We start from the raw sequence: 55,600 nt of genomic DNA on the forward strand, positions 1-55,600 counted from the left end.
CCCGGTCGTCTGCGAACGCCGCAAGACGCACCAGCGTTGCTATGACCCACGACTTCAGGAGTGACCATGACCGGCTCTTCCACCCAGGGAATCAAGACCGTGCTGCACCCCGTGTCCGACCTGGCGGCGGCCAAGGCGGTGTACACCGCACTGCTCGGCATGCCGCCGCAGCACGACGCGTCCTACTACGTCGGCTTCGACGCCGAGGGCCAGCACATCGGGCTGGTGCCGCGCGGCGGACCGCAGGACACGGCCTCACCGGTGGCCTACTGGCACGTGACGGACATCGAGGCGAAGCTGGCCGAGGTGACCGCCGCGGGCGCCACCGTGAAGGAGCCCGCGCACGACGTCGGCGGCGGCCGCCTGGTGGCCACCGTCACCGACCCCGACGGCAACGTCCTCGGGCTGCTCCAGAACTGATGAGCGCCGGCCCCCGCTCCCGCGCCCGGCGCCGCCGCGACACCGAGCAGGCGAGGCCGAGGTCCTGGAGATCGACGCGCTGCCGCGGCGGCGGGGCGACCGGTTCGCCGCGCGCACCGGCTTCGACCCGCGTGGGCCGGCCACGCCGTACCGCCGGTTCCGTATCTCCCCGCGCCGCGTTCAGGCCTGGCGCGAGGTGAACGAGCTGCCCGGCCGCGAGCTGATGCGCGACGGCCGCCGGCCGGCCTGACGCCTCAGCCGGGCGCGCGCCGCATGATAGATGGAGACACCATGAGCATGACCACGAGGACGGACCCGCAGCCGCCCGCGCTGCACGCCGCCGACAGCCACGACCTGATCCGCGTGCACGGCGCGCGCGAGAACAACCTCAAAGACGTCGACATCGAGATCCCGAAACGCCGGCTGACGGTGTTCACCGGCGTCTCCGGCTCGGGCAAGAGCTCGCTGGTGTTCAACACGATCGCCGCCGAGTCGCAGCGGCTGATCAACGAGACCTACAGCACCTTCGTGCAGGGCTTCATGCCGACGCTGGCGCGGCCCGAGGTCGACGTGCTCGAAGGGCTGACGACCGCGATCATCGTCGACCAGCAGCGGATGGGCGCCGACCCCCGCTCCACGGTCGGCACCGCCACCGACGCCAACGCGATGCTGCGCATTCTCTTCAGCCGGCTCGGGAAACCGTACATCGGCTCACCCCAGGCGTTCTCCTTCAACGTCGCCTCGATCAGCGGGGCGGGCGCGGTCACCTCCGAGCGCGCCGGACGGACCGTGCAGGAGCGCCGCAACTTCACCGTCACCGGCGGCATGTGCCCGCGCTGCGAGGGCCGGGGCTCGGTCAACGACATCGACCTGACCCAGCTGTACGACGACGGCAAATCCCTCAACGAGGGCGCTCTCACGATCCCCGGCTACAGCGTGGACGGCTGGTACGGCCGCATCTTCCGCGGCTGCGGCTTCTTCGACGCCGACAAGCCGATCCGCAAGTTCACCGGGAAAGAGCTGGACGACCTGCTCTACAAGGAGCCGACCAAGATCAAGGTCGAGGGCATCAACCTGACCTACGAGGGCCTGATCCCCAAGCTCCGCAAGTCGATGCTGTCCAAGGACGTCGACTCGCTGCAGCCGCATGTCCGCGCCTTCGTGGAGCGGGCGGTCACCTTCGCCACCTGCCCCGAGTGCGGCGGCACCCGGCTCAGCGAGACGGCCCGGTCGTCGAAGATCGGGGGGATCAACATCGCCGAGGCCTGCGCGATGCAGATCAGCGACCTGGCCGAATGGGTGAAAGGACTGGACGAGCCGTCAGTCGGGCCGCTGCTCGGTGCGCTGCACGACACCCTGGAGTCGTTCGTGGAGATCGGGCTGGGCTACCTCTCGCTCGACCGGCCGTCGGGCACGCTGTCGGGCGGCGAGGCGCAGCGCACCAAGATGATCCGCCACCTCGGCTCCTCGCTCACCGACGTCACCTACGTCTTCGACGAGCCGACGATCGGGATGCACCCCCATGACATCCAGCGGATGAACGGCCTGCTGCTGCGCCTGCGCGACAAGGGCAACACCGTGCTGGTCGTGGAGCACAAGCCGGAGACGATCGCGATCGCCGACCACGTCGTGGACCTCGGTCCCGGCGCCGGCACGGCGGGCGGCACCGTCTGCTTCGAGGGCACCGTCGAGGGGCTGCGGGCCGGCGGCACCATCACCGGCCGCCATCTGGACGACCGGGCCGCCCTCAAGGACACGGTGCGCGCGCCCACCGGCACGCTGGAGATCCGCGGCGCCACGACGCACAACCTCCAGAACGTCGACGTCGACATTCCGCTCGGCGTGCTGGCCGTGGTGACGGGCGTGGCCGGGTCGGGCAAGAGCTCGCTGATCCACGGCTCGGTCTCGGGACGCGACGGGGTGGTGTCGGTCGACCAGACCCCGATCCGCGGCTCGCGGCGGAGCAACCCGGCGACCTACACCGGACTGCTCGACCCGATCCGCAAGGCGTTCGCGAAGGCCAACGGCGTGAAGCCGGCCCTGTTCAGCGCCAACTCCGAAGGCGCCTGCCCCGCCTGCAACGGCGCCGGCGTCATCTACACCGACCTGGCGATGATGGCCGGTGTCGCCACCACCTGCGAGGAGTGCGACGGCAAGCGGTTCCAGGCAGCGGTGCTGGACCACCGCCTCGGCGGCCGCGACATCAGCGAAGTGCTCGCGATGCCGGTGGCCGAGGCCGAGGAGTTCTTCGGCGCCGGCGAGGCGCGCACGCCGGCCGCGCACCGCATCCTCGGCCGGCTCGCCGACGTCGGGCTCGGCTACCTGTCCCTCGGCCAGCCGCTCACCACCCTGTCCGGCGGCGAGCGGCAGCGGCTCAAGCTGGCCACCCACATGGGCGGCAAGGGCGGCGTCTACGTCCTGGACGAGCCGACCACCGGCCTGCACCTCGCCGATGTCGAACAGCTGCTCGGCCTGCTGGACCGGCTCGTCGACTCCGGCAAGTCGGTCATCGTCATCGAGCACCACCAGGCCGTCATGGCGCACGCCGACTGGATCATCGACCTCGGCCCCGGCGCCGGCCACGACGGCGGCCGGATCGTCTTCGAGGGCACCCCCGCCGACCTCGTCGCCGCCCGCTCCACCCTCACCGGCGAACACCTCGCGGCCTACGTCGGCACCTGACCGGGGCGGGCGACCGGGAGTTCGAGGCCCGCGACGACATCGGGCACGGCCGGACCCGCCGGCCGGCCCGGCACGCTGGGGTCGGACGTCAGGCGAGGCCGGCGTCGTGGGCCAGCAGCGCGATCTGGGTGCGGTTGTCCAGGCCGAGCTTGGACAGGACGCTGGAGACGTGCGCCTTGACCGTCGCCACGCTCATGAACAGCTCCGCCGCGATCTCGGCGTTGGAACGTCCCCGCGCGATCTGGAGGACGACCTCGTTCTCGCGGGCGCTCAGCCCGGCGAGCGCGGCGCGGGCCCGCTGGTAGGCGCCGGCCCGGGTGACGGCACGGTCCATGAGCCGGCGGGTGACCCGCGGCGACAGGATGGGGTCCCCGGCCGCGACCTGCCGCACCGCCTGGACGATCTGCGCCGGCGGGGTGTCCTTCAGCAGGAACCCGCCGGCGCCCGCGCGCAGCGCGTGCAGGATGTCCTCATCGGAGTCGAACGTCGTCAGCACGATGACCTCGGGCGGGTTCGCCCGGGCCCGGAGCCTGCGGGTGGCGGTGACACCGTCCACGCGCGGCATCCGCAGATCCATCAGGACGACGTCGGGTGCGTGCGCGTCCGCCGCCGCGGGCACCTCGTCGCCGTCGGCCGCCTCACCCGCCACCGTGATGCCGCCCGCCCCGTCCAGCATCATCGACAGCCCCGCGCGGACGAGCGCGTCGTCGTCCACGATCAGGACGCGCAGGGGACGGGTCACGCCGGCCATGGTAGCCAGGCGCGCAGCCGGAACTCGCCCGCGGCGGCCTGATGGTCGAGCCGGCCGCCCGCCAACCGGACCCGCTCGGTCAACCCGACCAGGCCCGTCCCGCTGCCCGGCGGGGCAGCGGCCCCGCCCTCCGGAGGCAGCGGGTTGCGGACGTCGATGACCAGGCCGTCCCCGGGCCGTCCCGCCAGCACCACCCGGACGGCGCATCCCGCCGCGTGCTTGCGCGCGTTCGTCAGCGCCTCCTGCACGACCCGGTACGCGGTCCGCCCGGCGGCCGGGGGGAGGGCCGCCGCGTCGGCCACCTCGTCGCGCAACTCCACCCGCCCGCCCGCGTCGCGGGCCTCCGCCAGCAGCCGGGGCAGGTCGGCCAGCACGGGCTGCGGCCGATCGTCCTCATCGGTGTCGCCGGCACGCAGCAGCAAGATCACCTCGCGGAGCTCGTCCAGGGCCTGGTGCACCCCGGCGCGGACCACCCCGGCGGCCTCGGCCAGCTTCTCCGGCGGGGCGTCGGGCCGGTACTCCAGCGCGCCCGCGTAGGTGGCCAGCAGCGACAGCCGGTGCGCCAGCACGTCGTGCATCTCCCGCGCGATCCGGGTCCGTTCGGCCATCCGCGCCTCGGCGACCCGGCGGCCCTGCTCGGCCTCGGCGCGGCGGGCGCGTTCGCGCAGCGACGCCAGCAGCGCGCGCCGCGCCCGCGCCAGCGCCCCCCAGCTGATCAGCGCCCCGTAGCCGACCACGATCAGCAGCAGCCACCAGCCGAACGAGATCCCGCCATTCGGCCGCCACAGCCCCTGCACGACGTGCGCTCCGATCCCCGCCGCCCCGGCCGCCGCCGCGACCGGGAACGGGCGGCGCTGCGCGACCTGCAGCACGCCCATGCTGGACACCGGGGTGGCCGCCGGGGACAGCGCCGCCAGCGCGCTCAGCGCGAACGCCGCCGGGACCGGACGCCACAGCAGCAGCGGCGACAGCAGCCAGCCCGCCGTCCCCACCACGAGGTCGAGCGTGAGCGGGCCGCCGGCGTTCGACCGGCCCCACACCGTCAGCGCGGTCAGGGCACCCGACACGGCGAACACGGCCGCGGCGCCGGAGAGCCTGCGGCGGTGCCGCGCATCGGTGCCCACCAGGCCGAACGTCGTCTCGTTCACCGGCCAAAGGCTAGCCGTGGGTGCGGCGGCACCGGCACCGACCAAAGTCGATGCCGGCTCCGCCCCCGGTCGGTCCCACCGTCGCCGCCACCGGCACGACCCCGACGGCCCGGCGCGGCTCGCGCCGGCGGGCGCGCTCATTCCCGGTCTCGGGCGCTCGGCGCGATGAATTCCGCCGCCCGGGCGGGTCTCACCCCGGGAAAGGGAGGTGACGATGAACGATCCGGGCCTGTCGGCGGCGCGGCTTCGGCACATGGGGGAGGTGCTGGCCGGGCATGTGGACCGCGGTGACGTCCCCGGCCGCTTCGGCTGGTCGGGCGGCACCGGGACGTCCGTCTACACCGACCCGTCCGAGGGGCTGATCGGTGTCCTGCTCACCCAGCGTCACTTGACGTCCCCGACCCCGCCGTCCGTCCTCCGCGACTTCTGGACCTGCGCCTATGCGGCCATCACCGGCTAACACCATGACGGTGGCCAGAGGGAGTGGCCGTCCGCACAGGCACCGGGGCGGCTCGGCTCGACGGCGCCGTGCTTAGTGCGGTACATCAATCGCGTTTGATGGAATAGCCGTCGAGGAGGTGGGCTGGTGCCCGGACCGGAGCCGTCGCCCGGCGGTGACCGCCTCGCGCGCCGCCTGGGCACCGGGGACGCGGTGATGATCGGGCTCGGGTCGATGATCGGGGCGGGGGTGTTCGCCGCGTTCGGCCCCGCCGCCCGTGCCGCCGGCACCGGCCTGCTGATCGGCCTGGTGATCGCCGCAGTGATCGCATACTGCAACGCGGCCGCGTCCGCGCAATTGGCGGCGGTGCATCCGACGTCCGGAGGCACCTACATCTACGGCCGCGAGCGCCTGGGCCACTGGTGGGGGTTCACGGCCGGATGGGGTTTCGTGGTGGGCAAGACCGCCTCGTGCGCCGCCATGGCCCTCACCTTCGCCGTCTACGCGGTGCCCGGCCCCTGGTGGGCCCAGCGCGCCGCCGCCGTCGCGGCCGTGCTGGGGCTGGCCGCGCTCAACTACCACGGCGTCACCAAGACCGCCCTGCTCACCCGCGTGCTCGTCGCCACCAGCCTGACCGCCCTGGCCGTCGTGGTCGCGGGCATCACGGCGGGCGGGCACGCCGGCGCGGCGCACCTGGACGGCTGGCGGGCCGGCGGCGCCTACGGCGTCCTGCAGTCCGCGGGCCTGCTGTTCTTCGCGTTCGCCGGCTACGCCCGCATCGCCACCATGGGGGAGGAGGTCCGCGATCCGCGCCGCACCATTCCCCGCGCGATCCCGATCGCCCTGTTCATCACCGTGGCCGTCTACCTGACGGTCGGGGTCGCGGCGCTGCTGGCCGCGGGACCGGACCGGCTCGCCGCCTCGATCGCGCCGCTGACCACCGCGGTCGAGGCGGCGGGCGCCGGCGCCCTGGCCCCGGTGGTGCGGGTGGGTGCGGCGCTCGCGGCACTGGGCGCGCTGCTGGCGCTGATCGCCGGCATCGGGCGCACGACCCTGGCCATGGCCCGCCACCGCGACCTGCCCGGCGCGCTCGCCGCCGTCCATCCCCGCCACCGGGTGCCGCACCGCGCCGAGATCGTGCTGGCGATCGTCGTCAGCGCCCTGGTCGCCACCGTCGACCTGCGCGGCGTGATCGGCTTCTCCTCGTTCGGCGTGCTGGTCTACTACGCCATCGCCAACGCCTCCGCGTTCACCCAGCCCGCGCCCGACCGCCGCTGGCCGCGCGGGCTCAACCTGCTCGGCCTCGCCGGCTGCCTGACCCTGGTCGCCGCCCTGCCCTGGCAATCCGTACTCGCCGGCACGGTCATGTTCGCCATAGGGCTGACCGGCCGGTACCTCGTCCTGCGGCGGCGCGTACCGCCCGCCGCATCGGCTGCACGGTGAAACCCGGCCGGCCGGACGAATGGTGCGGCTCGTCCGGAGCGGCGGCACGGTTTGCAACCGCCTGGCAGAGACCTCGCGGGACCTCCAAGCAATTCCTCTGGCCTGGGCCGACACCAATGCGTGCCCCTGGCGACAGCAGTCTCATCGACACCCCGGTTCCACGGCGTCGACGGGCAGGTCGGCCAAACGCCACTCCAGCATGCCGTCGCTGAGGCGGACGGCCCGGTGGCCGCGGCCGGTCAGCAGCCGTACCGCGTCGTAGGCCAGCACGCAGTACTCGCCGCGGCAGTACACCACGATCTCGGTGTCGGCGGGCAGTTCGCTGATCCGGTCGGCCAGCTCGCCGACCGGGATCGAGACGGCGCCGGGGATGTGGCCGGCCCGGTACTCCTCCTCCGGCCGCACGTCCAGCACCAGAACCTCCCCGGCCGCCACGGCCCCGCCCCGCACGCGGGCGCTCAGCTCGTCCCGGGTGACCTCCGCCGCGCCGTCCCGGCCGAGATAGGCGTCCAGGGCGGCGGGGACGGTGGCCTGGTGGGTCTCGGCGACCTTGCGCAGCAGCGCCAGGAGCCGGGCAACGTCGTCGCCGGCGAGCCGGTAGTGGATGCGCACCCCCTCGCGGCGGGTGGCCACGAACCCGGCCTGCTTGAGCGTCTGCAGGTGCGCCGAGGCGGTCGTCAGGTTCAGCCCGGCCGCCCGGGCGAGCGCGTCAACGGTGCGCTCGCCCTGGGCCAGCAGGTCCAGCAACTCCAGCCGTTTACCGCTCGCAAGCGCCTTGCCCGCGGCCGCGAACGCCTCGTACAGGTGCGCCTTGGCCAGGGATTGGGTCTCCATCCGCTATCCTCCATAGATCCATGGAATATTGTAATAGATGGTTTCAGTGCGCGGCATCGCACACCCCGCACCGATCCTGGAGGAACACCGTGGGCTTTGCCGACGATCATTTGCTGCCGCTGGCCGATGAGGGGCCGGGCAACAACTCCCGCCTGGTCGATCCGGGGGACGGCCACGCCCTGCCCGTGGACGCCGGGCAGGTCAAGGCGCTGCTCGCCGACGGTGATTCCCAGGCCACCACCCCGTTCGTCACCCGCGGCCACGGCGAGCGCGCCATGACCGCCGCCCACGGCCGGCGCCCGGAGCAGGGCCTCCCGGGAGGCACCCGATGAGCACCACCGCAAAGACGCCGGCCGGCAGGACCGTACGGCTGGGGCTGCGCGAGAACTGGCCGCAGTTCACGCTGCTGGTCATCGTGAACATCGCCGTGGGCGGCCTGGTCGGACTGGAGCGCACCACCGTCCCGCTGATCGGCGCCGACGTCTTCGGCCTGACCAGCGACCTGGTGGTGTTCTCGTTCATCATCGCCTTCGGGGTGACCAAGGCGCTGACCAACCTGGCCGCCGGGGCGCTGACCGCCCGCTTCCGCCGCAAGCGGCTGCTGCTGGCGGGCTGGGTCATCGGCGTCCCGGTGCCGTTCGTGCTGGCGTGGGCGCCGTCCTGGGGCTGGATCGTCGCCGCCAACGTGCTGCTGGGCATCAACCAGGGACTGACCTGGTCGATGACCGTCAACATGAAGATCGATCTGGTCGGGCCCGCCCGCCGCGGCCTGGCCACCGGCCTGAACGAGGCGGCCGGCTACGTCTCGGTCGGCGCCACCGCCCTGATCACCGGCTACCTGGCCACCAGGTACGGCCTGCGGCCCGCCCCCGAGCTCATCGGCGTGGTGTTCGTGGCCGCCGGGCTGGTCCTGTCGTTGATCGTGCGTGACACCGCCGGGCATGTCGCACTGGAACTGGCCCAGCATCCCAGGCCCGCCACCACCGGTGACAGAGCCGGCCTGGCCACCACGTTCGCGCGGACCTCCTGGCGGGACCGCTCCCTGCGCGGCACCAGCCAGGCCGGGCTGGTCAACAACCTCAACGACGGTCTGACCTGGGGTGTCTATCCGCTGCTGTTCACCGACCATGGTCTCGGCCTGGCCGCCGTCGGCCTGATCAAGGGCCTCTACCCGCTGCTGTGGGGCCTCGGCCAGATTCCCACCGGGCACCTGGCCGACCGCATCGGCCGCAAACCCCTCATCGTGACCGGGATGCTCGTCCAGGCCGCGGGACTCGTCCTCGCCCTGGTGCTGCTGGACTGGCCGCTGGCGGCGGGCATCCTGTCGGCCATCGCCCTCGGGATCGGCACCGCCATGGTCTACCCGGCCCTGATCGCCGCCGTCTCCGACCACGCCCACCCCAGTTGGCGCGCCAACGCCCTGGGCACCTACCGGTTCTGGCGCGACATCGGCTACGCCGCCGGCGCCCTGGTCGCCGGCGTCCTGGCCGACACCCTTGGCCTCAACGCCACCGTCCTCGCCGCCGCCGCCCTGACCGCCGGCTCCGGTCTGCTCGCCGCCCGCTGGATCACCGAACACCACACCATCGTGTCCCGCAGAACCACCCCCGCCCCTGAACGTCACGACCACCGCACCGCGGGCGCAGCCCGACGGCCACCCGCCCAGCCCGTGCGGCGCCCGGATCGGGGCTGAGGAACATCTCTGCGAGAGGTACCGGTGAAACTGGGGGCGGCCCGGTGGGGTGCCGGCGAATTCGACTTGGTGAAGCGTGAGCCGACCGTCCGCGCCCGCCGCGGCGCCGGTCCGCCGACAGGGCAAGGGCCAGATCGAGGATCGTGCAGCATCAGGGCTCCCTGTCGGCGCGCAGCTGATCGCGATCGCCGAGGTAGTCGTGCAGAAGCCGGGCCAGGGTCGCCGGATCGCCCTGAGCCTCGGCCGCCTGACGCCTCATCTCGGCGAGGGCCTCCTCGGCCTCGGCCACTAGCAGTTCCAGACCCGCCTCGCGCAGCTCATCCAGCGTCGAGAAGTAGTAAGTGGTGGCCCCCAGCGGGACGTCGGCGCGCTCAGCGACCCGACGGTGGGTGATATCGCCGCCGCCTTCCACCAGCAGGTCGGCCGCGGCCCGGATGATCGCCCGGCGGCGGGCCTGCGGATCACGTCGGCCGTGGGTGGTGGCGGGCGGTTCGGAGCCGGCAAATGAGGCGGGCAGCGCTTGCGTTCTAGCCGGTCAGCGCCCTCAGTTCGGCGGTGCTCTCCTGATTGTTCTTCCCTCCCATGTCACAGGCGGCGGGGCTGTCTTGTCTCGGGTGGCGAAGGCGGACGCTTACGTCGGGAAGGTGATGGTCATGCGGGTGTTCGTGGCAGGCGGGAGCGGGGTCCTGGGACAGCGGTTGGTGCCGCAGCTCATGGCCCGGGGGCATCAGGTGACGGCCACCACCACGAGCCGGGCGAAGCTGGACCTGCTGGAGCGGTTCGGTGCGGACGGTGTGGTGATGGACGGGCTGGACGCGGCGTCGGTCGGCGAGGCGATGGCCAGGGCCCGGCCGGAGGTGGTCGTGCACCAGATGACCGCGATCTCCATGGCGCACGCCGGCAAGCCCGACATCAAGCATCCGGACCGCTGGTTCGCCAGGACCAACCGGCTGCGCACCGAGGGCACCGACCACCTGCTGGCCGCGGCCGAGGCGACCGGCGTCTCTCATTTCGTCGCGCAGGGGTACGCCTCCTGGAACGGCATCCGCGAGGGCGGATGGGTGAAGACCGAGGAGGACCCGCTGGACCTGCTCGAGGGGACGGCCGCGAACGTGGGGTTGAAGGCGTTGCGGCATGTGGAGGACGTGGTCCTCAAGGCCGGCGGCGCGGTGCTGCGCTACGGCGCGTTCTACGGGCCGGGCGCCATCGACGACCAGGTCGAGCTGGTGCGCAAGCGGCGGTACCCGCTGGTGAGCCGGGGCACCGGCCACAGCTCGTGGATCCATCTGGACGACGCGGCGAGCGCGACGGTGCTGGCGGTGGAGAGGAAGGTGCGGGGGGTGTTCAACATCGTCGATGACGAACCGGCCCCGGCGAGCGAGTGGCTGCCCCACCTGGCGAAGTGCGCGGGAGCGAAGCGTCCGCTGCGGGTCCCGGTGTGGCTGGCCCGGCTGCTGGCCGGGGATCAGGCGGTGGTGATGATGACCGAGGGGCGCGGGTTCTCCAACGCCAAGGCCAAGCGGGAGCTCGGCTGGCAGCCGCGGTACCCGTCGTGGCGGCAGGGTTTCAAGGAGGAGCTGGCGTGACCCGGGCCGAGGAGTTCGAGGAGCTGCGGCCGCTGCTGTTCTCGATCGCCTACCGGATCCTGGGCAGCGTGACCGAGGCCGAGGACGCGGTGCAGGAGTCCTGGCTGCGCTACGAGGCGTCCCCGACCCAGCCCGTGTCGACCAAGGCGTTCCTGGCGGCCGTGGTCACCCGGATCTCGATCAACGTCCTGCGCTCGGCCCGCGTCCGGCGGGAAGAGTACGTCGGCCCGTGGTTCCCCGAGCCGCTGCTCACCGACCCTTACCAGGACCCGGAGCGCTCGGCCGAACTCGCCGACTCGGTGTCGATGGCGGCGTTGCTGCTGCTGGAGCGGCTCAGCCCGCTTGAGCGCGCGGTGTTCGTCCTGCGGGAGGTGTTCGGGTTCGGCTTCCCCGAGGTCGCCTCGGCCGTCGGCCGGTCGGAGGCGGCGTGCCGCCAGCTCGCGGTGCGGGCGCGCCGCCACATGGACGCGGGCCGGCCCCGGTTCGAGGCCGACCGGAGAGAACGCGAGGAACTCGCGACGCGGTTCTTCGACGCGTTCACCGAAGGCGACCTCGACGGACTCCGGAAACTGCTCGCCGCCGACGTGCAGATCGTCGCCGACAGCGGCGGCAAGGCTCCGCAGTGGGCGAGGGGAATCTTCGGTGCCGGCAACGTGGCCCGGGTACTCGCCACGCTCCTCCCGCCATTCGTCCAGATCGGCGGCGTCGTGGAGCCGCGCCAGGTGAACGGCCAGCCGGGGGCGATCTTCCGCGACCGCGACGGCAAGGTCATCAACACCTGGACGCTCGACATCCTCGACGGGCAGATCCAGGCCATCCGGACGGTGAGCAACCCCGACAAGCTCGCCCACGTGGGCCCGGTCGCGGACGCCTGGACGATCCTGCGCGAAACGCAGCAGGCTCGCCGAAGATCGGACTGACCGCGAGCCGATTGCACTGCGACCCCCGTGGTGCCGGGTGCAACGGGCAGGTAAGGAAGACCCGGCGAGAGCAAGCACGCCACGTCGAGCTCCCATTCGCCGTCATGGCCCCAGGAGGCGTGCCGTCCATGGCGCGCCCTTCACACAAGACGGCCCTGAACTCCCAACCCAGACACCAGCGCAAGTCTGCGAGATCGTGCGTCAAGCCCCTGCCGCTCCTGGTCAGCCGGCGGCAAGGGTGGAGCTCGGGAACGATCTTGAGGTCTTGGCGCGGACAACGGCCTGCGGCGGAGGCCGTCGGGCGGTGCACGAAGAGGGCTTGTTGCTTGTGGCAGCGGTCAACATCTGGAACGCCCGGCCGGCGGCGGTGGGTTCGTGGCTGGCATGGTGCCGGGACCGCGACCATGACGCCCCGGCGGTGCCGGTGTGGGCGAGGCGGCCGTCGGCGCCGGTGTTCTGGGAGGCCGGGACGGCCCGGCTGCTGAAGAGCCGGGCACGGGGCCGGTGTTTTGCACCCATCGCCGTCCCGGCCCGGGGAAGGTGACCGGCCCGCGCGACGTGTGCCCGGACACCGGGCTGGTCCGCCTGTCGTACGGACGGGCCCGCGCCCTGCTGGACGGCCACACCGTGCTCGGTGGGCCGGGCACCGGCTGGGACCTGCACGAGTTCGGGCATTCGGCGCTGACGCACCTGGGCGAGGGCGGGGCAGCCTGCTGATGCTGATGGCCAAGCCGCGGCACCGCAAACCCGAAAACGTGCGCCGCTACTTCCACCTCTCGCCCGAGGCCACCGCCGAGCTGACCGGGTTACACGCACCGGGCGACACCCGGCGCTGACCCCGGGCAGGGACCACCCGGAAGCCGGCGATCCGCGCCATGCCGATCACGGCGAGTATTCGCGCTTAGCCGGCACGGGGGCGTGAGGCTCTGCCCGTGAGCACAGGATTCCTGGTGCGGCCCGAAGAGCAGCGCTGGTCTGAGCATGCCGAGGCCGCTCTCCGCGCTGTCGTGCCAGTCCTGCCCCCTAAATGGTTTGCCCGCGGATGGCGCGCACCGGAATGCTCTGCCGAACAGGAACGGAAAGGAAACCCGCAAAGTGGCCGTCACCGCGTCCAGCAAGCCATCCGGGTCCGAGCCGGAAGTCCGCACGGCGGCCGGCGTCCTCCGTGGCGGCCGGGAGGCGGGCCTGGCGGTCTTCCGCGGCATCCCGTTCGCCGAGCCGCCGGTCGGCGCCCTCCGGTTCGCCGCGCCGCAGCCGGTGCGCAGCTGGGATGGTGTGCGCCCGGCGGTCGCGTACGGCCCGCCGCCACCGCAGTCCGGCATGCTCGGGGCGGCACAGGACACCGCCGGCGACGACTGGTTGACGATCAACGTGTGGACACCGGATCCGGGTCCGGCGGCGGGGCTCCCGGTAATGGTGTGGATCCCCGGCGGCGGTTACGTCGCGGGCGACTCCAGCCTCCCGGAATATGACGCCGGGCGCCTGGCCGGGAGCGGAGCCGTGGTCGTGACCCTCAACTACCGTCTCGGTATCGAGGGTTTCGCGCAGATCGACGGAGCCCCGGCCAACCGGGGGCTGCTCGACCAGGTCGCGGCCTTGCAGTGGGTGCGGAACAACATCCGGGTGTTCGGCGGCGACCCGGACCGGGTCACGGTCTTCGGGCAGTCGGCTGGCGGCGGATCGGTCGCCGCGCTGCTCGCCATGCCGCGCGCCGCGGGGCTCTTCCGCCGGGCGGTCGCGCAGAGCGTGCCGGGGACGTTCTTCTCCCCGGGGCTGGCCGCCGACATCGCCGCCGCCTGCGCCGCCGAACTGGGGGTACGGCCCACGGTGTCCGGCCTGTCGGCGGTGGCCCCGGCCCGGCTGCCCGCCGCAGGCGATGCGATCTCCGCCAAGATGGTCCGATGGCGGGAGCGCTGGGGGCAGATCACACACCGGCCGATCCCGTTCGCACCGGTTGTCGACGGTGACGTCCTGCCGGCCACCCCTTGGCAGGCGCTGGCCGACGGCGCCGCCCGGGACGTCGCACTTCTCGTCGGGCACGCTCGTGACGAGCACCGGTTGTTCAGCCTGATCGACGGTGTGCTCGGCCAGGTCACGCACGAGCAGACCAAGACCGCTCTGCACCTGCTCGCCCCCGGCCCGGACGGCGCGCGCCGGTACCGGGAGGCATTCCCGGCCGCGGCCGATGAGGAGCTGTACGAACTGGTCAACGCGGACTGGCTGTTCCGCATGCCGAGCCTCCACCTCGCCGACGCGCAGATCGCCGGCGGCGGCCAGGCCCACCTCTACGAACTGACCTGGCCCGCCCCGGGATTGGGCGGTGGCCTCGGCGCCTGCCACGGCCTGGACGTGCCGCTCGTCTTCGGCAACCTGAGCAGCGGACAGCCTGCCATGTTGATCGGCGACCCGCCCTCCCCGGCGGCGGAGGAGTTGTCCGCGCAGATCCGCAGAGCGTGGACGGCGTTCGCCGCGCACGGCGACCCGGGCTGGCCTCCGTACGACACCGACCACCGCCTCGCACAGCTCTTTGACACGCCGTCGATGACCACCGCCTACCCCGAAGAGACCTCGCGGCTGCTGTGGCAGGACCACACCTTCCCGGCGCTCCCACTGCTCGCCCGGTAGCGGCCATCAGCGGGCCGAGCGCAACCGTTCCCAGTTCGTGGCCCGCGGCTCGTCGTGCTGCGGGCCGGGCCGACCGACCGCGGCCGGCCCCGACAGCCGTGGGCGCTACGGGGCGGGGTTCAGCGACGGAGCCCTCCGGGCATCTCCGGAAGCTGGAGGGACTAGCGGCCCATCATGTTGATGTGGTGCCGCACGAGCGGCGACAGCCAGGCCACGTCCTCGTCGCGGGCGGCGAAACCGTCTGCGCGGGGCTGGGTGAGGGCGGCGTCCATGTAGCGGGTGTTGAACGGCACGACCGCGTTGAGGACGAGGCCGAGCGCGCCGATCTGGTCTTCTATGCCCTGCTGGTAGTTCTGGTGGAGCCGTCCGTTCTTGCCGTGGAAGACCCTGCGGGCCAGGGCGTGGCGGCCTTCTTGCAGGTTGGCCTGGGCCTTGATCTGGTGGCGGTAGCCGGGCGCGTCGGCCATCCGCAGATGTGCAGGTACGTCTGATCCACGTGCGAGAGCCGGTCGCGGGCAGTGCCTCGGCCGAGCCGATGACCGGGTGTAGCCGATGTTGCAGCCGTGCGCGATCGGCAGCGCGGCGATGGTGACGCGCAGGCCGGCCAGCCGCGCCTCGCCGCCGGTGATGGAGATGAAAGCAGCGTCGGCGCCGGTCCGGGCGAGCACTTCCAGCATCACCTCGGGTACTCCAGCTCGCCGTGTTCAGCCGAGGGGCGTGCAGCGCTCCCTCGACGAGTCCGCCTGGATGACCGAGGCGATCGGTGGACGCCCGCGGCCAGCCCGCCGTATGCGACGAGAGACGAGTCATCGACCGCCGCGATAGTCCGTGATCGTCACGAGTCGGTCGTGCCGGGGCGGTGCCTGTGTTCGGAAGAGCTGATCGCCGCGTGGACGTTTGCCGGCCGACTATGACCGGGCGGGACGGTCGATCGAGCGGCACCGGGCGCAGGTCCGTGAGGCGCTGGGGTTCCGTGAGTCCACCCGCGTCGACGAGACGAGCCGATCGGGTGGCTGGCCACCACGATCTGCCCGGAAGTACTGACCGACGAGGGGCTACGGGCGGTGCTGCCGGCACGCTGCCGGACCAGGCGGATTGAGCCGCCGGGCCGGGTCGAGCGAATCGTGGGGCCGCGCGGAGGCGGTTCGAGCGCGAGTTCTGCGTCCAGGTGGTGGCCCGGTTGTCAGCCGAGTCCACCGCAGTTCCTTGATGCCCGGGAATTGGGGGGCGTATCGCGGGCGTATCGAAAATCGCATACGCCACCGCAACAGTCTTGCGTCTTCAGTGGAGGCATGGACCACAACGCATCAACGGTCAGTTCGCCGATCGGGAAAGGACCGTGATCATGGACTCGGATTCCGTACGTGGTGTCGACCGGCGGCGGCTGCTCGGGTGGGGCGGGTTGGCGGCCGCCGGCGCGGTGGCGGCCGGCGCGCCGCTGGTGGGCGCCCAGCCCGGCCACGCCGATCCGGCCCCGACCGACCCGATCCCGCCGGACACCCGGCCCGGCGGAGCCTACGACCGGTACGTGGCGGAGCTGGCCGCGGAGGGCAGGTTCTCCGGCGTGGTGCTGCTGTCGCACCGGGGCCGGACGGTGCTGTCGCGCAGCTACGGCATGGCCGATAAGGAGAAGGGGATCCGCAACAGCGAGGGCGTCGCGTTCAGCCTCAGTTCGGCGGGCAAGCCGTTCGGCGCGGTGGCCATCTTGCAGCTGGCACAGCAGGGCAAGGTGAGGCTGTCGGACACGGTGGGCACCTACCTGAAGGGCTTCACCAAGGAGATCGCCGGGCAGGTGACCATCCACCACCTGCTCTCCGGCACCTCCGGGCTGAACACCCCGGATGAGGATGTGCAACGCATCTTCCAGAGCCGGGAGGAGGTGCACGAGTACTACGAGCAGTGGGCCCGGCAGTCGAAGCTGGTGGCGCCCCCCGGCACACCCACCACGTGGCACGCCGGCGCCGAGGTCGCCATCCCCGCGCTGATCGTGGAGGCCGTGACCGGCACGACGTACTGGGACTACGTCGAAGAACACATCTTCGGGCGCTGCGGCATGACCGGTACGGCGTTCTACACCAGGCCGCAGTGGCTCACCGACAAGCACATCGCGCACCCGTACATGACGCTGGCCGACGGCAGCCAGGTGGACGCGGTCCGCAACCTGGACAAGGGCAGCCCGCACCCGTACGAACTGGGCAAGAACCCGGGCCGTAGCTTCATCGACGCCCCCGGGGACGGCGGCTTCGCCACCGCGCCGGATCTGGTCCGGTTCGCGCACGCACTGGGCGACGGCAGGGTGCTGGACCGGCCCTACGCCGAGTTGTTCACCGGAGCCAAGATCCCCCATGCCCCCCAGGTGAATGGCAGGGACGGCCGGGCAGCCCCCGCCGACGCGTCGTTCGGGGCCTACACGATGCCGGTCAGCCTCGTCAACGGCCAGTGGGTGTGGAGCCGCGCCGGCGCCACCCCCGGTGGCGGCGCCAACTGGACCATCTACCCGTACACCGGCTGGGTCGGCGTCATCCTCGCCAACTGCGACGGCGTGCCACTGCAGGAGATCATCGAGCGGGAGATCCAGGCCGTCACCGGCCACGGCTGACGCGCGGCCACCGCCCGCCGGCACGAAGAGAAGGGATCCCCTGTGCGTGCCCGGCACGCCGGGCACGCACAGGGCGCCATCGGCCGGCGCCGACCGCCGGCGTCGCAGACCCCAGCCGGTCGCCGGTCTCGCATGACTGGTCATTTATGCGAACGAACACCGTCACCATCGTCACGCACAGCTACATGGCGGCTGAGGGCACGTTCGGGAGTGGGACGCCCTATCGGTGTGCGGGCCTATCCGGGTAGTTCCACGGTGATGCGGATCCCGCCCGCAGAGCGCGGGGCGAGGGTGAGTGTTCCGTCGTGTGCGTGGGTGATGGTTTTGACGATTGCCAGGCCGAGGCCGACGCCTGCGTGGTCGGTGCGTATGCGTGCGGTGCCGCGCTGGAATGGTTCGGTGAGAGTCGAGACCAGCTGTGGGGTGAGCTTCTCGCCGGTGTTTTCGACCGTGAGCACCACCGTCTTGGGCCGGACGCTGGTATTGACCCGCACGGCGCCCTGTTCAGGCAGGTTGTGGACGATCGCGTTCTGCACGAGGTTCACGGTCAGCTGCAGCAGGAGCGCGTGTGAGCCGATGGTGGGGGTGATGTCGCCGCAGGTTTCGATGGTGACGCCACGCTTCTCGGCGAGGGGGAGGAGCGCTTCGGTGGCTTCTTCCGCTATGAGGGACAGGTCGACGTGTTCTCGGGTGAAGGACCGCTGGTCAGCGCGGCTGAGCAGGAGCAGTGCTTCAGTGAGGTCGATCGCTCGGGTGTTGACGGCGTGGAGGCGGTCGATGACTTCGCCGGTGTCGAGGTTCGGATCGGTGCGGGCCACGTCGAGAAGTGCCTTTGAGACCGCCAGCGGGGTCCGCAGTTCGTGGGAGGCGTTGGCCGCGAATCTCTGCTGTTCGGCGACGTGTGCTTCGAGCCGTGCGAGCATCGTGTCGAAGGCGTCGGCGAGTTCGCGGAACTCATCTTTGCGGCCTGGTAGCCGGATTCGGTGGGAGAGTGATCCGTTCGTGGCCATTCGTGTGGCGTCCGCGATTCGGGTCAGCGGGGCGAGCATCCGGCCGGCGAGGATCCACCCTCCCACGAGGCCGAACAGCAGCAGGAACGCCAGTACTGCGGCTGCCCTCGGAGCGAAAACGCGCAGGAGGCTGGACCGGATGGGAAAAACACCATTTAAGGGGGTGCCGGAGCGGATGAGAAGCGCGCGGTCGGGGACGTAACGCAGGAGGAACACCCACACCGCCGCGAGCAGCAGGACGCCGGCGAGCATGAGGAATCCGGCGTAGCTGAGGGTGAGTTTGAGGCGAACGCTCAACCCAGGCGCTCTATCCACGGTCTCCTCCCTCGTGTCCGGCCTCTGGTTGCGTGTCGATGCGGTAGCCGACGCCTGGCACGGTGGCGATGATCCAGGGTTCACCGAGCCGTTTGCGCAGTGCCGAGACGGTGATGCGCACGGCGTTGGTGAACGGATCGGCGTTCTCATCCCATGCCCGTTCCAGGAGTTCTTCGGCGCTGACCACACCGCCTTCGGCGGCGATGAGGACTTCGAGCACGGCGAACTGCTTCCTGGTCAGTGCGACGTAGCGGCCATCCCGGTAGACCTCTCTGCGGAACGGGTCCAGCCGCAGACCTGCGATCTCTCGCACCGGAGGCCTGTTGTGGGCACGTCTGCGGTCGAGCGCTCTGAGACGGATACGGCAGCTGTAATTTCGGCTCTGACCTGCTGTGATCATGGGGTGGTTTCGGCGTAGGTGTGCCAGGCGTGGTGGCAGGCTCGGGCTCGTTGCTGGTGGCGTCGGCGCCATAGTGACCATGCGTGTCGGTGCTGGGGGTCGGTGCGGGGCGGGGGTACGACGGTCCCCCGGATGAGCCGTAGCAGTTCGGGGACGGTGATGGGGATCAATTCGGGGTCGCCGGGGTGGCGTTCGGTGGCGGTGGTGACGGCGAGGTAGGTGTAGGCGAGCAGGGCCAGGCAGGTCCAGCGGTGCCAGGAGACCCAGCGGGTGGTCTGGCCTTTGTCCAGGCCGCAGGCCTGTTTGGCGAGCTGGTGGTCTTCTTCGATCTTCCAGCGGACGGTGGCGATGGCCACCAGCCGGGCCAGCGGCACCGGGGTCGGGCTGTAGCAGCGGTAGTAGGACAGTTTGCGGGTGTAGCGGTGCCGGCGCACCAGCAGGACCGTGCATCCGGCCTGGTCACCGGCCTGGTGGCTGTCGGGGGTGTCGTCGGGTGTGATGGCGAGCATGGCCCAGTCGTAGGAGCGGACGCCTTTGGTCCCGGTGCCGGTGCGCATGCGCTGCCACCCGCCGTCACTGATCAGCCGGACGGCCCTGCGGGCGGTGGTGGTGTGCGGGCCGAGGGCCACGGTGTGGTCGTGCTTGACGGCCATCACATAGCCCATGCCCAGGCTCCGGACGCAGGTGCGCAGGTCTCGGCCGCCGTAGACCTCGTCCCCGGCCACGAACCCGGCGCCTATCCCGCGGCCGCGGGCGCGGGCGAGCATCGCGGCGGCCAACTGCGGTTTGGTGGCGAACTCGACCTGTTCGGGGACACCGGCCAGCTCGCGGCGTTCCTCATCGGCCGCCCAGTCTCTGGGCAGGTACAGGCGGCGGTCGATGATGGTGTGGCCATGGCCGGTGGCGTAGGTGAGATTCACCGTCACCTGGCACAACGCGACCCCGCCCAGGCTCCCCGAATACTGGCGCGCCGCCCCGACACAATCGGTGGAGGATTTGGCGTCGCCGGTCTCGTCCACGATGAACACCGCGTCCTGGTCACCGTCGGCGCCACCGTCGCCGCCGGTCAAGTGTTCAACGGCCCAGGCCGCGACCTCGTCCAGGACCTGCCGCTCGTCCCATTTCGCCCTCGACAGCAGGTGCTGCAGCCGGTGCGGGCCTGTGTGCCCGAGCGCCTCGCCCAAGGTCCAGCAGTTGTGGTCCTCCAGCTCCATCAGCAGGCCCAGCACGAACTCCCGGGCCAGCCGTCGCGGCTCACACCTGCGGAAACACCCCGCGATCCGGGTCATCACCGCGTCCAGAAACCGGGCCCGCCGCTGCTGTTCGGCATGCGCTATCGTGCCCCCGACGGTCGTCGGGGTTTTGGTTTTCGTCACACAAAGCAAAGATCACGGCGGCCGTCCCGCATGTCCGGGACTCCACCCGATCGTGATCATCTCAAGCTGCCCCGCTGACCAGCAGCGACATCCCCAAATTCACGATCTACAGCTGCCGTATCATAGCAGCGATCACGGCAACCCTCGGCTACCAGTCGCAGAATTCCTCGTCCTCCTCGCCCACACCACCCTTGAAGTCCTCCTCGCCCGCATCCCCCTCCTCACCCTCGGCCGCGTCACCCTCGAAGGCTCCTCGCAGTGAGCGCCGTGGTGCACTCAGCGAGGCTGACGGTGTCGTCCCCCACGGCGTGACGGTCTTCGATAACGCGATTCCGGCTGTGGCCAACCTCGATCCAGATCTGCTCAAGACCCTCCGCCAGGCTGCAACGGACGCCGCGGACGAGGGCGTCAAGTTCTACGTCAACAACGGCTGGCGTTCCCCGGACTACCAAAATCAGCTTCTTCGCGACGCGGTCTCCAAGTACGGGTCTGAAGACGAGGCCGCCCGATGGGTGGCCACCGCAGCGGCGTCTCCTCACGTGTCGGGAGACGCGGTCGACATCGGGCACTCCAATGCGACGGCATGGCTGTCCGAACATGGTGCCAAGTACGGGCTGTGCCAGATCTACAGGAACGAACCCTGGCACTACGAACTGCGCACCAATGTGATCGATCGTGGTTGCCCGCGTATGTATGCCGACCCCGCCAAGGACCCGAGGATGCAGAAGTGACCGGCAGTGAGCGAGGGCAGACGATGGCGCAGGTGGACACGGCGGAGACCGGACAGGGCGGCGCCGGCAGCCGTGATACCGGCTCCGGTACCTGGCGCGCGGGCATCCGGCGGGCGGTCCGCATCGGCTCCCGGCCGGGGCCCTGGAAGCGCGGCCTGGTCCTTGCGGCACTGGCGTTGCTGCTGGGCCTGCTCATGCTGCTGCACGCGAAGATCCCGAACCGGATCGGGAACCTCGGCAGTCTGGTGGAGACGTTCCTGCCGTGGTTCGGCCTGTTCATCCCGGTGCTGCTGGCCGGGGGGCTGTGGCGCCGCTCCGCCTCCGCGGTGGCCGCACTGCTGCTGCCGGTCATGGTGTGGCTGAACCTCTTCGGCGGGCTGCTCGGCGACAAGTCCCACCCGGGCAGCGACCTCACCGTGGCCAGCCACAACGTCGGCGCCGACAACCCCGACCCGGCCGGCACCGCCCGCGACCTGGCCGCCTCCGGCGCGGACGTGCTGGCACTGGAGGAGCTGGCCCAGCAGGCCCGGGGCACGTACGAGAAGGAGCTGGCGAAGACGTACCCGTACCACACGGTGCAGGGCACGGTCGGGCTGTGGAGCAAGCTGCCGCTGTCGAACACCCAGCCGGTCGACATCAAGATCGACGCTGGGCCGCTGGGGGACACCAAGCCGGTCGAGATCAAGATGGGCTACGCTCGGGCGCTGCGCACCACGGTGGCCACGGACCACGGACCACTGGCGGTGTATGTGGCCCACCTGGGGTCCGCACGCGTGAATCCCAGGGCGGGCTTTTGGACGGCCCACCGTGACAGAGGCGCGCAGGCGCTCGGCAAGGCCATCGCCGCCGAGCAGAACGAGCGGGTGGTGCTGCTCGGCGACCTGAACGGCGCCATGGACGACCGCGCGTTCGCCGACATCACCTCGCAGCTGCGCTCGGCCCAGGACGCGGCCGGGGACGGCTTCGGCTTCAGTTGGCCGGCGAAGTTCCCGGTGGTGCGGATCGACCAGATCCTGGTCAGAGGCGTGGAGCCGGAGAGCTCGCGGGTGCTGCCGGCCACCGGCAGCGACCACCTGCCGGTGGCGGCCGGAATCAGCTGGTGAACACCGCGCCGCACCGCAACCGTAGCCCGCCCCGGCCTAAGCACCACAGAAGCTACTGGCGGGTCACCAGGCGCTTGGTCGGCCGCTCGTTGACGGCACCCCTCTACCCGCCACAGGGGGCCAGTGGAGCCGCTTCACGGAACACGCCTCGCGGGCCGGGTTTCCCAGGTGGTCGCTCGTGAAACAGGCGACCGTCCGGCGGTCCACCTGCGCTGCCCCTGCGGCCTCGCCGTGCCGCACCGCCCGCTTCCCGCCTGGTGCCTCAACTCGCCAAGGCTCTCAGCGTGCCGCCCCCGGCCGTGCGTAAGCCGGGCCCAGTGTGGACCGAGCTGCCTCGGCCCGCCGGCGCCGAGCCGGTCGGACCCGTCCGCCTCGGGTACGCCCGCGCCTCAACAGCCCGCCAGTCCTGGACGCACAACTGGGCTCCCTCGCCGAAGCCGGGGTCACCCGGGTCTTCGCCGAGAAGATCTCTGCCTGCACCGCAATGCGCCCCGAACTGGAGGCCGCCGTCAAGCTCGCCGGAGAGATCCGCTCCTCCGGCGTCGCCGTCGCCCTCGTCGTCCACGAACACGGCGCCTCAACTCACCATGCTCGCCGAGGATGAAGGCTGGCGACGTCGGCCCGGAATTCCTCACCGGGGAGTTGGAGGGCTCGCACGAGCCCTCCGGAATCGTGTTCGCCGTGCTCGCCGCGATGTCGGGCACGGAGCGCGAGTACATCCGCGACCGCACCCTCGAAGGCCACGAGAGCGCCCGCAAATGCGGCAAGACCATCGGAGGCGCCGGCATCGCCGACGAGTCCATGCTGTCCATGGCCCTCCACTTACGCGAGCAGGAGATGAGCCTGCGCGATATCGCCGCCCGGCTCGTCATCAGCAAGAGTGCGAAGAAGGGCCAACACCCCTCGCCCGCGACCGTCATGCGGATGCTGCGCGAACACGACGAACAAGCCGCCGCCGAGCTGGCGAGCGCATGACCACTGTTACGAAGCCCCACGCCTACTTTGCGGCTGGTGGCTGGGGGAGGACTCCAGGGCCGACTTGGCCGCCGGAATGCCGGCCCTACTGGACGCCGATCGCCACGTCCGCAGCACCGTCAGTGTGATCGCCACTGTCGACAACCCCACCTTGTTCCAGTGGATCTGCCACGAAGCGCTCGCCAAGAACTGAACCGATTCGCCTCCACCCTGCCGAGACGCTACCGCAGCGGGCACGCCCCCTTGCGGCCCTCCACTCGGAAGCTGCGATGAGACCTCAAGTAGCCCTGCGTAGTAATCACTACGGCTTGTGACCAGCGTTCGGTGTGGAATTTGGCGTGGTGCTCCGTGTTGCGCTTGGTTCGCAGACGGCCGCCTGCCCGGTGATCCGCAAGGTGCGGGCCGAGTGCCTCACGGCGTGGGCCCGGCTGATGGAGGTGCTGGTGGCCGGGTGCCGCCCCGCCCGGCCGGTACCGCCGCGATCGGGGCGGTTGTGCGTCTGCCGGCCACCGCCATCGAGGAGGGTCGGGACCTGTCCTCGATGAGCGGCGTCCTGGCCGACACCGCCTACCGCCTGCTGCCGGCCTGGCAGCGGGGGTGGTCGGCGGTTAGCTCAGATGCCGGGTGAAGAACCGGGCCGCGGCGTCCCCCTCGAACTGCGGGACGCCGGTGTGCCCGCCCAGATTGGCGTGCAGCGTCTTCTCCCTGGTGCCGAAGGCGTCGAACAGGTCCAGGGCCGCCTGCCGGTCGTTCCCTTCGTCGTCCCACTGCAGCAGGACGTGCAGCGGAATGGTGACCTGGCGGGCCTCCTCGAACAGGGTGCGAGGCACGAAACTCCCGGCGAACAGAACGGCGGCCGAGATGCGCGGCTCGACCACCGCCAGCCGGATGCCGATGGAGATCACTCCCCCCGAGTACCCGACCGGGCCGCCGATCTCGGGCAGCGAAAGGAGGGCGTCCAGGGCGGCCTGCCATTCCGGGACCGCCTTTTCGACCAGCGGGAGGACGAGCCGGTCGACGATCTCCTCGTCGACCGGCTCGCCGGCCTCCAGCGCCCGGTGCAGGTCGGCGCGGGCCTGCTCGGCGGCGGCCGAGCGGGGCCGGTCACCGCTCCCGGGGAGCTCGATGGTGGCCGCGGCGAAGCCGTACTCCGCCGAATGCCGGGCCCGGGCCACCAGTCGGGGGCGCATCTTGTGCAGTCCGCCGGGGTGGCCGATCAGGATCAGCGGGGCCGGTGCGGGTGCGGATGCGGGTGTCCACAGGATGCCGGGGATCTCGCCGAGGATGAATTCGCGTTCGAGGACGCCGTCGTCGAGGCGCTGCTCGGAAGTGAATCGCATGGTCGTGCCTTTCGGGAGTGCTCTGAACGGCGCTCCCGGACGACCTATCGCCCGACCGTGACCCCGGAGGGGAGCACCCATGTCGATACTGCGTTCACGGGTACCACCTCCTCGTTCTCTGGCACGGCCTCCGGAAAGGTAGCAGCGGTCGCCGGGGTCCGCCAACAGGTTTTACGGAGGCTTCGTGGCCGGATGCCACGGAGCCGCTGCCTAAAGGCCAAGGCCGTGTAGTTAAGGGCTTCGGGCCTGTGACGTGATCGCAGCGTGGTGAAATCGGAACACTACGCAGAGCTCTGGGGTCTCATTGCAGCTTCCCGAGTGGAGGGCCCTTGCGGCGGAACACACCTGCTGATGACAGACGCCAGGGTGCGCGTACCGCCTTGCAAGAGGTGCGTGGCCGGGCTTGTTCGGGGAGGGGAGGAGGCTTCACCGGTGCCCCTGCAGCGTCGTCCGTGTCCTCCCGCTGCTCGTGCTCACACGCTCACCGGACACCAGATCGACCAACGGCTCCTGTCAGTCTTAAGCCCCGCAACCGCCGCACCGCAGGCGCAGCCCGACGGCCTTCCGTCCAGCCGGCGCCCGGATCCGGTAGCTGCCTGTTCCTCAGGGGCAGCTGGACGCGCGGGGTGGGGGTAAGGGTCAGGTCGCCGGTTTGGGGCGGGCGGCCAGTTCGGCGGTGACGGCGCGTTCGCGCTGGGCGGCGGCCTCGGCACGGGCGGCGTCGCGTTCGCGGGCCAACTCGGCGGAGCGGGTCTGCTCGGCGCGCAGGTCGAGGCGGGCGTCGGCGAGTTCGTCGCGGAGGCGTTCCAGGTCGGCTCGAAGCCGCCCGGCCTCGGCTTGGGCGATCTTCGCCCGTTCCTGCGCGACCTCGGCGTCCTGGCGGTACCGCTCGTTCTCGGACCTGGCCGCCTCCAGCGCGGTGAGCGCCTCATTGCGGGCGCGCTGGGCCACGTGGAGGCGGTGGTCGGCGCGTTCGCGTTCCTGTTCGGCGGCCCGGGCGCGCGCCTCCTCGGCCGCGCGGAGACGCTCGGTCTCCGCGCGGGCCTCTCTGTCCTGCGCGGCCTGCACGCTGGCCTGCTCGGCGTCGCGGCGGGCGGTGTCGGCGGCGCGTCCGGCCTCGGCGGCCCGCGACCGCGCGTCCTGAGCGTCCAGGCGGGCCTGCTCGGCCTCCGCGCGCGCTTCGGTGGACACCCGGTCGGCTTCCAGGCGGGCCTGGTGGACGATCTCATCGGCGTCGGCGCGTACCGCTGCGATCGTCTGTTCAGCCTCGTCCCGCGCGGCCCGCACGGCGGTTTCGGCTTCGGAGCGCGTGTGCTCGGCCTTCTCCAGAGCGTCGTCGCGTTCCCGTTCGGCCTGCTGGGCGCGCTGGCGGGCGGTGCGCGCGCGTTCGTGGGCCTTCTCCGCGGCCTGCTCGGCTTGCACGGCGCGCGCCTCGGCGTCCTCACGCTCGGCGAGCGCGGCGGCCACCGCCGCCTGCGCCTCGGCGTGGATGGCGCTGATCCGCGCCTCGACGCCTCGCGGTGACAGCTCCGAATCAAGGGCCTGCGCGAGCGGCGCGATGGCCGCCGCGAGGCCCTGCTCCATCCGTTCGTACAGGTCCTCGGCCCGCGCGAGGGCACCTTCCAGACCCGGCGTGCCGCGGCGCAGCTCACGTTCCCGTTTGGCGCGGGCCTGGCAGTCGCCCTCGGGGCAGTATTCGCGCGGCCGTCCGCGTCCCTCGCGCTGGGGGACGGGCCTGCCGCAGTAGCGGCAGGCGCGCTCGGCGGGCCGCACCGTCTCCTCACTCGTCGTCACACCTCCATCCTAGCTTTTCTAGATTTCTATTTCCAGAAAATAAGAATGTGCGGAAAACATGGAGCTCTGACTGACGACAATGTTCGTTCTCAGAAGCCAGCTACGTTAGGCTCCCGCGCATGGACGATCTCCAGCCGCGCACCGCCGGCGTCCCTGTGCGCCCCATGGCGGACACGCGCAACCCCTACCTGGTCTACATCGCGGAACTGGAGAGTCCCCGGTCGCGGCGGGCGATGAGCGCGTGCCTGCATCGCCTGGCCGCGATGATCCATACGGCGTCGGGCCGCGAGCCCGGCGAATCGCCGGGGGAGCGGTTCCCGTGGGCGGAGCTGCGCGCCGAGCACACGGCGGGGCTGCGCGGCCTGATCGGCCGCCAGAACGTGGACGGCCCGGACGGCGAGCCGGTGCCCTGGTCGCCCGCCTACCGCAACCTGCACCTGTCGGCGCTGCGCGGTGTGCTGCGGACGGCATGGCGGCTGGGCGAGATGACGACCGACGACTACCAGCGGGCCGCGGCGGTGCGCAACTTCCGCGGGACGCGGCTGCCCACCGGCCGCAGCGTCCACGCCGCCGAGTTCGCCGCGCTGCTGCGCGCCTGCGCCGCGGATCGGTCTCCGGCGGGCGTCCGCGACGCCGCGCTCCTGGCCGTCCTCTACACCACCGGCGCGCGCCGTGCCGAGGTCGCCGCACTGCGCCGTGAGGACTACAACCCGGGCGAACGGTCCCTGCGGATCATCGGCAAGGGCGACAAGCAGCGGCTGGAGTACGTGCACGAGAGCGCGGCCGCACTGCTGGGCGCATGGCTGGCGCTCGATGACCGCCCATCCGGCCCGCTGTTCAAACCGGTGCACCGCTCGGGCGCGATCCAGCACCGTCCGATGACCGACGCCGCCGTCCGCAACGCGGTCGTCAAGCGCCGCAAGCAGGCGTCCCTGCCGCCGGTGACGCCGCACGACTTCCGCCGGACGTTCATCGGCGACCTGCTGGACCAGGGCGTCGACCTGGCGACGGTCCAGCATCTGGTCGGGCACGCCTCCCCGGCGACCACGGCCCGCTACGACCGGCGGCCCGAACGCCGCCGCCGCAACGCGGTCGACAGGCTGCCCTTCCCGGCCGTCGGTGACACATCCCCCTGACGGCTCCACGCCATGCCCCGGTGGACAGGTGCCACCAAGGACTAGGTCAAGGCCGCGTTGCAGCCGATGGAGGAACTCGTCCCGGCCGACGACGGCGCCGCAGAGGCGGCAATGCGCGCAGCGCTGGCGGACAAGCACAACACTGTGCCGCCGTTTTGAAGCTGCTGGACGAATCGCAGCCCCCTGGCCGCGACGGCAGGTGACCGCAAGGGCCTGACGGCGGTGCCGGGGTTGAGGAACCTGCGGACAGCCGTTAGCGCTAAGAATGATCTTTGGGCAGGTGTTCCGTTAGGGAACCCCCACCGGAACACCGGCCAGCCGAGACGGCGCTCCAGGTCGAGGTGTTCTGTAAGAGTGTTCCGCGAACTGTCCTGGTGACGGGGCTTCTCCGGAACACCGCAGGCTGTGAATGCCGTGGTCACCGAGTTCGAGGTGAACCTGGGCCACATGCGCACCCGCGAGGGCATGGCGCTGGCCGAAAGAACAGCGAACTCAGGGGCAAGCAGCCCAAGTTGCCCGAGCCGGTGCGGCGTTCCATTCGCCGCCGCTACGCCGAAGGTGAGGTGTCGCCGGCGGGCCTGACCACCGACTACAGCGTGGGCCGTTCACCATCCATCGCACCATCCACGGGCCGGCAGAGTTGAGGACCGGCGCGGTGCGTCCGCTGGAACCCCCCAGACCGGGGAGAGGACGTCGTGATGTCCAGTGAGCAGGGGGAAGGGCCGGAGTTCGGGTACGGGGTGGACGTGCGGCCGTTGTGGTCGGCCCGGGACTGGGCGGCCGAACAGGTCCGCGTCGTGCTGCGCGCCGCAGGTTGCGCGGAGTTCCCCGCCGGTGCCGGCTTCTCGGTGGAGAGCCACGACCTGCTCGTGGTGGGAATCTGCGATGACTTCACCAGACCCGCCCGGCCCCCTGGCCGCACGCAACCGGGCCGTCCAGATGCCGGCTACCGCACCGGACCCCATCCCGACGACGAGGAGTTGCTGGCGGTCTGGGCCCCAGCAGCGCAGACCCCTGTTGCACCGGTGCGAGGGGAGCGGGGACGACGCTGCGTCGAGTGGGGGAGACTCTGGCATCGGTGGAGTCGGCCGCTTCACGGCCCACCGCTGGCACGGGCGATGCGCCGACGGTCAGGCCCGAGCGCCTGACCAGGCCACAGATGCCCGGACCAGGACTGACACCGCTCAACATGGCTGGACCAGCTGGCAGCGATCATGGCGGTGCCGGGCGCGCGAAACCCGGCCCAGCTCGCCCGGTGCGACGTATTGATCCGCGGCGAGCTGCGCTCGTTCTGCGCTGACGGGGGAATCGACACCCGCCGGCTGGCCGGCCGTTCCACCGGCTGAACAGTGTCAACCCAATGTCCAGGGGTGGAGTTTCTCCGGGTTGCGTACGACCCAGATCTGCTTGATCCGGTCTCCCACGATCTCGAACGCGAACACGGTCACGGTGACGCCGTCTTGCTGGGCCACCAGACCGGGCTGGCCGTTGACCGTGCGTTGCAGGAGCGTCATGTTGCCCGGCATTCGGTTAGCGATTTCGGCCCAGCCGTGCGCGATCTGCTCGGCGCCCTTGATGGGGTCCAGGAAAGCCATGACGAGGCCGCCGCTATCGGCGATCGCCGTGGCGTCGGGGTCGAGTAGCCCGATCAGGGCATCGATGTCCTTGGCCTCCCACGCCGCTTTGAAGGCCCGGACGACGCCGGCCTGCTGGACCATGGGAGTCACGGGAGCCTGCGAGGCGTGGATGCGACGGCGGGCCGAGGATGCCAGCTTGCGACATGCCGCCGGGGTACGGCCGGTGATGTCGGCCACCTCCGCGAAGGAGTAGCGGAAGACATCGTGAAGGATGAACGCCACGCGCTCGGCCGGGGTCATCGATTCGAGCACGACGAGGAAGGCCATGTTGACCGACTCGTCCAGAGTGACCCGGTCGGCCGGGTCGGCCGGCCGTCCGGTGACCCACTCCGCGGGTTCGGGCAGCGGCTCGGGAATCCATTCGCCCACATAATGCTCCCGGCGGGCCCGTGCCGAGTTGAGCAAGTTGAGACAGATACGGCTGGCCACCGTGGTCAGCCACGCGCCGGGGGACGCAATGGCGTCCCGCTGCTGGCGGGACATGGCGTACCAGCGAGCGTAGGTCTCCTGGACGGCATCCTCGGCCTCGGCCAGCGAGCCGAGCAGCCGGTAGGCGAGATTGATCAGCTGCCGCCGCTCACTGATGATCATGCTGAGGGTTGGATCGGACCGGCCGTGTCCTGGCCTGGACTGGTTGGTCATGGGCGTCGCCAGCCCTCCTCGGTCTCATCTGCCTTCACCACTTCGACAAGACACCGCACCGGAATGTGAGGTCGGCGCCCCGCCTCACATTCCGCGGGGCGATCTTGTCGTACTAGAGGAGACGAGCACTCCGTCCAGCAGGCGGGAAGTTCGGGAGACGCCAGGACCCGCTTCTCCGTCCCCCGCGATCGCGCTTGGACGGCACCACCTGCTCGTTATGACCCGCTACACACGACCAGCCAGGAGGCACCATGACGACTTCGGTTCCAGCAACATCATTCACTGCCCCGGCGCCCGCGGAGACCCTGGAGCGGGTGGCCGCTGCATTGAGGGAGAACAATTTCGCCGTCGAAATCCTCGATGACGCCGCTGCCGCGCGTACCCGCGTCGAAGACCTGGTTCCCGAGGGCGCCAGCGTGTTCACGGGGGCCAGCGAGACCCTCCGCCTGTCCGGCATCGATGAGGACCTCAACAGCAGCGGGCGATACGAGTCCGTCAAGGCACGCAGCGTGACCATGGACCGCGCCACCCAATTGGCCGAGATCTGGCGGATGCTCGCCTGCCCCGACGTCATTGTGGGCAGCGTCGCCGCGGTCACCGTGACCGGCTGCCTTGTGGCAGCCTCGGCCAGCGGAAGCCAACTGGCCGGCTACTCGGGCGCCGCGGCCCGCGTGATCTGGGTCGTCGGAGCGCAGAAGGTGGTGCCTGACCTGAGCACCGCGCTGCGCCGCATCGAAAACCACTGCCTCCCGCTGGAAAACGAGCGCGCCATGAAGGCCTACGGGGTGCCCAGTGCCCTCAACCGCATTCTCGTCCTCAACGCAGAACCCCACCCCGGGCGCGGCACCGTCCTGCTGCTCCGCGAAGCCATCGGATTCTGACACCACCAGGAGTCATCCAGCCGAGGCTGATCCAGATAGGAGGCTGGACGAGGCACCAACCTGAAGGCATCCGGCGCCGACCAACCACCTCGTACCACCTGCAACGCAGAACGGCTCGCCATCATGACCGACCTCTACCGGCCTTGAGGCTGGCAGGAGTCGTTGATCGAGTGATCTGTGTTCCTTGTGCTGGGGACTGTAGAGGTCACTGTCTGTGGTCATCTGGGGCGTAGCGGTTCCAGGCCCCGCCCGCTTGGGCTGCGAGTTGGGTGGTGGTTTTGTCATGGAACCCGAGGGCTTGGGCGATCACGGGGGCGGGGGCTTGGAGGACGAGCTGGCGCAGGGCGGCGACCCGCCCGGCGGCGCCGGGGATGCCCATGCGTCTGACCTGGTCGGCCAGGGAGCGTGAGTGCAGTGGCCTTCCGGCGCGGCTGGGGAACAGCCATGACGCCGTCGAGCCGTTGTCAGTGCTTGCGTTCTTGGCGCGTAGCAGCAGGTCGGAGAAGGGCGCGGGAACGGGTGTGGGCGGGTCTCCGAGCCGGATGAGGACGTCGTTGTCTTCGCGGAGGACGTCGTCGGTGGTGAGCTGGACCAGGCGACTGGCGGGTTGGGCGTAGAGGAGCATGAGGCTGGCCGCAGCGCGGGCAGGAACCGGTCCCGCGGTTTCGTCCAGGACTCGACGCAGTAGTTCCAGGCGCCGGTGCTGGGTGAGGCGGCGGCCCTCGGTGATGTGCAGTCTCGGCAGGGACAGGTGCCGCGGGGCGCGGCCGGTGCTGGTCGCCCAGGTCAGGAAGCCGCGGAGAGAACGCTGCTCGTGAGACGGGTGGGTTGCGTGCCAACGGTCGAGGTGGGCCTGAGTGAGCTGGGCGAGGGCGCTTTGGTTCTGGTGGAGCCAGGTCAGGAACTCATGGGCCCGGTTGAACTGCTGGGCTGCGTGGTTGCCGGCGCTGTCGGTCAAGGGTTTGCGGGTGGCGCGGGCGCGGAGTTTGGGCAGTTGGTGCCAGGTGGCGAAGTGTTCCAGGGTCTGGTGGTGCGGGTGGTCGGCGAGTTCGGTGAGGCGTCGGTGCAGCCGGCTCTCGAAGCGCAGGAGTCTGCCGTCTCGTTCGGGCAACAGCCCGCAAGCCATGAGGAGGTCACGCAGGTGCGCGGCGGTGCGCCATTCAGGATGCCGATGGAACGCCTCGTGGGTGAGCGGCAGCGTGCCGTCGGCGAGATCGGTCAGCAGAGCTTGGTTGGTGGTTCGGCGAAGCCAGATCAGGCGGCTCTTGGGACGCGGCATCTGGATGAGCATGGCGTGCAGAGGTGCAAGGCCGGGGGCGATGCGGCGGCCGGTGCCGTCGTCTAGGAGCTCGGCGAGCTGGTCGGAGAGGGTGCAGCGTTCGCAGAGCCGGCGGCCCAGCAGGTGGGCTTCGTTGCCGCAGCGGTCGCAGTGGAAATCGCGGGTGATCCCGGCGCAGTCCCGGCAGACCGGTGCGCCATCACGTCGGCCGGGCAGTAGTCGTTCAATACCGCAGCCCGGGCAGGTGCCAAAGGTCCGAGCGGCCTTCTCGCAGCAGGTGCGGCATATCAGCCCCTCCCAGTTTGCGGACTTGGCCGCGCGCCGTCCGCAGCGGACGCACTCGCCAAGATGCCAGCGCTCGTACTGCTCCCTGGTCCGGTGCGTCATTCGGGTCGGATGCGGGCGCGCTTGGGCTGGATCGGTGCGATCTGCGGCCCCGGGCCGGTGTCGCCGGTGGCGGTGCGTCGGGGCGCGGCGTTCTCGGCGCGGGTGCCGATCAGGTCCGAGGGGGTGCAGTCGAAGATGTCGCAGAGCGCGGCCAGGATGGGCAGTGAGAGCCGTTCGGGGCTCTGGGTGACCAGGCGCCAGATCTGCACCGAGGACAGGGTGACCCCGCGGTCGGCCAGAGGAGCGGCGAGGTCGGTGGCGGAGAACATGCCGTGGGTAGCCATGACCTCGCGGAGCCGCCATTGGTAGCTGACCTGGCGTTTCATCGCTTGCCCCTTCCGGTGGCGAGAACGGCGTCGGCGGTGTCCTGCATCGCTTTGAGCAGGGTCCGAGTGCGGAAGTCCGAGGACACGCAGGTGTAGATAGAGGTGGTGGAGGCGTGTTCGTGGCCGACCTGCTCCTGGACGAACCGTGGGTCCCAGCCGTCTTCGATCAGGTGCGTGACGTAGGAGCGGCGCAAGGAATGAAAGTCCAGGCCCTGATCCAGCCCGAGCGCATCGCGGTAGGCGGCGAAGCGGGTGTTGATCTGCGAGAATCCGATCCGGGGGCTGCGCTCCGACGGCCAGAACGCCGGTGAGGCAGACGCCTGAGCGAGCCTTGGTCGGACTTCGGTGACCCACTGGTCGAGGGTGTCGACGATCCAGTCCATGCCGCCGATCCCGTCGCGCGGTCCAACCGTCAGGACACTGCGGCGTTTGGGCGGTGAGCCCTTCATCGCCTTGCCCCAGCGGACGTAGCAGACGCCGAAGTCCCCGAAGGTCGGCGCGTGTGGGTTGCGCCCGAAGTCGGCCAGGTCCAGCATCCGATCCTCGCGGCGGCGCAGCCCGTAGGCGTAGGCGGTTTTGAACAGCGTCGCGTCCCGGAACGCCGGGAGCCAGCCCTTGCGGCCGGCGCCGCTGACCCGGTGGACCTGGTCGTCGGCGTGGTCGAAGAACGCCTGGAGCTCATCGCGGGTGAATGCTCGCTTGGACGGGTCAGCCTCGTTGTCCTGAAGATGAACCGTGGTGTTCCACTCGTGGCAGACCTGGATCGGGTGCGAGCCGAACCGGCGCTCACATTCGACCGCCCAGCCGTAGGCCGGGTCGGTGAGGAACGCGCAGAACGAGCGGACCGCCTCGGCGTAGTTGCGCACCGTCGAGTGCCGCAGATGCCGGACTGCCCGCAGGTCACCCAGCCACTCATCCACCATCTGCGGCATCCACTGCCAGAGGAACGCGTCGGAGTAGCGGGTGAATGCCTTCACCGCGTTCACCCGGCCCTCGATCGTAGAGAGCGCCAGGTTGCGGGCGAGCTGCTGATTCCGCCACCCGCTCAGCATCGCCTCAGCGACCTGTTCCTCGGGCCGAAGCAGCACCGTCCCACCGACCAGATGCAGGCTCGCCGCACCCGGCACCGACCCGTCCCGGATCACACTCCGCCACCTTCCGCTGCCTACATCAAACGAAAGAATCTTTCATCAGAAGTAATCGCCTGGCAAACGTGCAGGTGAGAAGGAGGTTTTCGGTGGTTCGCTGGGAGGCATTATGCTGGCCGTGCTTTCACCAGCCGCCCTCACCTCGCCCAGGCCAGCGGTTCCGGCCTGGGCGGCGCGACGTGTGAAGTAGTCGCAGACTTCATCGGCTGAAATAGCGACTGCTTGAACATCGGTACAGCCGTTGGCGCTGAGAACGATCATGGTCCGGCTGTGGCTGCTGGGAGGGCATTGACGCGGTTCTGGTATTCGCGGCGGGCCTTGCGTTGTGCCGGGATCGCCGGGGTGCCCTGGGCGCTGTCGAGGAGCTGGCGGTGGATCGCGGGTGCGGCGCTCACGCGCAGGGTGTAGCCCTGGCCGCGCCTTATGGTCACGCCGTGGTCGAGCGCGGCCCGCTCGGCGGGCTCCAGTTCGGCGCGCGGAAGAAGTCGGCGACCTTGCCGGGCATGTCGAGGGTGACCGGCAGTTGCGGGGCCGGGACGTCCTCGTTGTCGGCGGCGGTGTGTTCGGGCATGAGGTCGGCGACGGCCGTGCGGACGGCGCCCCGGCTGACGCCGTGCTCGCGGGCCAGGGCGGCGATGGATCGGCCGTTCAGGTAGGCGGTGCGGACGGCGGTGGTCTTGTCGGGCTTGATGGCCGGGCGGCGGCCACCCTTGCTGCCCTTGGCCTCGGCGGCCCGTAGCCCGTCGTAGGTCAGTTCGCGCTGGAGTTCACCGGCGGCCGCGAGGGTCTGGACCATGAACTTCACCGTGGACAGCAGTTCTCCGGTGCGCGAGTGGCGGGCGGTGAGGTCCATCGTGGAGAACGCGCCGTCGCGGATGCGCAGGGCGAGACGGTCGCGGTGCAGGACGTCGAGCACGTCAAGGATGTGCTGGGTGCCGCGCACGAGACGGAACATCTCGGAGATGTGCACGATGTCGCCGGGCCGCGCGTACGTCAGCAGCTCGCCGAACTTCGGTCGCTGGAGCGGGTGGAGGCGGCTGGAGGTGCCGGCCTGCTCCTCGAAGGTGACCCGGTCCTCGATCCGGGCTTCGTCCAGGACGAGGTTCTGCCGGGCGGTCGACTGCTGGTCGGTCGAGACCCGCTTGTAGATCAGGTTCGCCACCGGGGGCCTTCCGTGCGGAGGAACGGGCCCCTATCTGTCGTCAAACCCTGTCATCAATCATCATCCGATTTGATTGGATCGGTGCCGTCCAGGCGCCCTGGTCACGCCCGGGTCACTGGACGCGCGCGACGCCTGTCGCTAAACGTTCGTTGGTGACAGGCGCTGGCTTCCAGCGCGACCGGACAGCCCCGGATCATCACGGGCCGAAGACTTTTCTCAGGGTCGGCTCGGGGGAGTTGCGTGCTGTTTCGAGGAGGCACAACAGGAGGCTCTGACCTAGATCGTGTTGTGGGAAACTGGGCTGTTCGCCGGTAAACACGAAGATGGGGGCGTTCGGTGGGAGGCGTGCTGCGGGTTTCGCGGCCCAACGCGCAGTTCCAGCAGTGGGAGGCGCTGCTGCGAAACCGGAACAAGCGGCAGCGGGCGGGAGAGTTCTTGGTGCAGGGCGTTCGGCCGATCAGCCTGGCGGTGGAGCGTGGCTGGCCGGTGCGGGCGCTGATCTATGACGCCGAGCGGCCGTTGTCGCGGTGGGCGGCCGGGATGCTGGAGCGGGCGGGGGCCGAGCGGGTGGCGATGGCGCCCGAACTGCTGGGCCAGCTGAGCGGTAAGGAGCAGGAGGTTCCCGAGCTGGTGGCGGTGGTGGCGCTGCCGGCCGACGACCTGTCCCGGATCACGGTGGGGTCGTCGTTTGTGGGGGTGGTGTTCGACCGGCCGGCCGGGCCCGGCAACATTGGCACGATGGTGCGTTCGGTCGACGCGTTCGGCGGCGGGGGGCTGATCGTCACCGGGCACGCAGCTGATCCGTACGATCCCAAGGCGGTGCGCGCCTCCACCGGGTCACTGCTGGCGGTGCCGGTGGTCCGCGTCCGCTCGCACCGCGAGGTGCTGCAGTGGGTGCACCGGCAGCGGGCGGCCGGTCAGCGGCTGACCGTGGTCGGTACCGACGAGAACGGCGCCGCCGACATCGCCGAGGTGGGCCTGACCGGCCCCACGCTGCTAGTGATCGGGAGCGAGGCTGCGGGGCTGAGCGCGGGCTGGCGGGAGGGCTGCGACACGATGGCGCGGATCCCGATCGGTGGTGCGGCCAGCTCGCTGAACGCCGCCAGCGCCGCCACCGTCGCGTTGTATGAGGCCGCTCGCCAGCGCGCCCGCCGGTCCTAGGGGGAAGCCGGTGGCCTAGTTCGGCGCCCGGGTTCCCCGCCTTCCCGGTGCGGCTGGCCAGTGAGATGTTTCAGCGCCCTTGGCGCTGCACGGGGATCCTGCAGCCCTGGTGTGGGACCCGTGCTGCGGCAGCGGTTACCTGCTGACCGTGCTGGCATTGCTGCACCCCCGCCAGATCACCACCGTGCTGGGCACCGACATCGAGCCCGCCGCGCTGCATCTGGCCGAACAGAACCTGGCCCTGGCGGGCCGGGAAGGCCTGATCGCCCGGGCCGCCGATCTGGACGCGCACGCCGAACGCTTCGACAAGCCTTCCTACACCGCGGCGGCCCGGCGGCTCGCGCGCGGACTGGCGACCGGGCAGAGCGATGTTACGCATGCCGTGCACCGGGCCGATGTATTCGATCCCGACCAGCTTCGCCGGGCGCTGGATGGCCGCCGTCCCGGCGTGATGATCACCGGCGTTCCGTACGGCGGGCAGACCGCCTGGCACGGCCCCGACGGTGCGTCTGGGGCCGCGGGCATGCTGCGCGCCTTGAGGGTGGTGCTGCCCGAGAACGCCGTGATCGCTGTCGCGGTCCGCGGCCACCGGCTGCGACTGGACGACGGGCTGCGAGCGCAGACGACGTTCCGAATTGGCACCAGAACCGTCGCCCTGTTTCGCGCCCGGCCCGCCCCAGCCCATTGACCACCTGGCCCGCCGGACGGCATCGTCATCTTGAGTCAAGATCGGCGAGGTCGTTGCCCGCGTCGGACGCTGGTGAGCCGGCCCTTGGGTGATGGACGGTTGTCAGCCCTGGTCGGCGGTGTTCTTCCGAACGCGTGCCTCGGGCGCGAGCAGCGCCTCTTCTGTCAAGGGAGCTTGACGTCAAGGTGATCTGACGGGAGACTCGGGGCATGTCGACTCCCGACGACCTTGAACGTCATTTCACGCTGCTGACCGCGGTCGCCCGCTACGAGGCGTTGAGGACGCGCGATGCGCTCGCGGCACCGGATGACCACGACGACGGCGAGACCAACGCGGTGCCACTGACGCGCGCCGAGACCCTGGAGATGCTCGCGCTTGGCGAGGTGATCGTGCGGAAGGCCGGCTACGGCCGCCAGTTGTCCGTCCGCTCCGCACGCCGGGTCGGAGCATCGTGGGCCCAGATCGGTGCCGCGCTGGGCACCAGCAAGCAGGCGGCCTGGGAGACCCATAACCGGTGGATCGACGAGCAGGCCAGGCAACAGGACGCCCCGGGGCATTGGGGCTGGGACGACACCGACGTCGCGGCTGCGCGAGCTCTGGCGGGCGAACCGAACGACAAGGAGGAGATATGACCGCGCAAGCGCAAACGCTGATCCGGCCCTTCGAGCTCAATATCCCTCAAGCGGCCCTAGACGACCTGGCCGCGCGCCTCGACGCCACCCGATGGCCCGACGAGACCCCCGTCCCGGGCTGGGCGCAGGGCGTTCCGCTGGCATATCTGAAGGAACTGGCCGCCTACTGGCGCACCGTCTACGACTGGCGCGAGCACGAAGCCGACCTGAACCGGTTTCCTCAGTTCATCACCACGATCGACGGTACCGACATCCACTTCCTGCACATCCGTTCCCCCGAGCCGGACGCGATGCCGCTGCTGATCACCCACGGCTGGCCAGGGTCCATCATCGAATTCCTCGACATCATCGGCCCCCTCACCGACCCCCGCTCGCACGGCGCCGCACATGTCGACGCCTTCGACCTGGTGATCCCCTCCATCCCGGGATACGGCCTGTCGGGACCGACCCCGGACAGCGGCTGGGACATCCACCGGGTCGCACGTGCCTGGGCCGAACTGATGCGGCGACTCGGCTATCACCGTTACGGCGCGCAAGGCGGCGACTGGGGGCATGCGATCACTCTGGAACTGGCCGCCGTGGCCTGCGAGCAAGTGACCGCGATCCATCTGAACACCCTGCTCACTCTGCCCCCCGACGACCCCGCCGCAGCCGCCGAACTCACCACAGACGACTGGGCACGCCTGAACCGAATGCTCCAGGCCGAGCCTGAGATGTCGGGATACGCCAAGATCCAGGGCACCCGGCCGCAGACGCTCGCCTACGCACTGACCGACTCCCCCATCGGACAGCTCGCCTGGATCGTCGAGAAGTTCATGGAGTGGACCGACAGCGCCCGGGCCCCCGAAGACGCGGTCTCCCGCGACCGCATGCTGACCAACGTGATGCTGTACTGGCTGACCTCAACCGCCGGGTCTTCGGCCCGCCACTACTGGGAGGCTGCCCACCCCTCGCACGCGACGCCCCCCAGGCGCCCCGCCACTCCTACCGGCATCGCCGTCTTCGCCGCCGACATCGCCCGTCCCGTCCGCCGCCTTGCCGAAAAGGAGCACAACATCGTTCACTGGTCCGAACTTCCCCGCGGCGGCCACTTCGCCGCCATGGAACAACCTGGCCTGTTCACCGCCGACGTCCGCGCCTTCTTCCGACGCTTCCGCTGACAGCCTCCGGTTCAACGCTGAGCGTCGCCGGGCCCCAGAGATGGAAGTAGCGGCGCACGCTCTCGATCGTGCGGTGCCGGTTCTTGGCCATCAGCATCGGCAGGCTCGCGCCGTCCTCGCCAGATGGGACAAAGTGCCTCAGCGCGTGCAGATCCCAGCCGGTGCCCGACCCGCCGAGCGCGGTGTGGACATCCAGCAGCACGCGGACCTGCCCGTAGGGCAGCCTCGCACCTGGAACCCCGCGTGCTGTTCGGCACGCCGCCTACCTGATCAGGTCGCCGGGTCCGAGAGGAAAAGACTGGGCTGGATCCGGCGACCCGATGGTGTTCGCGCGGATTCCGTCGATCAGGTATCCCAGGCCGCGGTGAAACGCGTCGTCCCAGTCGTTGTCGCTGGGATGCCCGTGCGCGGCCAGCGTCGGATAGGCCTCGCGCTGCGCCGCGAGGATCTTGTCGGCGGCATCGCGGGTGGACGACTCGTCCCTCCCACGCCATGACAGCTGGCTGACCGTGGCCCCGATCACAAAGTGTGACAGTCCGTAGGCGGCGGCGGTGAGCGGTGCGCCCGTGAGCCCGGCGCGTTGCAGTGCCGCATGCAGGAACTCTGTACGCGTGAGGACGTTCGGGCCGAGCATCGGTCGGCCCATCAGCGTCGCGGTCCAGCGATGCCGGAGCATCACCGTGCGCCACCGTTCCACCATCGCGGTGATGTCAGCGCGCCAGTCGTCGGTCGCCGGCGGTACCTCGGCCTCGGCGAACACCGTGTCGAGGGCCAGGTCGAGCACGTCGTCCTTGGTGTCCACGTGCCAGTACAACGTGGTCGAGCCGGTGCCGAGCCGCTCGGCCAGCCGCCGCATGGTCAGCCGGTCCGCGCCTTCCTCATCCAGGAGCACGATCGCTTCGGCGACGATGCGCTCCCGCGACAGCGGTGGCGCTTCCCGTCGCCTGCGTGGCCGCCTCAACCAGATGTCGCCCGCTCGGCTCGTTCCCATGCGCTCACTCTAGTACGGTGAACGAGTACCGGATCAATGTTCTAGTCACCCGATCAGCGTCCAGAGGTGGTTGTGGGGCACATCGATGTGAGCGACCTGGCTTATGCGCTGCCCGATGGACGGCCCTTGCTGCATGAGGTGTCCTTCCGTGTGGGGCAGGGCGCGAAGGCGGCCCTGGTCGGGCCGAACGGCGGCGGCAAGACGACGTTGCTCAGGCTCATCGCCGGTGAACTGGCCCCTTCTGCGGGGAAGATTGCAAACACGGGTGGACTCGGCGTAATGCGCCAGTTCACTCCGGAGGACCGCACCGTCCGCCAACTCCTCCTGTCGGTCGCGCCACCGCAGATCAAGGCGGCGACCGACGCGCTCGCACGTGCCGAAGCCGCGTTGACCGGCGCCTCGGAGAGTCAAATGGCCTACGCCCAGGCCATCAGCGACTTCACTGACGCCGGCGGCTACGACCTGGAAGTCGTCTGGGACGCCTGCACGACCCTGGCGCTCGGCCTGCCGTATGAGGAGGTCCGCGACCGGCCCGCAGGCACACTGTCCGGCGGCGAGCAAAAGCGCCTCATGCTGGAGGCACTGCTCCGCGGACCCGACGAAGTCCTGCTGCTCGACGAGCCCGACAACTACCTGGACATCCCCGGCAAGCAATGGCTGGAGGAACGGCTGCAAGCCACCACCAAGACCGTGCTGCTGGTCTCCCACGACCGCCGCCTGCTCGCCGGCGCCGCCGACCGGATCATCACCGTCGAGTCCGGCACGGTCTGGGTGCACGGCGGCGGCTTCGCCACCTACACGGCCGCGCGCCGCGACCGCGCCGCCCGCATGGACGAACTGCGCCGCCGCTGGGACGATGAGCATGCCCGACTGCGTCGCCTGGTCCACGCGCTGCGTCAGCGCGCCGCCGCCAACGACGCCGTCGCCTCGTCCTACCAGGCCGCCCGCACCCGCCTGTCCCGCTTCGAGGAGGCAGGACCGCCCGAGCCGCCGCCGCGCGAGCAGAACATCCGCGTCCGCCTGCGCGGCGGACGCACCGGGAAACGCGCCGTGATCTGCGAACGACTCGAACTCGCCGACCTGACCAAGCCGTTCGACCTGGAAGTCTGGTACGGCGAACGCATCGCCGTCCTCGGCGCGAACGGGTCGGGCAAGTCACAGTTCCTCAAGCTGCTCGCCGCCCCATCCTCCGTCCCCCACCAAGGCACGGTGCGACTGGGCGCCCGCGTCGCTCCCGGCCACTTCGTCCAGACCCACACCCGCCCCGACCTGCACGACCGCAACCCTGACGAGATCATCACGACCGACTTCGGGACAACCCTCAACGACGCCATGCGCGCACTGGCCCGATACGAACTCGCACCTACGCGACGCCAGCCCTTCCACACCCTGTCCGGCGGGCAGCAGGCACGACTGCAGATCCTGCTGCTGGAGCTGTCCGGCTGCACCCTCCTCCTGCTGGACGAGCCAACCGACAACCTCGACCTCGCCAGCGCCCAAGCCCTCCAAGACGGGCTGACCGCCTACCAGGGCACAGTCCTGGCCGTGACGCACGACCGCTGGTTCGCCGAAGACTTCGACCGCTACCTGGTCTTCGATCCGGACGGCACCGTCCACCACCGCGCCACTCCGACATGGCAGATAAACAGCCGGACGCATGAGAACTGAGCGTCAGGACCAGCGTGGACCCTGGTTTGGCTGTCCCGCCAACCGCCGTCGACACGTCGCCGACCGCATGGCTCGACTGCTCGGTGCTGTCCCGTTTGGGGATCCCCCACCGGAACACCGGCCAGCCCGGACGGCGCCGCAGGTCGGGGTGTTCCGTTTAGCTGTTCCGCGAACTGTCCCGGTGACGGGGCCCTATCCGGAACAGTTGAGGGCATGAATGCTACGGCTCCCGGCGCCGTCCGGGTCGGGTACGCCCGCTGCTCCACCGACGAGCAGGACGTCGTCGTCCAGACCGAGCAGCTGCTCGGTCTCGGTGTCCCGGCCGATCGAATCTAGATCGACCGGGGGGTTCTCCGGGACCACCCGCCGCAATCGCGGAGGGCTGGATCAGGCCCTGGCGGCGGTGTGGCCGGCCAGCGTGTTCACCGTGACCAAGTTCGACCGGTTCGCCCGCAACATGGCCGAGGCCAACCAGATCCTCACCGACCTGTCCGACCGGGAGGTGCTGTTCGGGCTCGGCGGGTCGGTCTACGACTGGAACGACCCGTTCGGCCGGCTGTTCCTGCAGACCCTGGCGATGGTCGCCGAGTTCGAGGCGAACCTGGGCCACCTGCGCACCCGCGAGGGCATCGCGCTGGCCAAGAAGAACGGCAAGCTCAAGGGCAAGCAGCCCAAACTGCCCGAATCGGCGCGGCGTCCCATCCGCCGCCGCTACGCCGAGGGCGAGGTCTCGCTGGCCGACCTGGCAGGCGAGTACAGCGTCGGCCGCTCCACCATCCACCGCATCATTCACGGCCCGCCAACCGAGCCACGCTGACGATCAACCAGCCACGACGCTGATCCGTGATCCCTTTCTGGCGTATTCCAGCCGTCCCCCACGCTGGGACGATCCCCGCGGGCGCGGGGGCGACGAACGAACTTCGGTGGACGGACACAACCGCGAGGGACGATCCCTGCGGGCGCGGGGCCGACCGCTGTGCCGGGCGCGGCCCGTCGGCCGCCAGCGGACGATCCCCGCGGGCGCGGGGGCGACCCGGTGTAGGGGGCCTGGATGACGTAGCCGGGCGGACGATCCCCGCGGGCGCCCGCGGGGATCGTTCCGGTCCATCACGGGTGTGAGAGTTGCAGTGTGCGTCGGCCCCGCGCCCGCGGGGATCGTTCGCGGGGCCGGCTGAACACCGACGCCAGCTACCGGTCGGCCCCGTGCCCGCGGGGATCGTCCGGAGTGCGGCGGGACGCTCCCCGACGACTGGCTGTCAGCCCCGCGCCTGCGGGGATCGTCCGCTGCATTTCACGCTGCCCGTCGTCGTCGCGTTGTCGACCCCGCGCCTGCGGGGATGGGCTCAGGGCGTTGACAAGGTGGGACGGATTTCGTCGTGAGGCTCATTCGAGTGTTCTGTGCAGTGAGGCGGACGTGGTTCGGGCCGCGTGCTTTTCGGTGGTGCGGTCGATGCCGGGTTCTCAGCGTTCGGTCTCGGGGGTTGATGGCCTGAATGGTCCGGGTGCTGGTGTGCGGTTCTGGGTGGGGGCAAGGGGTTTGTCGGTGCTGGACAGTCGTGAAGGGTTGTCGGTGAGCTGGTTGGAGGCCGTGACGGCCTTGCGGGCTTGGGCGGTGTCGGGGTCGACTGTGCCGGGCTGGACGACCATGACCGCGGCGGGCCGTACTACGCGGCCTTCGGACATGTATCCGGGCCGGACGACCCGGTCGACGATCTGGGTGGTGGCGGATGCGTCGCCGATGAGGCCCAGGGCCTGGTGCCGTGTCGGGTCGAAGGTCTCCTTGGCGGCGCCGATGCGGGTCAGGCCGAGCCGGGCGGCTGATTGTTCGGCGAGTTTCCCGATCTGGGCGAATCCGCCGGTCAGTTCGCCATGCCGGCGGGCGTAGTCGAACGCGTCGAGCAGTCCGATCAGTTCTTGGTGGACGCTGTCGCGGTCTGCCGGGGCCGGCGCTGTCCGGGTGGGGGAGGTGGCCTGCAGCGCCGGGGGGTCGTAGGTGCCCAGTGGAGCGTGTTCGCTGCGGGGGAGCCGTCCGCGCAGGTGGGCGGTGGTCTCTTCGGCCGTGTGGTGCAGGAGCCGTAGCGCCTGCCATCCCGCGCCGCTGCGGTTGCCTTTGGTGTTCAGGTGTTCCAAGGCTTGGCGCGTGCCCCAGGCCAAGGTCTCGCATGTCCGTGACCACACTGCGCAGAACAAGCCCATCGAGTAGGCGTCGCGCTCGAACGCCAGCGCGCCTTGGTGGACCTTGTCCAGGACGGAGCGGGCGCTGTTCCAGAGTGCGGACATCTGCCGCCAGGCTGGTGTGGAGGTGATCGCCGTCCCCACGGTGCCTGCCGCGGTGTCCCATGCCTGCCTCATGGCGGTGACGCCCGTGCGCAGTACTTCACCAGTCCAGGTGGGCTCATCGGGTCGTGGCCTGGCGGGGCCGTCCAGCAAAGTGTCGAGGTCGACCCAGCCTTGTTCGAGGTCGCGTTTGCTGCGGAGCGTGCGTCCGGCGGGCAGGGTGCCGGTGAGGCGGTCGGCGTAGTCGCCGGCGTGGCGTGCCAGTTCGCGCAGGGCCCGGACGGTGCGGGAAGCGCCGCTTTCGATGCGTCCGGCGAGCCGGTAGGCGGCGGTGGCGATCGTCCGGGCGCACCGGGCGGTCACCGTCCGCCAGAATCCCCGGATCCGCAGGTCGTCCGCGGCCTGGCGCCGGTAGCTGCCGGGCGTGCCCAGGATGGTGCGGCCCAGTTCGTTGGAGGCTGCGATGACCTCGGCGATCCGCTGCCATTCCTTGGACCGGGCGTGCTCGCCGAGATGCGCGGTCGCCTCCTGCAACGGCGCGGCAAGGGCGTCATCGACCCCTGCGGGCGGCGCGGAGGGTCCGGGACGTTGGCCGTCGCGCGGTTCGGCATCGGCTCGCGGACGGTCGCCGGCGCGGTGCGCGGCCGTGATCGCCTCGGAAATGTCGACGCCCATGTCCGGGTCTTGCAGGGCGCGTCTGATCGCCTCGAACCCGGCGTGGATGTCGCCGAACGACAGCGCTGCCGTGTCGTCTCTCTCGGGCGCATCCGGGATGGTGAGGGGCGTGGGGCCGGATGCCGGTGTCGGGCTGAGCCGCCCATCGATGGTGAAGCGCGGTGAGTTGTCTTCCGCCTCCGGCGGCGATGGGGTCTGGTCGGCGGCCGCGGGTTGGGAGGCGGGTTGGTAATGAGCTTCGGCCAGTGCTGTGAGCGCGTCGTCCAGGCCGGGGAGCGGCGGCGGTGTGTTGTCCGGGTCTTCTGCCGCGGGACTTGTTGCAGCGGGGGGTGCCGGGTCGGCGGGCGTGGATGGTCTCGGTGTGATCGGCGCATCGAGGTCGTCCGGCTTGTCCTCGGGTGCCGGGGCGGCCGGTTCTGGCGTCGTCTCGTCCAGGGTGCCGGGGACGGTGGGTTCGACTTCGGTGAACAGGTCGATCTGGCCGTCCGGCTCCGGAGCCGGACGGCGATTCCTCTCGCCGGAGCGGCGGGCCGAGGCGGCTCTCGTGGTGGGCTTGGCCGGCCGAGGGGGAGTGGGCCGGCCGCCTGCCGGTTCGCAGGCGGGTTCCTCTGCTGCGGGCGCCTCAGCCTGAGCGGGGACGGAGGGCACGCCGTCCGCTGCCGGCACGGGAGCATCAGAGGGCTCAGGCACCGCGTCCACGGCCGCTTCAGGCTCGGGAGCGGGAGCCGGCGGCTCCTGGACGGCGGCCTCGGCGGCCTGCCGGTCGTCCACGGCCGGAGCCGTGGCGACGCCGGGGGCGACTTGCCGACCATGCGGAGCAGTTCGTCGGGTCCGTGCTGGTCGATGAGGCGGACGAACGGCTGCAGGGCCCGCTCCTGCCGGGCGGCCTCCTCGACGTCCGCCCACGTGGCGAAGCGCGACAGCTCCGGGTGCCTGGTGCCGCGCCCGGCCTTGAGATCCTTGGCGGCCCTGGCCAGCTTGGAGATCTCGCCGCCGCCTCCGACGAGCGCGACGCGCTTGCCTGCGTCGAAGGCGCGGAAGACCTCGCTGACCGCGCCCACGTTCGTCCGGCACAGGACGGCGTCGGGGGCGGTGACCTGGCCGACGGTGGAGGCCAGGGCGGGATTGCCGGTGAGCTCGTACGGCGCGCCGAGAAGGCGCAGGAAGTCGTCGCCGCGTCTGGCGATCTCGGGTCCGAAGCGCCAGGACCGGGTGAGGGGCAGGGTGACCTCGGCGGGCCAGTGCGCCAAGGCGTCCTCGGTGCCCCGGAAACCGTAGATCGACTGGAAGGTGTCGCCCACGACGATCGTCTGGGTGGGCTGGTCCTGGACGAGTCGGCGCAGTACTGCGTTGATGTCCTGTGCCTCGTCGAAGAAGATCAGGTCGGCGTCGATCCGGGGCCGCGACAGCGCCCACAGCTTCAGGTGGTCGTCGTGGTCGAACAGGACGGCGCGCGGCCGGTCGCCCTCCAGCAGGCGGGCGTTGGAGGGGTCGGCGATGTCGTCCCAGATCTGCCGGGCCGTGTCCAGGACGGCCCGGCCGGTGCCGGGGAACGCCGTCAGCGCGTCGGGCAGATGCGCCTGGGTGATCTGGGGGTCGGCGGACTCGCGGAACGTCCGCACCACCGCCATGGCGAGTTGCGCGCGGACGGACGGCGCAAGTTCCTGGGGGTCGCCGTCGTGGTCGCGATATGCCACCGCTTCGAGGTTCAGCAGGTCGGCGATGTCGCCGGGATGCCGGACGCCCTTGCCGATCCGCGTGGTCTTGCCGGCGTGGGGGCCGGTGCGCAGGCTGCGCAGTGCCAGGGCGTGCGCGGTCACCGAGGTGACGTTCGGGCCGAACGTCTCCCGTGCCTCTCTGGCGATCGAGGCGTTGAACGCGATGTAGACGATGCGCGTCTGGGGCGAGGCCTCGGCGACCCGCTGGGCGACCATGTTCAGGGTGGAGGTCTTGCCGGTGCCGGCAAGGGCCTGGACGGCGACGTCGAGCTTCTGGGTGACCGCGGCGTCGATGATGGCCTGCTGCTGCGCGGTCGGCGGATGGGAGCGCTTCGGCCTTCCTGCCCGCCGGGCCGGTGTACTCCCAGAGCTCACGCACCCAGCGCCAACGGAAGCCGCTGCTCCTCAGCGCCTCTCTGAGCCGGACGTCCTCGAACCTGGTGCCCCTCACCGTGGGACGTGCGGGGGAGTCGTCGATCCGGATCCGGGCGGCCAGGGCCCGGCGGCAGGCCTGGTGGCAGGCTCGGCGGCCGCGGACTGCTGTTCGGGCATCTGGCCTCCATCACCGGCTGGGACGTCAGCGTCGTGGGCAGGGGCGGGCGGTGCTGGCCGGGCAGCCTCGGGGACTTTCCGGTCCGCTGGAGGCGCGTCCGCGGCGCCGGCATCGTCGGCCCGGTCGTCCAGGGCGCCCTGTTCCCGCTGGATGGCGTCGCGGGCTCTGGACCACACGGGGTCGTCCGGGTAGAGGTGTTCCCCTTCGCCGATCAGCCGCAGCGCCCGGTCGGTTTCCCCGGCCTTCCACGCCTGGTGTGCCCGGCCGGAGATCCGCGCGGCGTCGTCCCTGCGGGTCTTCCGTATGGCCTGGATGCGTTCGCGGCACCTGTCCCCGAAGACGGCGATGCCGTTGCGGTCGCCGCCGGCGAGTTCGGGATGCAGCTGTGCCCAGCTCTCCGCCCAGTCCCATTCCTCTGGTGTCACCGGTGAGTCTCCGGGCGCGAGGGTGTTGTCGATGCCTTCCACGGCGTACCGGGCGGGGTCGCCTGCGCCGGCGTGGAACATGGCGGGTGCCAGCAGCGTCATGGCCTCGATCAGCTCGGCGTGCCGCTCGGGAGTCATGCCCGGCGGCGTGGCGGGTTCGCCCCGGGGTGGGCCGGCAGAGGTGTCCGGCGGGGCCTCGGCGGGGGGCTGCGCCTCTGGCGCTGCGGGCTCGGCAGGTGCGGGCGCGGGTTGGCCGCGTCCCTGCTGGGCATGCAGATCGGGAGAGTGGTCTGGGGCGTCTGCCGCGGAGGGCGATGCGCCCTGGTCGGCGCGGTGCTCTGTGTCCTTCGGCGGCGCGGACGGGGCGTCGAGGGCCGTCGAAGTGCCCGGGGCGGGCCCGCTGGGCTGCTCGGTGGCCGGGGTGGCGGCGGTGGTCGCCGCCTCTGGTGCGGTGGGGGAGTCTGGTTGGCTGAGAAGCCGTTGCTGCCGCCGTTCGTCGGCCACCCCCTCTCGGAGGCGGGCCGCGGCGGCGCGGGCAGTGGCCAGCTCGTCGGGGACCTCGTCGTCGCCGTAGGTCTCCGCGCGGTCGCCGGACCTGGCCGGGTGCTGGAGGTGCAGGGCCTGTACGCGCGGTCGATCGGGGGAGCACTGGGCACCACCGTCGCCTGCGTGCTGATCGACCCCCACACGGGCCACCTGACCTACAGCAGCGCCGGCCACCTGCCGCCCGTGCTGGCCCATCCCGGCGGCAGCATCGACCTGCTGGACCAGGCCACCGACCCGCCGCTGGGAGCCCGCCCCTACCACGTCCCCCGCCCCCAGGCCAGCCGCCCCTACACCCCCGGCGACACCCTCATCCTCTACACCGACGGGCTCGTCGAACGCCGCGGCGAGGACATCGAGAACGGCCTGGCGCACCTGACCGATGCCCTGGCCGCCGACGCCCGGCGACTCGACCAGCCCCAACTGGCCGACACCCTGCTGGACCGCCTCGGCGTCTCCGCCGGCGGCCGCGACGACGTCTGCCTGCTCATCACCCGCCTGGGACCGGCCACCCGACCCGGCCATCAGCCGTTCCCACCTCGGCAGTGGCATCCTGCCGTGCCTTGCAGGACCGGGCCGCATCACCGGAACTAGTGTCCTGCGCCTGAAATCCGTTGTGTAAATCTATGCTGGGCCGATGGCGAGGACAGGACGGCCGAAGACGCCGTTTTCAGTGACCGCGGCTGAGCGGGCGGAGTTGGAGCGTGGGGCGCGGGCGGCGACCTCGACGCAGGCGTATGCGTTGCGGTGCCGGATCGTGCTCGCGTGCGCGCGGCCAGGGGCATTCCATACGCATGTGGCCGCCGAGCTGGGCGTTTCGCCGCCGACGGTGGCCAAGTGGCGCCGCCGGTTCATCGAGCACGGCCTGGCCGGGCTGGCCGATGAGCCCCGCCCCGGCCGTCCGCCCTCGATCCTGCTGGACAAGGTCCAGGAGGTGGTCACGCTCACCTTGGAGCAGACCCCGCCGGGCGCCACGCACTGGTCCAGGGCCTCGATGGCTGAGCGCACCGGGCTGAGCAAGTCCACCATCGGGCGGATCTGGCACCGGTTCGATCTCAAACCGCACCGTGCCGACACCTTCAAGATCTCCACCGACCCGCTGTTCGTTGAGAAGGTCGTGGACGTGGTCGGGCTCTACAACAACCCGCCCGAGCGGGCCGTGGTGCTGTGCGTGGACGAGAAGTCGCAGATGCAGGCCCTGGACCGGTCACAGCCGGTGCTGCCGATGATGCCGGGCATGCCCGAGCGGCGCACCCACGACTATGCCCGGCACGGGACCACCAGCCTGTTCGCCGCCTTCAACATCGCCGACGGCACCGTCATCACCGAACTGCACCGCCGGCACCGCGCGGCCGAGTTCAAGAAGTTCCTGGTCGCGATCGACAAGGCCGTGCCCGCCGAGCTGGAGGTGCACCTGGTCTGCGACAACCTGGCCACCCACAAGACACCGCTGGTCCACCAATGGCTGGCCCGCCACCCCCGCTTCCACGTGCATTTCACCCCGACCGGGTCGTCCTGGCTCAACCAGGTCGAACGCTGGTTCGCCCACCTCACCACCCAGCTCACCCAACGCGGCGTCCACAAAAGCGTCCAAGCCCTCGAAGCCGACGTCCGCGCCTGGGTCCAGCAGTGGAACACCAACCCCAAACCGTTCGTATGGACCAAGACCGCCGAAGAGATCCTCGACTCCCTCGCCCGATATCTGCAACGGATTTCAGGCGCAGGACACTAGGGCCTGTTTAGAAAGTCCTGGTTCGGGCGGCATGGCGCACCTGGAGACGAGTGAGGTCTCCGGTAGATGGATCAACGACCAAGAAGACCATCACCACCGGAGACCTCGTGTTCAGCGTACCGATCGGAGCCCGTAAAGATCTGACGGACCGGCAATGGCGGGTCCTGGAGCCGCTTTTGCCGGCCGGGTGCGGACGTGGCCGGCCGCCCAAATGGTCGCGCAGGCAGCTGGTGGACGGCGTCCGGTGGCGGACCCGGGCCGGTGCGCCGTGGCGTGACGTGCCCGAGCGCTACGGGCACTGGCAGTCGGTCTACCGGCTGTTCCGCTGCTTCCAGCGCGCCGGGGTATGGCCGCTGGTGTGGGCGAAGCTGATGGCGTTCGCCGATGCCTCCGGGCTGGTCGTGTGGAATGTGTCGGTGGACTCGACCATCAACCGGGCCCATCAGCACGCCGCGGGCGCCCGCCATGACGTCGGCGGGCAGGTCGAGCCGCCCGGAGACGAACCGCCCGATCACGGGCTGGGACGTTCACGCGGCGGCCGCACCACCAAGATCCATCTGGCGTGCGAGCAGGGCCGCAAGCCGATGTCGGTGCTGATCACCGCTGGTCAGCGTGGGGACAGCCCGCAGTTCCGGCCGGTGCTGGAGCGGGTCCGCATCGCCCGGTCCGGGCGCGGACGGCCGCGCACCCGCCCGGACCGGGTTCTGGGCGACAAGGCCTACTCCTCCAAGGCCAACCGCGCCTATCTGCGCCGTCGCGGGATTGCGGCCACCATCCCGGTGAAGGCCGACCAGCAGGCCAACCGCAGGGCCAAGGGCTCGGCCGGCGGGCGCCCGCCGGTGTTCGACCCGGCCGCCTACCGGCTCCGCCACTCCGTGGAATGCGGCATCAACCTGCTGAAACAGCACCGGGCGGTCGCGACCCGGTATGACAGGCTCGCCGTCCGCTACCAGGCCACCATTGAGATCGCCGTGATCGACATCTGGCTCCGAGCCATCACCAAGATCACTTACTAAACAGGCCCTAGGGTCGCGGTATGCGCCAGATGCCGTCGTCCGACATGGTCAGCCTGATCTCCTTCCTCGCCGTTCTGCTGATCTTCTTCAGCATCGATGTGCGTTCGAGGGCCTCGGCGTCCTCAAAACCGTGGCATGCCCACCTCTTCGAATGGGCCTCCCGGATCGGCGGGATCGCCACCGCCCTGGCGCTGGCCCTGGGATGGGCGGACCTGTTCCTCCCGGACCAAAGCAGCCCGATCCATGTGGCGTTCGTGGCCGCCCCGGGATCAGTGGGAGTGCTGTGCGCCATCGCGCTGGGTCTGGAAATGCTCTGGCAGCGATGGGAGGCACCGTAGCCGGACACATCAACCTCGGGGCCGGTCATCGACCCGGTGACCGCCTGGCGAGACCGGACCGCGCTGCTGAACGTGCGCGGCGTCACCGCCGGGCGCTGCTGCGCTCGGTTGACCGGCACGGCCGCATCGGCGAACGCATCACCGGCGACGGCATCAACCGCGCGATCCGCCGCCTGGCGGCCGCGGCCCAGGTGCCCGGCACCGAGACCTACACCACCCACTCCCTGCGCGCCGCCAGCGCCACCGCCGCCAGCGCCACCGCCGCCTACGCTGCCGGAGTCCCGGTCTCGGTCATCGCTCGACACGGCCGCTGGGCCCCGCCTCCCCGGTACTGCTGGGTTGCATCCGCGCCGTCGTGGACCTTGCCGGGCAACGCCCCCGAGGTCCACAGGGTCGTCCCGTCCGGCCCGGCGATCACCTGCACGTTCATCCCGTGCACCCGATGCCTGCGGGAGTAGTACGGGCGGTCCGCCCGGACCCTGTCGGCGTGGACGAGCGTGCCGTCCAGCGTCAGATGGGTCAGGCCGTCCTTACTGGCCTTCCGCAGCGCCTGCGCAAGGCTGGGTGAGCAGGCCGACAGCAGCATCACCGTCTCCTCCACATGCCTCCAGGCCGTTGCCGCCGACACCCCGAAACCCGCGCTGATCTCGGTGGACGTCTCGTCCTTGCGCAGATAGGCCAGGACCACAAGCGCCTGCTGACCAGGGTTGAGCAACCGCCACCTCGACCTGATCGCCTTACGCCGCCGGCGGACCAGCCCGGCGACGTAGTTCAGCGTTGAACGCGACAAATCGAGGGCGGCACATAGAACAATAATCGTTTCTTTGTTCCACGCCGGTGAGTTGGGCCATGCGCTGGAGTCCAAGCGCGCCGCCGCCACCAAGCGCCGCTGAACTGGGAGGCCGAGGCGCTGTTGCAGGCGGCCGAGCACGACATGCGCGAAATGCTGCTGGACGAAATCAGGGCGACGCACCCCACGCTGTGGGGAGATCTTTCAGGCGGAAGCGGGCCGGTTCAGGTCGCCCGCCGCGTCCCCAGTTCACGCTGGTGGCGCCCTACACCGGCGACCGTGAGGTGTTCCTGCTGCGCGGATCCAGCGGGAGATCCCGGCGCGGGCGGCCCAGCGGCACGCGAGCCTGCTGGCCGCCCGCCGGCTCCAGGCCGGCACGGGTACCCGATGCACCGCCGTGTCGTTGATCAACCCGGTGCGGTACTGCGGCAGGTCGGACAGGAAGATCCAGGGAGGGGACCAGCAGGCACCGGTCACCGGTCACGGGACGAGCCGGTTGCAGCGGACCTTGGCCGGCACCGGGGTACATCATCACCAGCAGCCCGGCCACCTTCACCGAGTCGAGGGCGTCGTCCAGGCCGGGGATCGCGCGTCCGGTCGGCAGCCCCGCCGCCATGGCCGCACCGATCCACACCGGCAGCCGGCGCTCGCCACCGCGCCCCGGGCGCCGGCGGGCGCGGTCTGCAGATCGGGTTCGAGGCCGGTCATGAAGCAGCCGCGGAAGCAGCCGCGGCGGCCGCACGCGGCCCCAGAATCGCCGACAGCCGCTCCAGGACGCCGGGGTTGAGCCAGTAATAGACCCAGGTCCCGCGCCGTTCGGAGTCGATCAGCCCGGCCTGCTTGAGCACCTTCAGGTGATGGCTGATGGTCGGCGCCGTGAGATCGAAGGCGGCGGTCAGGTCGCACACGCACGCTTCACCGCCCTCATGGCAGGCGATCAACGACAGCAGCCGCAGGCGGACCGGGTCGGCGATCGCCTTGAACAGCGGCGCCAACTCGGCCGCCTCGGCCTGGCTCAACGGCTCGCAGACCAGGGGCGCGCAGCACGTCCCGTCGCCGTCACCGGCGACCACACCCGAATTCACGATCGGCAACTGCTGCTTAGACATGTCTCTAATTTGACATCTATCTAGGCACGTTGCAAACTCGGGCTACCGGCTGCTTAGACAAGCATCTAATCAGCACCGGTACGGGCTCACGCCGGCCTCCATGGTCGACATCGCCCGCATCACGCCGTCCACCACACGAGGAGGAACCGATGTCCCGCGTTCAGCTCGCTCTGCGCGTATCCGATCTGGAAGGCTCGATCGCCTTCTACTCCAAGCTGTTCGGCGCCGAGCCGGCCAAGCGCCGTCCCGGCTACGCCAACTTCGCCATCGCCGAGCCGCCGCTCAAGCTCGTCCTCATCGAAGGCGACGGCGACGAGCCAACCCGCCTGGACCACCTCGGCGTCGAGGTCGAGGACTCCGGCCTCGTCCACGACGCCACCAAGCGCCTGGCCGACGCCGGGCTGGCAACGCTGGAGGAGAACGACACCTCCTGCTGCTACGCCCTGCAGGACAAAGTGTGGGTCCACGGCCCCGGCGGCGAACCCTGGGAGGTCTACACGGTCAAGGCCGACGCCGACACCCTTGCCAAGGCCGACGACTCTGCATGCTGCGCCACTGGCCAGCAGACGGCCGACGTCGAGCCGTCCAAGGCTGCCGCGGGGTCGAACTGCTGCTGATCTCGCGAACCGTGCGTGGTCCTCTTTCGCTGCGGCGGGGAGGGCCACGCCCTTAGGACAAACGCCCCGTGCTCTTCAAATGACCTTGGTCAGGTGAAGATCTGTGACGTCCGTCCAAGGTCACCAACGCTCGCAATCATCTAGAGCCGCGGATCGCCCCCGCGTCGTCGTAGTGCCGCCGGGCCCGTTCGACGTGCTCAAGGTTGGTGGCGGCCCACTCGGCGAGGTGGGCGAAGAGGGGGGCGAGGCTGCGGCCGAGCTCGCTGATCTCGTATTCGACGCGCGGCGGCACCTCAGGATGGTAGGTGCGGACGACCAGGCCGTCGCGCTCCAGTTGACGCAGGCGCTGGGTGAGCACCTTGGGAGTGATGCTCTTGACGCGCCGCTCCAGCTCGACGAACCGCTGGCGGCCGAAGGTGTGGAGCGACCAAAGGATGGGCGTGGTCCACCGGCTGAACACGATGTCAACGACCGGGGAGATCGGGCAGGCCAGCTCGGGGGCGGTCATGGCATCGGCCGCCGGCCGGTTCGTCTCGGTCGCCATGTGTTACACCCCTCTGAGGTAGTTACTTTCCTCTAGGTACCTACTATACGGAGGCTGTTAGCGTCGCCGTCATCGCGAGAAACCACAGGGAAAGACGCGGGGGTTGATCATGATCGTGGTGACGGGTGCGACCGGAAATGTCGGTCGGTCGCTGGTGCGGGCCATGACGGAGGCGGGGGAGCGGGTGACGGCGGTGTCGAGGGGGATGGCCCCGGTGGACCTGCCGAGCGGGACCAGACACGTGCGGGCCGACCTGGCCGCGCCGGAGACCCTGCGGCCCGCCTTCGCCGGGGCCGAGGCGTTGTTCCTGCACGACGGCGGCGCGGGCGGCCATGGGCTCGACCCGAGAGCCATTGTGGACGTGGCCAGGGTCGCCGGGGTCCGGCGGGTGGTGCTGCTCTCCTCGCAAGGCGTGGTGACCAGGCCGGAGTCGCCCTCGCACGGAGGCGTCATGCGGGCTATCGAGGAAGCGGTGCGCGAGTCGGGCCTGGCCTGGACGATCCTGCGGCCCGGCGGCTTTGCGTCCAACGCCTACGCCTGGGCGGAATCGGTACGCGCCGAGCGGACCGTCGCCGCGCCGTTCGGTGACGTCGGGATCCCGGTGATCGATCCGGCGGACATCGCGGAGGTCGCGGCCGTGGCCCTGCGCAAGGACGAACACACGGGGCGTGCCTACGAGTTGAACGGGCCGGCGGCCGTCACGCCCCGGCAGCAGGCCGAGGCGATCGGCGCGGCCCTCGGTGAGCCGGTGCGGTTCGTGGAGCTGACCCGGGCCGAGGCGCACGCGCGGATGGCCGCGTTCATGCCGGAGCCGGTCGTGGAGACCACGCTGGCCGTCCTCGGCGAGCCCAACGCCGCCGAACTGCGGCTCAGCCCGGACGTCGAGCGCGTGCTGGGCCGCGCGCCCCGCCCCTTCACCGAGTGGGCCCGCCGCAACGTCGAGGCCTTCCGGTAAACAGCGACGAGGTCGCCTCCGGCGCCTAAGACCCGCCGGAGGTAGCCAACTCGCTCCTGAGCACCGGATTTCGTTCCACTGCGATGCGCGGGTCCCTCACAGTCATAACCGTAACGCTCAGTTACTTCCCCCTGGTGACCCGGATCTGAGCGGCCCCCAAGACCGCCTGCACATGGCAGCCGCTCGACCCCGACGACCTCGCGCCCGACGGCTCACGGTCGGACCATCCAGCGGGCACCCTGGTCGATGGGGCCGCTCTGCTCGCGGCCACCGCCGCTGCCCTCGTCCTCACCGACTGGCATAGCCACTGAGATCTCAAGCCTGGGCCGACAAGATTGAGGCAGGTCGGCCACAGCACAGACCCGAATGGACCTTCACGTCAGAACTCAAGCCGGTAGGCACTCGACAGGAGCCAACGAATGTACTCTGCACTGCCCGAAGGGGCTTTCCCCCGTGTTTGGCGGGAGCGGTTGCGCCACGTCTACTGGATCGGCGGCGGCAGTGGGGCCGGAAAATCCACCATCGCCCGGCGCATAGCCGACCGGTATGGGATGCGCTTGTACGACAGCGACGCGGTCATGCCCGACCACACCCGCCGCATGCCCATGGAACAGGCTCCTTACCTGGGCGAGTTCGCCGCCATGGACATGGACGAGCGGTGGGTGACCAGAAGTCCGCGCGAGATGCTCGATACCTTCCACTGGTTTCACGGAGAAGGATTCAACCTGATCCTTGAAGACCTTCTCGCCCTCACCGCCGACCGGCCGGTGGTCGTCGAGGGGTTCCGGCTGCTGCCCGACCTCGTCCAACCCCTTCTCACCGAGGTGCGTCACGCTGTGTGGCTGCTGCCGACTCCCCAGTTCCGCCAGGCGGTGTTCGACAGTCGTGGTGGCCCGGCGTGGGGATTCATCGCCAAGACCGGCGACCCGCAGCATGCACTGCAGAACCTGCTCCAGCGCGATGCACTGTTCACCGACCGGCTCACCGAGCAGACCCGGCATCTGGGCCTCTGCCGGCTCAGGGTGGATTTCCAGGTCACCGAGGAAGATCTTGCACAGCGAGTCTCCGCGGTGTTCGGGCTTGGGAACTAGCACTCTGTGTGTATCAGCGCCGGGGCAGATTGGGGGCTGCGCTTTGTGATGGCGGAGGCCGGTCATCGCCGAGGTACCACCCGCAGATCTGGCAGTCCACCGTCGAGGAATGCCTATAAGTGCCTCCGTGACCCT

At 70.5% G+C, this 55,600-nt stretch carries 55 protein-coding genes and 1 pseudogene; 32 read left to right on the plus strand and 24 right to left on the minus strand.

The window, feature by feature from the left end:
- Positions 1 to 66 precede the first annotated feature (66 nt).
- Both ACQP1N_RS17020 and ACQP1N_RS17025 read left to right on the plus strand, forming a co-directional pair.
- Entirely contained in the window at positions 67 to 420 is a 354-nt protein-coding gene (locus tag ACQP1N_RS17020) for a VOC family protein (RefSeq protein ID WP_067798320.1), read from the plus strand.
- A gap of 291 nt (positions 421 to 711) precedes the next feature.
- Positions 712 to 3,102, plus strand: a complete 2,391-nt coding sequence (locus tag ACQP1N_RS17025) for an ATP-binding cassette domain-containing protein (RefSeq protein ID WP_433232493.1) — start codon at positions 712 to 714, stop codon at positions 3,100 to 3,102.
- A gap of 88 nt (positions 3,103 to 3,190) precedes the next feature.
- On the opposite strand, the gene ACQP1N_RS17030 is transcribed toward ACQP1N_RS17025, so the two are convergent.
- Both ACQP1N_RS17030 and ACQP1N_RS17035 read right to left on the minus strand, forming a co-directional pair.
- Positions 3,191 to 3,853, minus strand: coding sequence for a response regulator (locus tag ACQP1N_RS17030; protein WP_067798326.1), 663 nt, complete (start codon positions 3,851 to 3,853; stop codon positions 3,191 to 3,193).
- Positions 3,841 to 5,001: a sensor histidine kinase gene (locus tag ACQP1N_RS17035; RefSeq protein ID WP_242608949.1), complete on the minus strand. Its 1,161-nt coding sequence runs from the start codon at positions 4,999 to 5,001 to the stop codon at positions 3,841 to 3,843. Before ACQP1N_RS17035 ends, ACQP1N_RS17030 begins: the two co-directional genes overlap by 13 nt.
- 214 nt (positions 5,002 to 5,215) lie before the next feature.
- On the opposite strand from ACQP1N_RS17035, the gene ACQP1N_RS17040 reads away from it, so the two are divergent.
- Both ACQP1N_RS17040 and ACQP1N_RS17045 read left to right on the plus strand, forming a co-directional pair.
- Positions 5,216 to 5,461 (plus strand): serine hydrolase, encoded by a 246-nt coding sequence (locus ACQP1N_RS17040; RefSeq protein ID WP_067798329.1) that lies wholly within the window; start codon positions 5,216 to 5,218, stop codon positions 5,459 to 5,461.
- Between the two features lie 126 nt (positions 5,462 to 5,587).
- Positions 5,588 to 6,883 carry an APC family permease gene (locus ACQP1N_RS17045; protein ID WP_433232496.1) on the plus strand — a complete coding sequence of 432 codons (1,296 nt, stop codon included), beginning with the start codon at positions 5,588 to 5,590 and terminating at the stop codon, positions 6,881 to 6,883.
- A gap of 141 nt (positions 6,884 to 7,024) precedes the next feature.
- On the opposite strand, the gene ACQP1N_RS17050 is transcribed toward ACQP1N_RS17045, so the two are convergent.
- Positions 7,025 to 7,717, minus strand: a complete 693-nt coding sequence (locus tag ACQP1N_RS17050; protein ID WP_433232498.1) for an ArsR/SmtB family transcription factor — start codon at positions 7,715 to 7,717, stop codon at positions 7,025 to 7,027.
- A gap of 89 nt (positions 7,718 to 7,806) precedes the next feature.
- On the opposite strand from ACQP1N_RS17050, the gene ACQP1N_RS17055 reads away from it, so the two are divergent.
- Both ACQP1N_RS17055 and ACQP1N_RS17060 read left to right on the plus strand, forming a co-directional pair.
- On the plus strand, positions 7,807 to 8,049 hold the full coding sequence (locus ACQP1N_RS17055) for a hypothetical protein (protein WP_131732851.1): 243 nt from the start codon (positions 7,807 to 7,809) through the stop codon (positions 8,047 to 8,049).
- Entirely contained in the window at positions 8,046 to 9,410 is a 1,365-nt protein-coding gene (locus tag ACQP1N_RS17060) for an MFS transporter (RefSeq protein WP_084262902.1), read from the plus strand. The genes ACQP1N_RS17055 and ACQP1N_RS17060 overlap by 4 nt, the downstream gene beginning before the upstream one ends.
- A gap of 151 nt (positions 9,411 to 9,561) precedes the next feature.
- On the opposite strand, the gene ACQP1N_RS17065 is transcribed toward ACQP1N_RS17060, so the two are convergent.
- Positions 9,562 to 9,822, minus strand: coding sequence for a hypothetical protein (locus tag ACQP1N_RS17065; protein WP_433232503.1), 261 nt, complete (start codon positions 9,820 to 9,822; stop codon positions 9,562 to 9,564).
- Positions 9,823 to 10,063: 241 nt separating this feature from the next.
- Here ACQP1N_RS17065 and ACQP1N_RS17070 point away from each other — a divergent pair, with 241 nt between their 5' ends.
- The 5 genes from ACQP1N_RS17070 (at position 10,064) to ACQP1N_RS17090 (ending at position 14,541) form a co-directional block, all read left to right on the plus strand.
- Entirely contained in the window at positions 10,064 to 10,996 is a 933-nt protein-coding gene (locus tag ACQP1N_RS17070) for an NAD-dependent epimerase/dehydratase family protein (protein ID WP_433232505.1), read from the plus strand.
- On the plus strand, positions 10,993 to 11,916 hold the full coding sequence (locus ACQP1N_RS17075) for an RNA polymerase sigma-70 factor (protein WP_433232507.1): 924 nt from the start codon (positions 10,993 to 10,995) through the stop codon (positions 11,914 to 11,916). The genes ACQP1N_RS17070 and ACQP1N_RS17075 overlap by 4 nt, the downstream gene beginning before the upstream one ends.
- A 319-nt stretch (positions 11,917 to 12,235) precedes the next feature.
- A complete protein-coding gene (locus ACQP1N_RS17080) occupies positions 12,236 to 12,460 on the plus strand; it encodes a hypothetical protein (RefSeq protein ID WP_433232509.1) in 225 nt (74 codons plus the stop codon).
- Entirely contained in the window at positions 12,457 to 12,633 is a 177-nt protein-coding gene (locus tag ACQP1N_RS17085; protein ID WP_207394148.1) for a hypothetical protein, read from the plus strand. Before ACQP1N_RS17080 ends, ACQP1N_RS17085 begins: the two co-directional genes overlap by 4 nt.
- 378 nt (positions 12,634 to 13,011) lie before the next feature.
- On the plus strand, positions 13,012 to 14,541 hold the full coding sequence (locus ACQP1N_RS17090) for a carboxylesterase/lipase family protein (RefSeq protein WP_433232511.1): 1,530 nt from the start codon (positions 13,012 to 13,014) through the stop codon (positions 14,539 to 14,541).
- Positions 14,542 to 14,702: 161 nt separating this feature from the next.
- On the opposite strand, the gene ACQP1N_RS17095 is transcribed toward ACQP1N_RS17090, so the two are convergent.
- Positions 14,703 to 15,218 (minus strand): Tn3 family transposase, encoded by a 516-nt coding sequence (locus ACQP1N_RS17095; protein WP_433232734.1) that lies wholly within the window; start codon positions 15,216 to 15,218, stop codon positions 14,703 to 14,705.
- 668 nt (positions 15,219 to 15,886) lie between these two features.
- On the opposite strand from ACQP1N_RS17095, the gene ACQP1N_RS17100 reads away from it, so the two are divergent.
- Positions 15,887 to 17,140: a serine hydrolase domain-containing protein gene (locus ACQP1N_RS17100; protein WP_067798352.1), complete on the plus strand. Its 1,254-nt coding sequence runs from the start codon at positions 15,887 to 15,889 to the stop codon at positions 17,138 to 17,140.
- 236 nt (positions 17,141 to 17,376) lie between these two features.
- Here ACQP1N_RS17100 and ACQP1N_RS17105 read toward each other — a convergent pair whose 3' ends face one another.
- From ACQP1N_RS17105 to ACQP1N_RS17115, 3 genes and pseudogenes are all read right to left on the minus strand, one after another.
- A complete protein-coding gene (locus ACQP1N_RS17105; protein WP_084262904.1) occupies positions 17,377 to 18,465 on the minus strand; it encodes a sensor histidine kinase in 1,089 nt (362 codons plus the stop codon).
- Positions 18,458 to 18,826 (minus strand): annotated as a pseudogene (locus ACQP1N_RS17110) (winged helix-turn-helix domain-containing protein); the annotation flags it as partial. The pseudogene ACQP1N_RS17110 and the gene ACQP1N_RS17105, both read right to left, overlap by 8 nt.
- A gap of 35 nt (positions 18,827 to 18,861) precedes the next feature.
- On the minus strand, positions 18,862 to 20,241 hold the full coding sequence (locus ACQP1N_RS17115) for an IS701 family transposase (RefSeq protein WP_433225973.1): 1,380 nt from the start codon (positions 20,239 to 20,241) through the stop codon (positions 18,862 to 18,864).
- Between the two features lie 308 nt (positions 20,242 to 20,549).
- On the opposite strand from ACQP1N_RS17115, the gene ACQP1N_RS17120 reads away from it, so the two are divergent.
- The 3 genes from ACQP1N_RS17120 to ACQP1N_RS17130 all read left to right on the plus strand — a co-directional run bounded on the left by ACQP1N_RS17120 (position 20,550) and on the right by ACQP1N_RS17130 (position 23,050).
- Entirely contained in the window at positions 20,550 to 20,972 is a 423-nt protein-coding gene (locus ACQP1N_RS17120; protein WP_242608948.1) for a M15 family metallopeptidase, read from the plus strand.
- A complete protein-coding gene (locus ACQP1N_RS17125) occupies positions 20,969 to 22,075 on the plus strand; it encodes an endonuclease/exonuclease/phosphatase family protein (protein WP_433232516.1) in 1,107 nt (368 codons plus the stop codon). The genes ACQP1N_RS17120 and ACQP1N_RS17125 overlap by 4 nt, the downstream gene beginning before the upstream one ends.
- Before the next feature lie 600 nt (positions 22,076 to 22,675).
- On the plus strand, positions 22,676 to 23,050 hold the full coding sequence (locus ACQP1N_RS17130) for a hypothetical protein (RefSeq protein WP_433232518.1): 375 nt from the start codon (positions 22,676 to 22,678) through the stop codon (positions 23,048 to 23,050).
- Positions 23,051 to 23,658: 608 nt separating this feature from the next.
- Here ACQP1N_RS17130 and ACQP1N_RS17135 read toward each other — a convergent pair.
- Positions 23,659 to 24,390: an alpha/beta hydrolase gene (locus ACQP1N_RS17135; protein WP_433232521.1), complete on the minus strand. Its 732-nt coding sequence runs from the start codon at positions 24,388 to 24,390 to the stop codon at positions 23,659 to 23,661.
- Positions 24,391 to 25,029: 639 nt separating this feature from the next.
- Positions 25,030 to 26,184 (minus strand): hypothetical protein, encoded by a 1,155-nt coding sequence (locus ACQP1N_RS17140; protein ID WP_433232524.1) that lies wholly within the window; start codon positions 26,182 to 26,184, stop codon positions 25,030 to 25,032.
- A 119-nt stretch (positions 26,185 to 26,303) separates the two neighbouring features.
- On the opposite strand from ACQP1N_RS17140, the gene ACQP1N_RS17145 reads away from it, so the two are divergent.
- Positions 26,304 to 27,320 carry a tyrosine-type recombinase/integrase gene (locus tag ACQP1N_RS17145; protein ID WP_433232526.1) on the plus strand — a complete coding sequence of 339 codons (1,017 nt, stop codon included), beginning with the start codon at positions 26,304 to 26,306 and terminating at the stop codon, positions 27,318 to 27,320.
- 698 nt (positions 27,321 to 28,018) lie between these two features.
- A complete protein-coding gene (locus ACQP1N_RS17150) occupies positions 28,019 to 28,468 on the plus strand; it encodes a hypothetical protein (RefSeq protein WP_433232528.1) in 450 nt (149 codons plus the stop codon).
- A 204-nt stretch (positions 28,469 to 28,672) separates the two neighbouring features.
- Here the strand turns inward: ACQP1N_RS17150 and sigJ are convergent, their stop codons facing one another.
- On the minus strand, positions 28,673 to 29,548 hold the full coding sequence (gene sigJ / locus ACQP1N_RS17155; RefSeq protein ID WP_067798372.1) for an RNA polymerase sigma factor SigJ: 876 nt from the start codon (positions 29,546 to 29,548) through the stop codon (positions 28,673 to 28,675).
- 302 nt (positions 29,549 to 29,850) lie between these two features.
- On the opposite strand from sigJ, the gene ACQP1N_RS17160 reads away from it, so the two are divergent.
- On the plus strand, positions 29,851 to 30,480 hold the full coding sequence (locus ACQP1N_RS17160; protein ID WP_067799669.1) for an LUD domain-containing protein: 630 nt from the start codon (positions 29,851 to 29,853) through the stop codon (positions 30,478 to 30,480).
- 205 nt (positions 30,481 to 30,685) lie between these two features.
- Here the strand turns inward: ACQP1N_RS17160 and ACQP1N_RS17165 are convergent, their stop codons facing one another.
- The 5 genes from ACQP1N_RS17165 to ACQP1N_RS17185 form a co-directional block, all read right to left on the minus strand.
- Positions 30,686 to 32,146, minus strand: coding sequence for a hypothetical protein (locus tag ACQP1N_RS17165; RefSeq protein ID WP_433232532.1), 1,461 nt, complete (start codon positions 32,144 to 32,146; stop codon positions 30,686 to 30,688).
- The gene (locus ACQP1N_RS17170; RefSeq protein WP_433227917.1) at positions 32,143 to 32,472 is read right to left on the minus strand and encodes a helix-turn-helix domain-containing protein; all 330 of its coding nucleotides are present in this window, start codon (positions 32,470 to 32,472) and stop codon (positions 32,143 to 32,145) included. Before ACQP1N_RS17170 ends, ACQP1N_RS17165 begins: the two co-directional genes overlap by 4 nt.
- The gene (locus ACQP1N_RS17175; protein WP_433227919.1) at positions 32,469 to 33,617 is read right to left on the minus strand and encodes a tyrosine-type recombinase/integrase; all 1,149 of its coding nucleotides are present in this window, start codon (positions 33,615 to 33,617) and stop codon (positions 32,469 to 32,471) included. The genes ACQP1N_RS17170 and ACQP1N_RS17175 overlap by 4 nt, the downstream gene beginning before the upstream one ends.
- Before the next feature lie 45 nt (positions 33,618 to 33,662).
- Complete coding sequence (locus ACQP1N_RS17180; RefSeq protein ID WP_433232535.1) at positions 33,663 to 33,881, minus strand: hypothetical protein; 219 nt, start codon at positions 33,879 to 33,881, stop codon at positions 33,663 to 33,665.
- 166 nt (positions 33,882 to 34,047) lie between these two features.
- Positions 34,048 to 34,782, minus strand: coding sequence for a recombinase family protein (locus ACQP1N_RS17185; protein ID WP_433232538.1), 735 nt, complete (start codon positions 34,780 to 34,782; stop codon positions 34,048 to 34,050).
- Between the two features lie 345 nt (positions 34,783 to 35,127).
- Here ACQP1N_RS17185 and ACQP1N_RS17190 point away from each other — a divergent pair, with 345 nt between their 5' ends.
- The 4 genes from ACQP1N_RS17190 (at position 35,128) to ACQP1N_RS17205 (ending at position 38,423) form a co-directional block, all read left to right on the plus strand.
- On the plus strand, positions 35,128 to 35,943 hold the full coding sequence (locus ACQP1N_RS17190; protein WP_433225157.1) for a TrmH family RNA methyltransferase: 816 nt from the start codon (positions 35,128 to 35,130) through the stop codon (positions 35,941 to 35,943).
- A 79-nt stretch (positions 35,944 to 36,022) separates the two neighbouring features.
- The gene (locus tag ACQP1N_RS17195) at positions 36,023 to 36,631 is read left to right on the plus strand and encodes an rRNA methyltransferase (protein ID WP_433225159.1); all 609 of its coding nucleotides are present in this window, start codon (positions 36,023 to 36,025) and stop codon (positions 36,629 to 36,631) included.
- A gap of 209 nt (positions 36,632 to 36,840) precedes the next feature.
- Positions 36,841 to 37,263, plus strand: a complete 423-nt coding sequence (locus ACQP1N_RS17200) for a hypothetical protein (protein WP_433225161.1) — start codon at positions 36,841 to 36,843, stop codon at positions 37,261 to 37,263.
- Positions 37,260 to 38,423, plus strand: coding sequence for an epoxide hydrolase family protein (locus ACQP1N_RS17205; protein ID WP_433225163.1), 1,164 nt, complete (start codon positions 37,260 to 37,262; stop codon positions 38,421 to 38,423). The genes ACQP1N_RS17200 and ACQP1N_RS17205 overlap by 4 nt, the downstream gene beginning before the upstream one ends.
- Here ACQP1N_RS17205 and ACQP1N_RS17210 read toward each other — a convergent pair.
- Positions 38,383 to 38,625 carry a hypothetical protein gene (locus ACQP1N_RS17210; protein WP_433225165.1) on the minus strand — a complete coding sequence of 81 codons (243 nt, stop codon included), beginning with the start codon at positions 38,623 to 38,625 and terminating at the stop codon, positions 38,383 to 38,385. The two genes, ACQP1N_RS17205 and ACQP1N_RS17210, sit on opposite strands and share 41 nt — an antisense overlap.
- Positions 38,626 to 38,685: 60 nt before the next feature.
- Positions 38,686 to 39,414, minus strand: coding sequence for a TetR/AcrR family transcriptional regulator (locus tag ACQP1N_RS17215; RefSeq protein ID WP_433225167.1), 729 nt, complete (start codon positions 39,412 to 39,414; stop codon positions 38,686 to 38,688).
- Positions 39,415 to 39,486: 72 nt separating this feature from the next.
- On the opposite strand from ACQP1N_RS17215, the gene ACQP1N_RS17220 reads away from it, so the two are divergent.
- The 3 genes from ACQP1N_RS17220 (at position 39,487) to ACQP1N_RS17230 (ending at position 41,899) form a co-directional block, all read left to right on the plus strand.
- Positions 39,487 to 41,082 (plus strand): ABC-F family ATP-binding cassette domain-containing protein, encoded by a 1,596-nt coding sequence (locus ACQP1N_RS17220; protein ID WP_433225169.1) that lies wholly within the window; start codon positions 39,487 to 39,489, stop codon positions 41,080 to 41,082.
- A gap of 213 nt (positions 41,083 to 41,295) precedes the next feature.
- Positions 41,296 to 41,418, plus strand: a complete 123-nt coding sequence (locus ACQP1N_RS17225; protein ID WP_433225171.1) for a hypothetical protein — start codon at positions 41,296 to 41,298, stop codon at positions 41,416 to 41,418.
- 67 nt (positions 41,419 to 41,485) lie between these two features.
- On the plus strand, positions 41,486 to 41,899 hold the full coding sequence (locus ACQP1N_RS17230; RefSeq protein ID WP_433225174.1) for a recombinase family protein: 414 nt from the start codon (positions 41,486 to 41,488) through the stop codon (positions 41,897 to 41,899).
- A 644-nt stretch (positions 41,900 to 42,543) separates the two neighbouring features.
- On the opposite strand, the gene ACQP1N_RS17235 is transcribed toward ACQP1N_RS17230, so the two are convergent.
- The 3 genes from ACQP1N_RS17235 to ACQP1N_RS17245 all read right to left on the minus strand — a co-directional run bounded on the left by ACQP1N_RS17235 (position 42,544) and on the right by ACQP1N_RS17245 (position 46,868).
- Positions 42,544 to 43,434: a nucleotide exchange factor GrpE gene (locus tag ACQP1N_RS17235; RefSeq protein WP_433232737.1), complete on the minus strand. Its 891-nt coding sequence runs from the start codon at positions 43,432 to 43,434 to the stop codon at positions 42,544 to 42,546.
- A 284-nt stretch (positions 43,435 to 43,718) separates the two neighbouring features.
- Complete coding sequence (locus tag ACQP1N_RS17240) at positions 43,719 to 46,127, minus strand: AAA family ATPase (RefSeq protein ID WP_433225176.1); 2,409 nt, start codon at positions 46,125 to 46,127, stop codon at positions 43,719 to 43,721.
- 72 nt (positions 46,128 to 46,199) lie between these two features.
- Positions 46,200 to 46,868, minus strand: a complete 669-nt coding sequence (locus tag ACQP1N_RS17245; protein WP_433225178.1) for a hypothetical protein — start codon at positions 46,866 to 46,868, stop codon at positions 46,200 to 46,202.
- Positions 46,869 to 47,195: 327 nt separating this feature from the next.
- Here ACQP1N_RS17245 and ACQP1N_RS17250 point away from each other — a divergent pair, with 327 nt between their 5' ends.
- The 4 genes from ACQP1N_RS17250 (at position 47,196) to ACQP1N_RS17265 (ending at position 50,359) form a co-directional block, all read left to right on the plus strand.
- Positions 47,196 to 47,867, plus strand: a complete 672-nt coding sequence (locus ACQP1N_RS17250; protein ID WP_433225180.1) for a PP2C family protein-serine/threonine phosphatase — start codon at positions 47,196 to 47,198, stop codon at positions 47,865 to 47,867.
- A 43-nt stretch (positions 47,868 to 47,910) separates the two neighbouring features.
- Positions 47,911 to 49,005 carry an IS630 family transposase gene (locus tag ACQP1N_RS17255; protein WP_433225182.1) on the plus strand — a complete coding sequence of 365 codons (1,095 nt, stop codon included), beginning with the start codon at positions 47,911 to 47,913 and terminating at the stop codon, positions 49,003 to 49,005.
- 107 nt (positions 49,006 to 49,112) lie between these two features.
- Positions 49,113 to 50,021 carry an IS5 family transposase gene (locus ACQP1N_RS17260; protein ID WP_433225184.1) on the plus strand — a complete coding sequence of 303 codons (909 nt, stop codon included), beginning with the start codon at positions 49,113 to 49,115 and terminating at the stop codon, positions 50,019 to 50,021.
- A gap of 20 nt (positions 50,022 to 50,041) precedes the next feature.
- A complete protein-coding gene (locus tag ACQP1N_RS17265; RefSeq protein WP_067799720.1) occupies positions 50,042 to 50,359 on the plus strand; it encodes a hypothetical protein in 318 nt (105 codons plus the stop codon).
- A gap of 265 nt (positions 50,360 to 50,624) precedes the next feature.
- Here the strand turns inward: ACQP1N_RS17265 and ACQP1N_RS17270 are convergent, their stop codons facing one another.
- Together ACQP1N_RS17270 and ACQP1N_RS17275 are read right to left on the minus strand one after the other, a co-directional pair.
- A complete protein-coding gene (locus tag ACQP1N_RS17270; protein ID WP_433225186.1) occupies positions 50,625 to 51,074 on the minus strand; it encodes a transposase family protein in 450 nt (149 codons plus the stop codon).
- Between the two features lie 779 nt (positions 51,075 to 51,853).
- Positions 51,854 to 52,258, minus strand: a complete 405-nt coding sequence (locus tag ACQP1N_RS17275) for an ArsR/SmtB family transcription factor (protein ID WP_067799726.1) — start codon at positions 52,256 to 52,258, stop codon at positions 51,854 to 51,856.
- Positions 52,259 to 52,407: 149 nt separating this feature from the next.
- Between ACQP1N_RS17275 and ACQP1N_RS17280 the strand changes: the two genes are divergently transcribed.
- Positions 52,408 to 52,875, plus strand: a complete 468-nt coding sequence (locus tag ACQP1N_RS17280) for an ArsI/CadI family heavy metal resistance metalloenzyme (RefSeq protein ID WP_433225188.1) — start codon at positions 52,408 to 52,410, stop codon at positions 52,873 to 52,875.
- A gap of 136 nt (positions 52,876 to 53,011) precedes the next feature.
- Here the strand turns inward: ACQP1N_RS17280 and ACQP1N_RS17285 are convergent, their stop codons facing one another.
- Positions 53,012 to 53,419: a winged helix-turn-helix transcriptional regulator gene (locus ACQP1N_RS17285; protein WP_067799731.1), complete on the minus strand. Its 408-nt coding sequence runs from the start codon at positions 53,417 to 53,419 to the stop codon at positions 53,012 to 53,014.
- Positions 53,420 to 53,582: 163 nt separating this feature from the next.
- Between ACQP1N_RS17285 and ACQP1N_RS17290 the strand changes: the two genes are divergently transcribed.
- Together ACQP1N_RS17290 and ACQP1N_RS17295 are read left to right on the plus strand one after the other, a co-directional pair.
- Positions 53,583 to 54,374 (plus strand): NAD(P)H-binding protein, encoded by a 792-nt coding sequence (locus ACQP1N_RS17290; RefSeq protein ID WP_433225190.1) that lies wholly within the window; start codon positions 53,583 to 53,585, stop codon positions 54,372 to 54,374.
- Positions 54,375 to 54,793: 419 nt separating this feature from the next.
- The gene (locus ACQP1N_RS17295) at positions 54,794 to 55,465 is read left to right on the plus strand and encodes a shikimate kinase (RefSeq protein ID WP_433225192.1); all 672 of its coding nucleotides are present in this window, start codon (positions 54,794 to 54,796) and stop codon (positions 55,463 to 55,465) included.
- Positions 55,466 to 55,600: the final 135 nt, after the last annotated feature.

It is taken from the genome of Actinomadura formosensis, assembly GCF_050948385.1.
Lineage (GTDB): Bacteria > Actinomycetota > Actinomycetes > Streptosporangiales > Streptosporangiaceae > Spirillospora > Spirillospora formosensis.

Bases quoted from the DNA above. Each gene is read 5' to 3' on its own strand.
- ACQP1N_RS17020 (WP_067798320.1), top strand. From the start codon at position 67: ATGACCGGCTCTTCCACCCAGGGAATCAAGACCGTGCTGCACCCCGTG.
- ACQP1N_RS17025 (WP_433232493.1), top strand. From the start codon at position 712: ATGAGCATGACCACGAGGACGGACCCGCAGCCGCCCGCGCTGCACGCC.
- ACQP1N_RS17030 (WP_067798326.1), bottom strand. From the start codon at position 3,853: ATGGCCGGCGTGACCCGTCCCCTGCGCGTCCTGATCGTGGACGACGAC.
- ACQP1N_RS17040 (WP_067798329.1), top strand. From the start codon at position 5,216: ATGAACGATCCGGGCCTGTCGGCGGCGCGGCTTCGGCACATGGGGGAG.
- ACQP1N_RS17050 (WP_433232498.1), bottom strand. From the start codon at position 7,717: ATGGAGACCCAATCCCTGGCCAAGGCGCACCTGTACGAGGCGTTCGCG.
- ACQP1N_RS17060 (WP_084262902.1), top strand. From the start codon at position 8,046: ATGAGCACCACCGCAAAGACGCCGGCCGGCAGGACCGTACGGCTGGGG.
- ACQP1N_RS17070 (WP_433232505.1), top strand. From the start codon at position 10,064: ATGCGGGTGTTCGTGGCAGGCGGGAGCGGGGTCCTGGGACAGCGGTTG.
- ACQP1N_RS17095 (WP_433232734.1), bottom strand. From the start codon at position 15,218: ATGCTGGAAGTGCTCGCCCGGACCGGCGCCGACGCTGCTTTCATCTCC.
- ACQP1N_RS17100 (WP_067798352.1), top strand. From the start codon at position 15,887: ATGGACTCGGATTCCGTACGTGGTGTCGACCGGCGGCGGCTGCTCGGG.
- ACQP1N_RS17130 (WP_433232518.1), top strand. From the start codon at position 22,676: ATGAAGGCTGGCGACGTCGGCCCGGAATTCCTCACCGGGGAGTTGGAG.
- ACQP1N_RS17135 (WP_433232521.1), bottom strand. From the start codon at position 24,390: ATGCGATTCACTTCCGAGCAGCGCCTCGACGACGGCGTCCTCGAACGC.
- ACQP1N_RS17145 (WP_433232526.1), top strand. From the start codon at position 26,304: ATGGACGATCTCCAGCCGCGCACCGCCGGCGTCCCTGTGCGCCCCATG.
- ACQP1N_RS17150 (WP_433232528.1), top strand. From the start codon at position 28,019: ATGTCCAGTGAGCAGGGGGAAGGGCCGGAGTTCGGGTACGGGGTGGAC.
- sigJ (WP_067798372.1), bottom strand. From the start codon at position 29,548: ATGATCATCAGTGAGCGGCGGCAGCTGATCAATCTCGCCTACCGGCTG.
- ACQP1N_RS17160 (WP_067799669.1), top strand. From the start codon at position 29,851: ATGACGACTTCGGTTCCAGCAACATCATTCACTGCCCCGGCGCCCGCG.
- ACQP1N_RS17165 (WP_433232532.1), bottom strand. From the start codon at position 32,146: ATGACGCACCGGACCAGGGAGCAGTACGAGCGCTGGCATCTTGGCGAG.
- ACQP1N_RS17170 (WP_433227917.1), bottom strand. From the start codon at position 32,472: ATGAAACGCCAGGTCAGCTACCAATGGCGGCTCCGCGAGGTCATGGCT.
- ACQP1N_RS17180 (WP_433232535.1), bottom strand. From the start codon at position 33,881: ATGATCGTTCTCAGCGCCAACGGCTGTACCGATGTTCAAGCAGTCGCT.
- ACQP1N_RS17200 (WP_433225161.1), top strand. From the start codon at position 36,841: ATGTCGACTCCCGACGACCTTGAACGTCATTTCACGCTGCTGACCGCG.
- ACQP1N_RS17205 (WP_433225163.1), top strand. From the start codon at position 37,260: ATGACCGCGCAAGCGCAAACGCTGATCCGGCCCTTCGAGCTCAATATC.
- ACQP1N_RS17215 (WP_433225167.1), bottom strand. From the start codon at position 39,414: ATGGGAACGAGCCGAGCGGGCGACATCTGGTTGAGGCGGCCACGCAGG.
- ACQP1N_RS17225 (WP_433225171.1), top strand. From the start codon at position 41,296: ATGAATGCTACGGCTCCCGGCGCCGTCCGGGTCGGGTACGCCCGCTGC.
- ACQP1N_RS17235 (WP_433232737.1), bottom strand. From the start codon at position 43,434: ATGAGGCAGGCATGGGACACCGCGGCAGGCACCGTGGGGACGGCGATC.
- ACQP1N_RS17245 (WP_433225178.1), bottom strand. From the start codon at position 46,868: ATGACTCCCGAGCGGCACGCCGAGCTGATCGAGGCCATGACGCTGCTG.
- ACQP1N_RS17255 (WP_433225182.1), top strand. From the start codon at position 47,911: ATGGCGAGGACAGGACGGCCGAAGACGCCGTTTTCAGTGACCGCGGCT.
- ACQP1N_RS17265 (WP_067799720.1), top strand. From the start codon at position 50,042: ATGCGCCAGATGCCGTCGTCCGACATGGTCAGCCTGATCTCCTTCCTC.
- ACQP1N_RS17275 (WP_067799726.1), bottom strand. From the start codon at position 52,258: ATGTCTAAGCAGCAGTTGCCGATCGTGAATTCGGGTGTGGTCGCCGGT.
- ACQP1N_RS17280 (WP_433225188.1), top strand. From the start codon at position 52,408: ATGTCCCGCGTTCAGCTCGCTCTGCGCGTATCCGATCTGGAAGGCTCG.
- ACQP1N_RS17285 (WP_067799731.1), bottom strand. From the start codon at position 53,419: ATGGCGACCGAGACGAACCGGCCGGCGGCCGATGCCATGACCGCCCCC.
- ACQP1N_RS17290 (WP_433225190.1), top strand. From the start codon at position 53,583: ATGACGGAGGCGGGGGAGCGGGTGACGGCGGTGTCGAGGGGGATGGCC.
- ACQP1N_RS17295 (WP_433225192.1), top strand. From the start codon at position 54,794: ATGTACTCTGCACTGCCCGAAGGGGCTTTCCCCCGTGTTTGGCGGGAG.